Annotated in this window: 60 protein-coding genes and 8 tRNA genes (2 of these 68 running past the window's edge); 55 read left to right on the forward strand and 13 right to left on the reverse strand. The window is 40.0% G+C overall.

Annotated features, from left to right (window positions below; translation table 11 throughout):
* The 10 genes from PHV78_01175 to PHV78_01220 all read left to right on the forward strand — a co-directional run.
* Positions 1-110, forward strand: partial view of a glycosyltransferase gene (locus PHV78_01175; protein MDD5395853.1) — the 3' end only. Its footprint begins 994 nt before the window's first position; only the last 110 of its 1104 coding nucleotides appear in the window; its start codon lies off the left edge, out of view; it ends in the stop codon at positions 108-110.
* A gap of 65 nt (positions 111-175) precedes the next feature.
* Positions 176-1720, forward strand: a complete 1545-nt coding sequence (locus PHV78_01180) for an HDIG domain-containing protein (GenBank protein MDD5395854.1) — start codon at positions 176-178, stop codon at positions 1718-1720.
* Between the two features lie 17 nt (positions 1721-1737).
* Positions 1738-2445, forward strand: coding sequence for an RluA family pseudouridine synthase (locus tag PHV78_01185; GenBank protein ID MDD5395855.1), 708 nt, complete (start codon positions 1738-1740; stop codon positions 2443-2445).
* Complete coding sequence (locus tag PHV78_01190) at positions 2442-2993, forward strand: cytidylate kinase family protein (GenBank protein ID MDD5395856.1); 552 nt, start codon at positions 2442-2444, stop codon at positions 2991-2993. Before PHV78_01185 ends, PHV78_01190 begins: the two co-directional genes overlap by 4 nt.
* A complete protein-coding gene (rplS, locus tag PHV78_01195; GenBank protein MDD5395857.1) occupies positions 2977-3369 on the forward strand; it encodes a 50S ribosomal protein L19 in 393 nt (130 codons plus the stop codon). Before PHV78_01190 ends, rplS begins: the two co-directional genes overlap by 17 nt.
* Positions 3370-3375: 6 nt before the next feature.
* Positions 3376-3458: transfer RNA gene (locus PHV78_01200), tRNA-Leu, on the forward strand.
* Positions 3459-3467: 9 nt separating this feature from the next.
* A tRNA-Ala gene (locus PHV78_01205) sits at positions 3468-3542 on the forward strand.
* Between the two features lie 107 nt (positions 3543-3649).
* Positions 3650-4243, forward strand: coding sequence for a hypothetical protein (locus PHV78_01210; GenBank protein ID MDD5395858.1), 594 nt, complete (start codon positions 3650-3652; stop codon positions 4241-4243).
* Positions 4244-4267: 24 nt separating this feature from the next.
* Positions 4268-7600 (forward strand): DUF2341 domain-containing protein, encoded by a 3333-nt coding sequence (locus PHV78_01215; GenBank protein ID MDD5395859.1) that lies wholly within the window; start codon positions 4268-4270, stop codon positions 7598-7600.
* Between the two features lie 124 nt (positions 7601-7724).
* On the forward strand, positions 7725-8075 hold the full coding sequence (locus PHV78_01220; GenBank protein ID MDD5395860.1) for a hypothetical protein: 351 nt from the start codon (positions 7725-7727) through the stop codon (positions 8073-8075).
* A gap of 154 nt (positions 8076-8229) precedes the next feature.
* On the opposite strand, the gene PHV78_01225 is transcribed toward PHV78_01220, so the two are convergent.
* Positions 8230-8865 (reverse strand): metal-dependent hydrolase, encoded by a 636-nt coding sequence (locus tag PHV78_01225; GenBank protein ID MDD5395861.1) that lies wholly within the window; start codon positions 8863-8865, stop codon positions 8230-8232.
* A gap of 722 nt (positions 8866-9587) precedes the next feature.
* Entirely contained in the window at positions 9588-9788 is a 201-nt protein-coding gene (locus PHV78_01230; protein MDD5395862.1) for a hypothetical protein, read from the reverse strand.
* 721 nt (positions 9789-10509) lie between these two features.
* Between PHV78_01230 and PHV78_01235 the strand changes: the two genes are divergently transcribed.
* From PHV78_01235 to PHV78_01245, 3 genes are all read left to right on the forward strand, one after another.
* The gene (locus tag PHV78_01235) at positions 10510-11055 is read left to right on the forward strand and encodes a 5'-methylthioadenosine nucleosidase (GenBank protein ID MDD5395863.1); all 546 of its coding nucleotides are present in this window, start codon (positions 10510-10512) and stop codon (positions 11053-11055) included.
* A gap of 1218 nt (positions 11056-12273) precedes the next feature.
* Complete coding sequence (gene ftsW, locus PHV78_01240) at positions 12274-13398, forward strand: putative lipid II flippase FtsW (protein ID MDD5395864.1); 1125 nt, start codon at positions 12274-12276, stop codon at positions 13396-13398.
* 482 nt (positions 13399-13880) lie between these two features.
* The gene (locus PHV78_01245; GenBank protein ID MDD5395865.1) at positions 13881-15131 is read left to right on the forward strand and encodes an O-antigen ligase family protein; all 1251 of its coding nucleotides are present in this window, start codon (positions 13881-13883) and stop codon (positions 15129-15131) included.
* 63 nt (positions 15132-15194) lie between these two features.
* Here the strand turns inward: PHV78_01245 and PHV78_01250 are convergent, their stop codons facing one another.
* The gene (locus PHV78_01250) at positions 15195-15401 is read right to left on the reverse strand and encodes a hypothetical protein (protein MDD5395866.1); all 207 of its coding nucleotides are present in this window, start codon (positions 15399-15401) and stop codon (positions 15195-15197) included.
* Positions 15402-15564: 163 nt separating this feature from the next.
* Here PHV78_01250 and PHV78_01255 point away from each other — a divergent pair.
* From PHV78_01255 to holA, 7 genes are all read left to right on the forward strand, one after another.
* A tRNA-Ser gene (locus PHV78_01255) sits at positions 15565-15651 on the forward strand.
* Positions 15652-15832: 181 nt separating this feature from the next.
* Positions 15833-16846 (forward strand): amidohydrolase, encoded by a 1014-nt coding sequence (locus PHV78_01260; GenBank protein ID MDD5395867.1) that lies wholly within the window; start codon positions 15833-15835, stop codon positions 16844-16846.
* Between the two features lie 216 nt (positions 16847-17062).
* Positions 17063-17371, forward strand: coding sequence for an RNA-binding protein (locus tag PHV78_01265; GenBank protein MDD5395868.1), 309 nt, complete (start codon positions 17063-17065; stop codon positions 17369-17371).
* 74 nt (positions 17372-17445) lie between these two features.
* The gene (locus PHV78_01270; protein ID MDD5395869.1) at positions 17446-18063 is read left to right on the forward strand and encodes a RecX family transcriptional regulator; all 618 of its coding nucleotides are present in this window, start codon (positions 17446-17448) and stop codon (positions 18061-18063) included.
* A gap of 48 nt (positions 18064-18111) precedes the next feature.
* Positions 18112-18183 (forward strand) — tRNA-Cys (locus tag PHV78_01275).
* Positions 18184-18443: 260 nt separating this feature from the next.
* A complete protein-coding gene (locus tag PHV78_01280; GenBank protein ID MDD5395870.1) occupies positions 18444-19376 on the forward strand; it encodes a 5'-3' exonuclease H3TH domain-containing protein in 933 nt (310 codons plus the stop codon).
* Between the two features lie 12 nt (positions 19377-19388).
* Positions 19389-20360: a DNA polymerase III subunit delta gene (holA, locus tag PHV78_01285; protein ID MDD5395871.1), complete on the forward strand. Its 972-nt coding sequence runs from the start codon at positions 19389-19391 to the stop codon at positions 20358-20360.
* On the opposite strand, the gene rpsT is transcribed toward holA, so the two are convergent.
* Genes rpsT through PHV78_01300 form a run of 3 tightly spaced genes read right to left on the reverse strand, consistent with a single transcriptional unit; the run spans position 20361 to position 21135 of the window.
* On the reverse strand, positions 20361-20618 hold the full coding sequence (rpsT, locus tag PHV78_01290) for a 30S ribosomal protein S20 (GenBank protein MDD5395872.1): 258 nt from the start codon (positions 20616-20618) through the stop codon (positions 20361-20363).
* A 12-nt stretch (positions 20619-20630) separates the two neighbouring features.
* Positions 20631-20927 carry a hypothetical protein gene (locus PHV78_01295; protein MDD5395873.1) on the reverse strand — a complete coding sequence of 99 codons (297 nt, stop codon included), beginning with the start codon at positions 20925-20927 and terminating at the stop codon, positions 20631-20633.
* 28 nt (positions 20928-20955) lie between these two features.
* Positions 20956-21135, reverse strand: coding sequence for a hypothetical protein (locus tag PHV78_01300; protein MDD5395874.1), 180 nt, complete (start codon positions 21133-21135; stop codon positions 20956-20958).
* A 144-nt stretch (positions 21136-21279) separates the two neighbouring features.
* Here PHV78_01300 and ruvA point away from each other — a divergent pair, with 144 nt between their 5' ends.
* From ruvA to PHV78_01340, 8 genes are all read left to right on the forward strand, one after another.
* Entirely contained in the window at positions 21280-21849 is a 570-nt protein-coding gene (gene ruvA / locus PHV78_01305; protein ID MDD5395875.1) for a Holliday junction branch migration protein RuvA, read from the forward strand.
* 10 nt (positions 21850-21859) lie between these two features.
* Complete coding sequence (locus PHV78_01310) at positions 21860-22693, forward strand: UTP--glucose-1-phosphate uridylyltransferase (protein ID MDD5395876.1); 834 nt, start codon at positions 21860-21862, stop codon at positions 22691-22693.
* A gap of 21 nt (positions 22694-22714) precedes the next feature.
* On the forward strand, positions 22715-23281 hold the full coding sequence (locus tag PHV78_01315; protein ID MDD5395877.1) for an Hsp20/alpha crystallin family protein: 567 nt from the start codon (positions 22715-22717) through the stop codon (positions 23279-23281).
* 218 nt (positions 23282-23499) lie between these two features.
* The gene (locus PHV78_01320; GenBank protein ID MDD5395878.1) at positions 23500-25407 is read left to right on the forward strand and encodes a VanW family protein; all 1908 of its coding nucleotides are present in this window, start codon (positions 23500-23502) and stop codon (positions 25405-25407) included.
* A 127-nt stretch (positions 25408-25534) separates the two neighbouring features.
* The gene (locus tag PHV78_01325) at positions 25535-26521 is read left to right on the forward strand and encodes a peptidoglycan bridge formation glycyltransferase FemA/FemB family protein (GenBank protein MDD5395879.1); all 987 of its coding nucleotides are present in this window, start codon (positions 25535-25537) and stop codon (positions 26519-26521) included.
* A gap of 5 nt (positions 26522-26526) precedes the next feature.
* Positions 26527-26598, forward strand: a tRNA-Arg gene (locus PHV78_01330).
* 14 nt (positions 26599-26612) lie between these two features.
* Positions 26613-26972, forward strand: coding sequence for a nucleoside triphosphate pyrophosphohydrolase family protein (locus PHV78_01335; protein MDD5395880.1), 360 nt, complete (start codon positions 26613-26615; stop codon positions 26970-26972).
* Positions 26969-28246, forward strand: coding sequence for a UDP-N-acetylmuramoyl-L-alanyl-D-glutamate--2,6-diaminopimelate ligase (locus PHV78_01340; protein MDD5395881.1), 1278 nt, complete (start codon positions 26969-26971; stop codon positions 28244-28246). Before PHV78_01335 ends, PHV78_01340 begins: the two co-directional genes overlap by 4 nt.
* Before the next feature lie 316 nt (positions 28247-28562).
* Here PHV78_01340 and PHV78_01345 read toward each other — a convergent pair whose 3' ends face one another.
* The 3 genes from PHV78_01345 to PHV78_01355 form a co-directional block, all read right to left on the reverse strand.
* Entirely contained in the window at positions 28563-29672 is a 1110-nt protein-coding gene (locus tag PHV78_01345; GenBank protein ID MDD5395882.1) for a glycosyltransferase family 1 protein, read from the reverse strand.
* A 9-nt stretch (positions 29673-29681) separates the two neighbouring features.
* On the reverse strand, positions 29682-30392 hold the full coding sequence (locus PHV78_01350) for an RsmE family RNA methyltransferase (GenBank protein MDD5395883.1): 711 nt from the start codon (positions 30390-30392) through the stop codon (positions 29682-29684).
* Positions 30393-30495: 103 nt separating this feature from the next.
* Positions 30496-30804, reverse strand: coding sequence for a hypothetical protein (locus tag PHV78_01355; GenBank protein ID MDD5395884.1), 309 nt, complete (start codon positions 30802-30804; stop codon positions 30496-30498).
* Positions 30805-30894: 90 nt separating this feature from the next.
* On the opposite strand from PHV78_01355, the gene secA reads away from it, so the two are divergent.
* The 9 genes from secA (at position 30895) to PHV78_01400 (ending at position 37853) form a co-directional block, all read left to right on the forward strand.
* Positions 30895-33567 (forward strand): preprotein translocase subunit SecA, encoded by a 2673-nt coding sequence (gene secA, locus PHV78_01360; protein ID MDD5395885.1) that lies wholly within the window; start codon positions 30895-30897, stop codon positions 33565-33567.
* A gap of 9 nt (positions 33568-33576) precedes the next feature.
* Complete coding sequence (gene rsgA, locus PHV78_01365; GenBank protein ID MDD5395886.1) at positions 33577-34659, forward strand: ribosome small subunit-dependent GTPase A; 1083 nt, start codon at positions 33577-33579, stop codon at positions 34657-34659.
* A gap of 18 nt (positions 34660-34677) precedes the next feature.
* Positions 34678-35043, forward strand: a complete 366-nt coding sequence (locus tag PHV78_01370; GenBank protein ID MDD5395887.1) for a hypothetical protein — start codon at positions 34678-34680, stop codon at positions 35041-35043.
* A 14-nt stretch (positions 35044-35057) separates the two neighbouring features.
* A complete protein-coding gene (locus PHV78_01375) occupies positions 35058-35780 on the forward strand; it encodes a YebC/PmpR family DNA-binding transcriptional regulator (protein MDD5395888.1) in 723 nt (240 codons plus the stop codon).
* A 208-nt stretch (positions 35781-35988) separates the two neighbouring features.
* Positions 35989-36060 (forward strand) — tRNA-Asn (locus tag PHV78_01380).
* Between the two features lie 206 nt (positions 36061-36266).
* Positions 36267-36674, forward strand: coding sequence for a DUF2178 domain-containing protein (locus PHV78_01385; protein MDD5395889.1), 408 nt, complete (start codon positions 36267-36269; stop codon positions 36672-36674).
* Entirely contained in the window at positions 36658-36849 is a 192-nt protein-coding gene (locus PHV78_01390) for a helix-turn-helix transcriptional regulator (protein MDD5395890.1), read from the forward strand. The genes PHV78_01385 and PHV78_01390 overlap by 17 nt, the downstream gene beginning before the upstream one ends.
* A 12-nt stretch (positions 36850-36861) precedes the next feature.
* Positions 36862-37269: a hypothetical protein gene (locus PHV78_01395; protein ID MDD5395891.1), complete on the forward strand. Its 408-nt coding sequence runs from the start codon at positions 36862-36864 to the stop codon at positions 37267-37269.
* 89 nt (positions 37270-37358) lie between these two features.
* Positions 37359-37853, forward strand: coding sequence for a hypothetical protein (locus PHV78_01400; protein MDD5395892.1), 495 nt, complete (start codon positions 37359-37361; stop codon positions 37851-37853).
* 154 nt (positions 37854-38007) lie between these two features.
* Here PHV78_01400 and PHV78_01405 read toward each other — a convergent pair whose 3' ends face one another.
* Positions 38008-38166, reverse strand: coding sequence for a hypothetical protein (locus PHV78_01405; protein MDD5395893.1), 159 nt, complete (start codon positions 38164-38166; stop codon positions 38008-38010).
* A gap of 406 nt (positions 38167-38572) precedes the next feature.
* Between PHV78_01405 and PHV78_01410 the strand changes: the two genes are divergently transcribed.
* Both PHV78_01410 and ruvC read left to right on the forward strand, forming a co-directional pair.
* The gene (locus PHV78_01410) at positions 38573-39892 is read left to right on the forward strand and encodes a M20/M25/M40 family metallo-hydrolase (protein ID MDD5395894.1); all 1320 of its coding nucleotides are present in this window, start codon (positions 38573-38575) and stop codon (positions 39890-39892) included.
* 17 nt (positions 39893-39909) lie between these two features.
* Entirely contained in the window at positions 39910-40389 is a 480-nt protein-coding gene (gene ruvC / locus PHV78_01415; GenBank protein ID MDD5395895.1) for a crossover junction endodeoxyribonuclease RuvC, read from the forward strand.
* Here the strand turns inward: ruvC and PHV78_01420 are convergent.
* The gene (locus PHV78_01420) at positions 40386-41096 is read right to left on the reverse strand and encodes a ComF family protein (protein MDD5395896.1); all 711 of its coding nucleotides are present in this window, start codon (positions 41094-41096) and stop codon (positions 40386-40388) included. The genes ruvC and PHV78_01420 overlap by 4 nt on opposite strands.
* A 99-nt stretch (positions 41097-41195) precedes the next feature.
* On the opposite strand from PHV78_01420, the gene pilM reads away from it, so the two are divergent.
* The 14 genes from pilM (at position 41196) to PHV78_01490 (ending at position 54064) form a co-directional block, all read left to right on the forward strand.
* A complete protein-coding gene (gene pilM, locus PHV78_01425) occupies positions 41196-42350 on the forward strand; it encodes a pilus assembly protein PilM (protein ID MDD5395897.1) in 1155 nt (384 codons plus the stop codon).
* Between the two features lies 1 nt (position 42351).
* Positions 42352-43356 (forward strand): hypothetical protein, encoded by a 1005-nt coding sequence (locus PHV78_01430; GenBank protein ID MDD5395898.1) that lies wholly within the window; start codon positions 42352-42354, stop codon positions 43354-43356.
* Between the two features lie 158 nt (positions 43357-43514).
* Entirely contained in the window at positions 43515-44045 is a 531-nt protein-coding gene (locus PHV78_01435) for a hypothetical protein (protein ID MDD5395899.1), read from the forward strand.
* A 32-nt stretch (positions 44046-44077) separates the two neighbouring features.
* Complete coding sequence (locus tag PHV78_01440; GenBank protein MDD5395900.1) at positions 44078-44455, forward strand: hypothetical protein; 378 nt, start codon at positions 44078-44080, stop codon at positions 44453-44455.
* Positions 44456-44600: 145 nt separating this feature from the next.
* Positions 44601-46343 carry a GspE/PulE family protein gene (locus PHV78_01445; GenBank protein ID MDD5395901.1) on the forward strand — a complete coding sequence of 581 codons (1743 nt, stop codon included), beginning with the start codon at positions 44601-44603 and terminating at the stop codon, positions 46341-46343.
* Positions 46344-46392: 49 nt separating this feature from the next.
* Positions 46393-47469: an ATPase, T2SS/T4P/T4SS family gene (locus tag PHV78_01450; GenBank protein MDD5395902.1), complete on the forward strand. Its 1077-nt coding sequence runs from the start codon at positions 46393-46395 to the stop codon at positions 47467-47469.
* Between the two features lie 5 nt (positions 47470-47474).
* On the forward strand, positions 47475-48689 hold the full coding sequence (locus PHV78_01455) for a type II secretion system F family protein (protein ID MDD5395903.1): 1215 nt from the start codon (positions 47475-47477) through the stop codon (positions 48687-48689).
* Between the two features lie 5 nt (positions 48690-48694).
* A tRNA-Val gene (locus PHV78_01460) sits at positions 48695-48769 on the forward strand.
* Between the two features lie 15 nt (positions 48770-48784).
* Positions 48785-49813: a tRNA preQ1(34) S-adenosylmethionine ribosyltransferase-isomerase QueA gene (gene queA, locus PHV78_01465; protein ID MDD5395904.1), complete on the forward strand. Its 1029-nt coding sequence runs from the start codon at positions 48785-48787 to the stop codon at positions 49811-49813.
* A gap of 606 nt (positions 49814-50419) precedes the next feature.
* Positions 50420-51595 (forward strand): cysteine desulfurase NifS, encoded by a 1176-nt coding sequence (gene nifS / locus PHV78_01470; protein ID MDD5395905.1) that lies wholly within the window; start codon positions 50420-50422, stop codon positions 51593-51595.
* A gap of 27 nt (positions 51596-51622) precedes the next feature.
* The gene (gene nifU, locus PHV78_01475; protein ID MDD5395906.1) at positions 51623-52021 is read left to right on the forward strand and encodes a Fe-S cluster assembly scaffold protein NifU; all 399 of its coding nucleotides are present in this window, start codon (positions 51623-51625) and stop codon (positions 52019-52021) included.
* Between the two features lie 81 nt (positions 52022-52102).
* Positions 52103-53149: a tRNA 2-thiouridine(34) synthase MnmA gene (gene mnmA / locus PHV78_01480; protein MDD5395907.1), complete on the forward strand. Its 1047-nt coding sequence runs from the start codon at positions 52103-52105 to the stop codon at positions 53147-53149.
* A gap of 47 nt (positions 53150-53196) precedes the next feature.
* Positions 53197-53267: transfer RNA gene (locus PHV78_01485), tRNA-Gln, on the forward strand.
* A gap of 236 nt (positions 53268-53503) precedes the next feature.
* Positions 53504-54064: a hypothetical protein gene (locus tag PHV78_01490; protein ID MDD5395908.1), complete on the forward strand. Its 561-nt coding sequence runs from the start codon at positions 53504-53506 to the stop codon at positions 54062-54064.
* 113 nt (positions 54065-54177) lie between these two features.
* On the opposite strand, the gene PHV78_01495 is transcribed toward PHV78_01490, so the two are convergent.
* On the reverse strand, positions 54178-54933 hold the full coding sequence (locus tag PHV78_01495; GenBank protein MDD5395909.1) for a hypothetical protein: 756 nt from the start codon (positions 54931-54933) through the stop codon (positions 54178-54180).
* Positions 54934-55127: 194 nt separating this feature from the next.
* A complete protein-coding gene (locus PHV78_01500) occupies positions 55128-55502 on the reverse strand; it encodes a hypothetical protein (GenBank protein MDD5395910.1) in 375 nt (124 codons plus the stop codon).
* A gap of 103 nt (positions 55503-55605) precedes the next feature.
* Between PHV78_01500 and PHV78_01505 the strand changes: the two genes are divergently transcribed.
* Together PHV78_01505 and PHV78_01510 are read left to right on the forward strand one after the other, a co-directional pair.
* A complete protein-coding gene (locus tag PHV78_01505; protein ID MDD5395911.1) occupies positions 55606-56379 on the forward strand; it encodes an ATP-binding cassette domain-containing protein in 774 nt (257 codons plus the stop codon).
* Between the two features lie 107 nt (positions 56380-56486).
* Positions 56487-56758, forward strand: partial view of an ABC transporter permease gene (locus PHV78_01510; protein ID MDD5395912.1) — the beginning only. It continues 478 nt past the right edge of the window; the window shows 272 of its 750 coding nt (coding positions 1-272); its start codon is at positions 56487-56489; its stop codon lies off the right edge, out of view.

Below are 56758 nucleotides of genomic sequence, written 5' to 3' on the forward strand. Positions count from 1 at the left end.
TTGATCCTAAATATATTCGTAGCCAAGCTGAAAAATTTTCCAAAGAACGCTTTAAAAAAGAACTATTATTATTTCTTCGCGAGAACGCCCCAAATTTATTTGAGAAATGAATCGCGGTTAGAAATAATAACCCCGCGGGGTTACAAAAAATAATTAAAGAAGAATGCTTAAAATTATGTTTCGCAAAAGATTAATTCTAAAAGATTTGAAACAACGAAGTTTCAAATTTATCAGCAAGCTGCATCAAGAATTTCCAGTGGCGGAAATTTATTTGGTCGGCGGCGCGGTTAGAGATTTACTCCTGGGTCGCTTAAGTAAGGACATCGACTTTGTTGTCCGCGGCGTTTCAGCGCAAAAATTGGAAATTTTTTTGGCGAAATACGGCAGCGTTAATTTAGTTGGCAAAAATTTTGGCGTATTTAAATTCGTGCCCGAAGGCGGTGATGCCCACAATCCGATTGATATTGCCTTGCCGCGCACCGAACATTCTTTTGGCACTGGCGGCTATCGAGACTTTGACGTGCAAAGCGATGAAAAATTAAGCATTGAAGAAGATTTGTCGCGCCGTGATTTTACCATCAACGCCATGGCGCTTGATATTACTACGCCGAAAAAAATGAAAATTATTGATCCGTTTTTCGGCCTTAAGGATTTAAAGAAAAAAATAATTCGCGCCGTTGGCAATCCGCTTGATCGTTTCCAGGAAGATTACTCCAGAATGTTAAGAGCAATCCGTTTTTCTTGCCAAACGGGATTTTCCATAGAAAAATCGACGAAACAGGCCATCAAAGAAAGCGTTGCGCGCTTAAATGATTTTAACCGCGAGGTTACTTTAGTTAATGATGGTGAGCGCGTGGAGAGCGAGGTTTCCGAAACCAGAATTATGCCTTATGAAGTCATCGCTAAAGAATTTTTAAAGGCATTTGTTTCCAACCCGGTTAAAGCCTTTGATTTATTCGATGAATTGGGTGTTTTTAAAGAATTAATTCCGGAAATGTTGGCCATGAAGGGCTGCCCGCAAGAACCGCGTTTTCATTCCGAGGGCGACGTCTGGCAGCATACGCGATTAACTTTGGAGAAATTAGCCTCGAAGAAATTCAAAACAAAATTTCATCAAAAGAAATTAGAAGTTCAATTAGTCGTGGCAGCTCTTTTGCATGATTTGGGCAAGCCATTGACGACTAAAACGCCGCAGGAGCACGGAGTCGACAGAATCCGTTCCAACGAACACGATATAGTCGGCGCAAAAATAGCCCGAGTGATTTGCGAACGCCTAAAACTATCGAGTCCCGAAGGTATCGGCGTTGATCCACAAAAGATTTCCTGGTTAATTCAGCATCATATGATTTTGGTTCATGGCAATGTCAATGAAATGCGCGAAAATACCATCGAAAAATATTTCTTTAATAGTGAAATTCCGGGCGATGATTTACTAAAGCTTTCTTGGGCTGACATTGCTGCCACGATTGGCGCTAATGGTAAATCCGACTTTTCAACCTTTAAGCAAATGCTCGGAAGAACAAATAAACTAAAAAAAATAGCCCGGAAGAAGAAGATTTTGCCGCCGGCACTTTTGTCGGGTGAAGAGATAATGGAAATACTTTCCATCGGCCCGGGCAAAAAGATCGGAGACTTGAAGGATTTACTGAGAGAAGAGCAGTTGACTGGGCGGATAAAAACCAAAGCTCAGGCCATAGAATTTTTAAAAAAATTCGAATAAGGGCCATTGACAATCTTATGAATTTTGATATATTAAATATTCTTTTTGAAGACCCTAACTTTTTGGTCGTGTTTAAGCCGGCAGGTATTTTAGTTCATCCCGATAAGTACAGCCAAGAAAAAACCTTAATTGACCTGGTTGTTGAGCGATATCCCGAAATTAAGGCCGTTGGCGGTCCGACGGCTAGCGGACGGCCGGGCATAGTTCATCGTCTCGATAAAGAAGTTTCCGGCCTACTAGTTATCGCCAGAACCGAAGCGGCCTATCAGAGTCTTTGCCAGCAATTTAAAGATGGTTTGGTAAAAAAAGAATATTTGGCCTTGGTTCACGGCCAACCGGCGTCTACTCATAATATTATTGATTTGCCGCTGGCTAGAAACGAAAAGGGCAAAATCATCGCCGTCCAATACCGCAAAGACGTTAAGAACGAGAAGCCGGCGCAAACCGAATATTGGGTCGAGAAAAAATACGAAAATTCTTCGCTGTTGCGCGTCAGGATTTTGACCGGTCGGACACACCAGATAAGAGTTCACTTGCGCGCCATTAATTGTCCGATTGTCGGAGACGAGCAGTATGGCTTTAAAGATAAAACTTTTGGCAATGATTTGGGTAGAATTTTTTTGCATTCATCTTACTTGGGATTTAACGATTTGAATAATAAATGGGTGGAATTTAAAAGCGATTTGCCGGAAGAACTAATCAACTTTTTATCAAAAATAAAATGATTATTACTTTAAGCGGTGGGCCGGGATCGGGCAAAACGACCGTGGCAAAGATTCTAGCCGAAAAATTAGGTTATAAATTTTATTCAACGGGCGATCTGAGAGGTCAAATGGCCATGAAACGAGGATTGACCATCGATCAATTAAATGAAATAGGCGCCAAGGAAGATTGGACTGATAAAGAGGTAGATAATTTAACCAAAGAAATAGCCGAGAAAGAAGATAATTTGATTTTTGATAGCTGGTTGGCCTTCTTTTTCATCCCAAAGTCCTATAAAATATTTTTAGATATTAATCCGCGCGTTGCGGCCGAACGCGTTTTTAAAGATCAACGCCCAGACGAAGAGCATTTTGATTCGCCAGATGGCATTGAAAAAATGTTTAATGAACGCTTAGAGCAGAGCCGCCAACGTTATTTAAAATATTATAATGTCGATTTTTTGGACAAATCGCATTATGATTTAATAATTGATACCACCAATCTATCCCCAGTAGAAAAAGTGGTTGATAAAATTTTAATTAATTTAAAAGATTATGACCGAAGAAAATAAAACTCAAACTGAGGTAACTGAAACCAAAGAATCAAATACTTCAAAAGAAGTCAAAGTTTCTTTACCGGAAATTAAGGTTGGTTCATTGGTAAAAGTTCACCAAAAAATTAAAGAATTAGACGCCAAGGGAAATCCCAAAGAGCGTGTGCAGATTTTTGAGGGCATTGTGATAGCTCATCATGCCGGCAAAGAAAAAGGCGCTACTTTTACTGTGCGTAAAATAGCCGCTGACGCTGTTGGTGTTGAAAAGATTTACCCGCTCCACTCACCGACATTAGTGAAAGTAGAATTGGTTAAACAGCACAAGGTTCGCCGCGCGAAACTTTACTACTTGCGCTCACAGAAAAAGCATAAAAAAATGAAAGAGATAAAATAAACACTTGCGGACGTGGCGGAACGGTATACGCGCATGCTTGAGGTGCATGTGGGAGCAATCCCGTGAGAGTTCAAATCTCTCCGTCCGCATAAATATAGGGGCCCGTAGCTCAGCGGTAGAGCACTTCCATGGCATGGAAGGGGTCAGGGGTTCAAGTCCCCTCGGGTCCACCAAAAATCAACAAAAACGAGCCATTTTATCGTGGCTCGTTTTTGTATTGTTAACTTGTTAATTAAAAGGGTGGGATTATAATTAAGGTATAAATATAACCTTAAAATTTATGAGAAGAGCGTTTAGTAAGGTTTTGTTAATTATCGTTTTGGCAATAATTTTAGGCGCGGCTTATTTTTTGTGGCAAATCTATGGAAATAAGTGGTTTAATAAAGGCGAAACTACCCAGGCTCCGAAGATTGAAATTACCGAAAAAGGCGATCAAAAGATAGTGAAAAACCTGACAGATGGGTATCAAGTGGCAATTTATAAAACGTGGAACGTTAATTTTATTAATAAGGGGCACAACGAAGGGAGTCTAAAATTAACACCACCAAACTATGAAGTGTCTACGGCGGCGACGGAAAGTGATAATAATTGTAATCTAGAGATTTTTATTAATAGAAATAATCAAAAATTAACACTTAATAATTGGCTCGAAATTAATAGTCCAGGGGGCATTTTGTCTGAGCAGAATGTTGAAATCGGCGCCGCGCATTTGCCCGCCGTTAAAGTTATTGGTAATGAACTAGGGGATTATATTGCGGTTTATATTTTAAACCCCATTAATTACAATGTGAACGAAATTGTCCTAAACACAAATAGTGAGAAGAAATGCCTTGATGCATTTAATAATTTATTAGATAGTTATTCTATATATTAATTGAATTGTACAGTACAGTATGGTATGAACGTTGTTTCTAAATATAGGCTTATAGTCATAATATTTTTAATTTTTCCTCTTTTTGTTTGTTCTAAAATTTGTTTAGCGACGTCCGTTAATTTAAAATTGCCCTATGCCGATCAGGAAGAATTTAAAATAACAAGGGGTTATAATATTGCGACACACAAAGATTATGGATCATTTGCCAACGACTCCCTCGCTCTAGATTTTGTATTAAATGGCTGTGAATCATTTAATAAATCGCACCTAGCAATATCCGATGGATTTATAAGATATCTTAAAATGAGCAACATTGGATATGGGAATACAGTTTTAGTCCAATATGATAATGGCTTAATTTCGAGATATGCACATTTAGATAAAATTTTAGTTTCCGTGGGCGAAAAAGTGAAAATTGGTCAAATAATAGGGTTAGAGGGAAATACCGGGAACGTATCGGGTGATTCTTGTCTAGATCATCCCGGAACGCACCTACATTTTGCTGTATATAATTCTGATGGTAGTGCCTATAGACCCGAGCCAATGTCGGGATACATAAATTTTTTAGCTGGTAATTGGTATATTTCGGATAATAAAATTTACAACCCAAACCACATTTACGCCGAGGCCCCTGACGACTCACCCCATATTTTTTGGTGGAAAAGGGTATTAGCCGCCATTGGTAATGCCTTGAATATAGCGGGTGACAATATTCGACAATTTTTTATCGCTTCGCCCAGCAATTCTCTATCAGGAGAAGATCAAAATCAAATAGAAAATTGGTCGGCGCAAATAGTTTCTAATAATACTACAATTTCGGGCCAGTTAGACCAAGAGATAACGCTAATTGCCACTGTCAAAAACACAACTAATCAAACATGGAAACCAATAAATCAGGTTTCCATTAATATTTTTAATCAAACTTCAAAGAATTTGTATTCGTCTTCCTGGGCGACTCGTTTGCGTCCGGTAATCTTGAAGAATAACTTAGAGGTGGGTCAATCGACCGATTTGTCTTTTAAAATTAAAATACCATCTGAATTGGGCGATTATTCAGCCAGGTTTCAATTAGTCTATACTGCCGATGGTATAACTTTTCAAAATTTAGGCAATAATTTCATAGATTGGTCCATTAAAGCTGAAAAGTTCGCAATTAATCAAGAGTCATCAGCTGAAGACCCTGGCCAGAATATTTTATTACCCCAAGAGGACCAGCTGCCAGATATTTTAAAAGAGAGCGAAGAATCACAACCTAAGCCACAGGAACTTGTAGGAGGCGGCAGTTCTGCTGATGGCGCGGGTGGTTTAGATGTTAATCCACCAGAAACAACTCTTAATAATTTTGACCAGTTGCCCCTCGTTACCAATCAACAGAATATCATTTTTCAATTTACTTCGGATGAAGATAGCTCCAGATTTGATTGCAAATTAGACAATTCCTTATGGCAACGATGTAGTTCGCCAAAAGAATATTATAATTTAATTGAAGGCGATCACATTTTTAGAGTGCGTGCCATTGATGCATCTAGTAATATTGATGATTCTCCGGCCGATTTTTTTTGGCGCATTGATTTAACCTCGCCAGAGATTAGCTTCTTGGCCCGGCCCCCTTCACTGACCAACCAAACCGAAGTAAATTTTAATTTTATCGCTGATGATGAGTTCGCAATTTTTGAATGTTCATTAGATGATGCGTTTTGGGAATCATGTTTTGCTCCAAAGAGTTATAATATTTTAGAAGCAGGCGTGCATTTGTTTTCCGTTCGTGCCCGAGATGCGGCCGGAAATTTTAGTGGCCCCAGCGATATTTATTGGACCATTGACTTAACTGGCCCGATTTCAAATATTAATTCAAGCTTTAATCAAACTTATTTTAATCTAATCTCCTGGCCTGATAAAATTTTTGGTTCTACCACCTCGACTATAAGTGATATATTGCGCGTTGATATTCAAGTAGAGAGGGAAAGCAGCTATTTATATTTAGATTATACTTCTTCCACGCCAATTTGGATTGACGGACTGAATTGGATTGAAGTTGATCTAGATAACGACACTTGGAAAATTAATTTAGATCATGAGTTTTTATTAGATGATAAATATTTAGTTTCTTCTCTGGCCAAGGACCGGGCCGGAAACACCCAGAGCACTTCTTCGACAGTAGAATTTATTTTTGATCAAACTCCACCGAGTGCACCGACCGACATTGATTTTAATTTTAATCAGGATAGGCGAGAGCTTTTAATAAATTGGGCTGCGCGGGACAATTTGTCGGGTGTAGATTATTATAATATTTTTTGGCAGGTTGATGGTATGGATAACACAACTTCTACGCCAGACAACTTGATTAATTTAATTGTTGAACCAGGATATAATTATTTATTTAAAATCCAGGCCGTTGATCGAGCGGGTAATCAAGGCATTTGGTCAGAAGTCAGTTACGTGCCAAAGTTATCATTAGATGGTTGGACTAGAAAGAGAGTCTTAGTTATTGATAATAGTATTGGTGATAAAATTTTAATTAATTTTCCCATTAATATTGTCATAGATTATCAATCAGAAATGAATCAAGACTTTTCCGACGTTAGGTTTACTGATTCAGACGGCGAAACCTTACTTGATTTCGGTTGGGACGTTGATCACGAAGGATTAGAACAAGAACAAGACGGTATTTTGGCGTTAGCAGTAGTTAAAATACCACAACTTTTAGCTAATGAGCAAAAAATAATTTATATGTATTACGGCAATAAATATGCTGAATCGGTGGCTAACCTAGAAAACGCCTTGGATTGGTATGATCATTTTAAAATTATTCGTGAAAACTATGACTATCAATGGGTAACTTGGGACAACGTCGATTCGGGAATTTTAAAAACTAACTTGCCGAGTTTTATTGGATTCGATGCCTGGATTTCCCTGAAAGCCCCCCTTGAATTAGCAGATTTAGATATTAGTTTTAAGGCTCAGGTAAATCGGGATTATCGTGGCGGTAATGATGTCCAGTTAATGCGTTGGCGCTGGATAGATAATAATTTTTTATTACTGGATGCGCATTTTATTGATTTCAATCAGGCCGAGATAAGGCTTTTAAAGGTTGTCGACGGAGTAGCTACAGTATTATATACCTTTTCTGTTGATCCTCGCAACTGGTTGATTTATGAAATCAAATCGCGCGGTACCCTACACAATATTAAGATCGGCGATTTGGACGAAGTACAAATTAATGTGCCAGAATTAACTTCAGCTGGCAGGGTGGTTTACATGGCCCTATTGAACAACTATAGCACCATGGATCATTTTTGGACTGATTGGTTCTATGTCCGTCAGGCGGCGGATAACCCGCCGCAAGTCAGTTGGTAGGAGTAAATTACCTTTAAATAAAAAACGAGAGCAATCTCGTTTTTTGTATCTTGACAAAAGCTAAAAATATGCTAAATTATAGAATAATCCCAATTTCGTCACTTTGAAAGGAGGTGATATTTCAATGAATGACAGAGTAAATCCGAAGATTAAGCAGTTCCTTCAGAGGTACTTCGGTGGGACCGACCTGGCCTCGATCATGACATTCCTGGATAAGGGCTTCAGTCTCAACGGCCAGGTAGTCGTTTCCACCATCTTCGTCTCTGCCCAAGAGTGCAGAGTCCCCGTGACTCGTGTTTTGGCAGAATGCGAGAAAGAGTGGGACAGGAACTGGAACTTCCAACACCCAGAACTCAGAGGAAACCCCGATGCTCCCGGTGGCGCTGGTATGCAGAACAGGGCTTCCCTCGAAAAGATCTATACCGCTCTCGGTATACCAAGTCCGAGAGAAGGGCGGGCCAGGAAAAGGGTCTGAGCCCGAGACTCGCTGTTTCGCAAATCGTCGGGGCTGCCGTAGGCAGCCCCGACTTCTTTATTTAATGAAAGGGCCCAGCTTATTCAGCTAGGGCCCTTCTCTTATATGCACGATGTGCATGATACCTCCCCTTGATTGTTAGTGGAGCGCGTTGTTATCGAAGCTCCACGGAAGCCACTCTGACTGCGGCGATGAGCAGCCACAGCATGAACCACCCTATCTCTTTAAGCAGTCGTTGATTCATCCGAAGATAGAGCGTTCTTAACCACTGCTTGTGCTCCATGCCAACAAACCCAACCGGTTTGGTGACCAAGAAGCGTTTTTCTTTGCCCATCATTCCAAACAGCACGAACGTCTCGCGACGGAAGGGGCTGAGCCACGAGATTCCGATGTTGAACTCTTTGCCCTGCTGATCGTACTCACCAAGGCTGTCTTTTCCGAAGTGGAGTAGAGACCCCGCTGCGAACGTTAATGGCCAAATCAATGGCCAGCGCAACAGCAAGGCCAGTGCAAACCAGACGGTGAGGGCAATGCCGAAATAGAAGGGTTGGTGCAGTATGGTCCGATGATGACCGCGTGAATTGCCCCTTATTTTGGCATCGACGACCTTCAGTACGATGTCGAGATCCGGCAGCAACGCAAAGAGAATCGCTGCCGAATAGATCCATGGCCAGTGCTGTCGGAAATAGTGGTCATCGATTGTACCAAGAGCAGTGCCAATCATCAGACCGCTGCCGATGTCGGCAGTAGCAGCCAGAACGTCACCGAATAAGAGTTTAATTCTGTCCAATTTCTCCCGCCTTTCTGTTTACCATTCGGTCTTCAATCAGTGTTATATCATATAATTTCACATTTTTGCCTTTTTGTCAAGATTATATAATTTTTTGTAAAAAGAATAGCGGGTGAGTATAGGAGCTCACCCGCTCAGAGACAAACTTCGATTGGATTGGACCTTCTCTTGCCAGTATCCCATCAACGAGAGAGCGTAGCCGAAGGCTACATAGCCAGCGACCAGCACGACGAGCATCACTGGCGAGAAAATGAGTTTCGGCCAGAGATATAGCGCGGCAAATCCGCTCAGAAGTATTCCTGACAGTATGACACCCGCGGCGAAAGAACCCTTACCCCTTCTCACCGACCCTAGCATAAGGCCGGTGACCATAATGAAGTGTGGAAGGAAACGGGCTATCATCTCTGCGTTGAAATTGTGCCGAAGCGTGCCGCTGTTTATCACGGCATAGCCTCCCAGCAACCATGCCGCAACATAAGCAGCCATCAGGAAGGCACATCGGAGTACGTGTCGTATCATGCAATCCTCCAGTTTTTAGATCTTAACCATTATTCTATATTTTTGACCTTTTGTCAAGATCATATTTTTAATTATTTTTCTTGCTATTAAAATTTTAATATCGTTCTATATAGCCTAAGATTAAAAACAAAGAGGACCTTGATCGAAGATCAAGGTCCGTCTCGCATGTTCACGTTGCCTCCTTTCTAGGCGTTTGCCTAGTCTTACGACTGCGCTGATTCCTTCTGTTTCTTTTCTTTGCCCGCTTCGACGGCATCCGATATGATCGCCACAATAGCGGAGCAGGAGAGGAGAACCATCGTCATCACGAGCATTCGTTGAACGAATGTCGGGAAAGAGATGATCGTGATGATCGCCGCCCCGACAAACCACAGTCTGCCGAACAGATAGAGAGGGTTATGCATAATATCTCCTTAGTTGTATTAATATCTTAGCATATTTTTGCCTTTTTGTCAATCCTTATTTTTTTAGAAAGTGAGGGGGGTTAAGATAAGATTTTTTGTAAATTTAATGGAGCGGACTTGCAGTCCGCTCCACTTGGTAGGCAGTCATTCCTCCTCGATCCAGACCTGGGTATCGGCCCTGGCGACGCCTATCGTGAGGTGTCCCAGATTGCCCTGCTCGTCAACTGATGTTGCTGATCCGGATTCCCCTTTCAGGAAGCGTACCTGCTTTCCTTCCCACTCCATCCAGAAGAACCTTCCTGCTGGCACAGAGTCCCAATAAGTCTGTCGTTTATTCATGAGCACTCCTTTGTCTTTATTATTTCATATTTTTTTGAATTTGTCAATGGTTATAATTTTATAATTTATAAGCAAAAGCGGCATTTTTTGTAAATAAAGCGGGGGCGGAGAGCCCGCCCCCTTGGGTTCAAACGTGATCTTGGCCGGACGACTTCTTCTAGGCCGTATTCACGCTTGACGCCCTGAACCGATTTACCATGTATCCTCCATTGGCCTCGAAGAGGCCACTTTGGTACTGGATGGCCCTTGAGCCCGCAATTGGACAGATCGTCCTTAATTGAAGGGCTCATCAACCATCAGCTTTATTATAATATCACATTCAGTTTCGTCAACATCTTAGCTTGCAATAAAGTAATGTTTTGTTAAAATATAAATTAATTATATGTCTAAAAAAATTATTTTACTCGTTGCTTTAGAAGAAGAATTCCCCAAAAAATTAGTTCCTAAGGGAGTTAACGTTTATTATACTCATTGCGGCAAGGTTAATGTAGCCATTGCGGCAACAAGGGCATTAAGCAAGATAAAAAGCAAAAATGTTTTAGTCGTTAATTATGGCACGGCCGGCTCGGCCAAACATAAAATAGGCGCACTCTTAAAGGTGACGCAATTCAGACAGGCGGATATTGATGCCAGTGGCCTTGGTTTTCCTAAAGGAGTGACGCCGCTCGATAAAAAGTTTTTTAAATTTAATACGGAAAAAATTAATTTTGGTCCTGGCGAGACTTGTTATACGGCCGATAATTTGCAAAATTTTCCGTTAGAAGATATGGAGTCATACTCGATTGCCAAAGTTTGTAAAATCTACGGCTTGAAATTTGTCAGCTATAAATTTATTACTAATAATTTTAATAAAAATGCGGCTGCTGATTGGAAAAATAACGTTAAGAAAGGAGCTAAAATATTTTTAGATAAACTTTTAAAGTTATAATTATAAAAATACGATATTTAAAATTGAAAAGACGAGTTTTAAGCCCGTCTTTTTGATTAAGAAAAACGCTGACCCGAGAGAGCCAGCGTCGAGGCTGAGTCCGCTATGATTGTGTCATTATCGGCTTGTAGGCGTCGTGGATTTTGGAGCACGCCCAGTCGGTGAGAGAACTTGGCGTATAGAATACTCCATTGTCCTGGACGACCCGAATCATTGGCTTTTCATAGGGCTTCCTCTTCCTGAGTGGCAATGTACGTGACATTGCCGCCTCCTTTCCGAGGGATTAAACCTCATTATTATTTTAAAATTAATTTTATTTTTGTCAACTCCACAAAATTTTAAAAAGTAAAAGGCTGTTGTTGATATTATCTCCAACAGCCCGTAGCACGAGCAGCTCGTCATTAGTCTATGCCCGCCTCAGGGCCTCGCCAGGCCTTAGATATCTTCCTTCGCCGAATCCGACTTCGATCTTTCTTTTGCCTTTGCTGATGGTCGTCACGAGCAGGCGGTGTCCTCGACACTTTGGGTTAGCCACGGCTCTCATCAGGTATGTGCCGGGAGCAAGCCGACGACTCTTCCCTCATGAAGATCTTCCGGCTGAAAAGTCGAGCACGTCCAGGCACTGGCTGATTGTTAAGACGAATCTGTCTGGCTTCATGAAGCCTCCTTATGTTTTATTTTATTCTTATTTCCAAAAATGAAAAGGGCCTCAAATAAAATTATATCGGGCGGGAGCTGTGTGCTCCCGCCCGAAAGTTGTAGACTAGCTCATCAGTACCAGGTGGGCCCTGGACGGAAGGCGATCTGTTCTATCCGCTGCTGTCGTTTTATTCTTTCGACTTCAGCGGCAGCGGCTACTCGCCGATTGGCACGCCATCTCCTCTTCCTGGCGGTTCTCAGAGTGTTCAGGCCCTTGTCTGCGGCCTTGGACCTTGAGTGTCTTCCTCCGGCGGGCCGTAACATGGTCACGACCTTGTCTTCTCTCGCCCCACACGTCGAACATGCGTTCGGCAACGATCCTTTGCCTGAGAAGGTCTTGGTGGTGCCGCAGTTTGTGCAGCGCTGAGTGTATCTTGCCATCAGTACTCCTGTTTAGGTAATAGAATTCGAGAAATACGACCAGCCCCTCCATACAGATATAGTTATTATCTCAAAATTTTATCATTTTGTCAAGGCGGTATTTTTGACTTTTTTTTCCACCGGATTAAAATAAAAAGCATGAAAGCGTTTTTTAAAAGAATAACCAAAAGATATCATAGCCCTGATTATTTATTTATAATTTTATTGGGTTTGGTTTTGGTTTTGGGGTTAATATTTTTAACTTCGGCCAGCGGCGTGGTTGGTTTAAGGCGATTCGGTAGCACCATTTATTTTTTACAACACCAGATTTTAATGGGCCTTATTCCCGGCTTGATACTTCTGGTGATTTTTTCTTTTGTTGATTATCGTTTTTGGCGTAAGTGGGCCACGGTAATTTTTATTTTGAGTTTGATTTTAATGGCCTTAACCTTTGTCTCCGGCGTGGGCTTGGCCCACGGCGAAGCGCGGCGCTGGATTTCTATTTTTGGTATCGGCTTCCAACCGGCGGAAATTTTGAAGCTATCTTTTATTATTTATTTAGCCGCCTTTTTCGACAGCCGCCAGAAAAAGATAAAAACCTGGACCGGATCTTTTTTACCGCTAGTTATCATTTTGGGAATTGCGTGCGCTTTAGTTATGGCGCAAAAAGACATGGGCACGATGATGGTGATTTTTATGATCGCCATTAGTATTTATTTTCTGGTTGGCGGCAATTTATTGCACATGCTGGTTTTATTTGGCGGCGCTGTTTCCATATTTTTCGTTTTAATTAAAGCTGCGCCTTATCGCATGGCGCGCTTTATTACTTTTCTTTACCCGCAAATGGATCCGCTTGGCGTGGGTTATCATATTAATCAGGCGCTTATCGCTATCGGTTCGGGCGGAATTTTCGGTTTGGGCCTAGGTCATTCGCGCCAAAAATTTTTATACCTGCCGGAATCTTACGGCGATTCTATTTTTGCCGTCATTGGCGAGGAGCTGGGATTTTTAACGACGATTTTAGTACTTTGTCTTTTTGTTGCCGTGGCTTTGCGCGGGTTAAAAATAGCCAAAGCCGCGCCGGATTTTTTTGGCCAGATTTTGGGCGGCGGAATTTTATGTTGGTTTATTTTTCAAGCCATGATCAATATAGGCGCCATGTTGCATCTTTTTCCATTAACCGGTATACCTATGCCGCTGGTTAGTTATGGCGGCACGGCCATGATGGTGCTTTTGGCGGCCTTTGGAATTTTGATTAATATCTCGCGCCAAGCCAGGGAATAAGGGGCTTGACATTTTTCAAAATAAAGTAATAATATATCTGATTGGAGGTAATGTGAATACATCTCGATTCAGAAAGCTGTTGGTTGGGGTCTGCGATAAGCTCGACCTACTGCCTCACGAATATCCGGACGTTGACGTGAGTTGTTGCCGCGGTCAAATTTCGGTACAGCTTACGGTGACGGAGCCGGACGACCGTTATCCAGGAGATGAGTTGGTGGTGCTTGACCCTGCTCGGCGAGCCGACGCTCCTGCTTACAGATTCTTTCGCGGTCACGGCGGCGAGGTACTCGGCTCGTTTATAAGAGCGGTGAGAGCGGCAACTCCGGGTGGCGTTCGAGTCCAGATTAAGGCGCGCTATGCGCGGCTGGGGGTCAGCTTAACCCGAAGATGCGTCGTTCAGTCCTGATCCAACAGAAGATCGAACGAAGAGGCGAACAACCGGTTCGCCTTTTCTTTTTCTATAAAAATGCTAAAATAGACTCATGATTGTTCTCTCTTTGGTTTTAGCTGCAGTATTTTTATTAGCTACAATCCGCTGGCCCAGAGTCGCTCTTTTTTCGTTGCTTTTATTTTTACCGGCCTATCAAATTAGGGTTGATTTTTTGGGTTTACCCACTACTGCCTTAGAGGTAATGATTTTGGCGTTTTATTTTGGCGTATTGATTGGTAATTTTAAAACATTCGGACAAATCAAAAAAATTTTTAGCGGTTGGTTGTGGGTGATTCCGGCTTGGCTCGGAGTTGGTTTTATCGCCGCTTTGGTTTCGCCTAATTTTACTCTTGGTCTGGGACATTGGCGGGCTTATTTTGTCGGACCGATTTTAGTTTTAATGGCTGTCGTTATTTTAATTCGGCGAGACGAAAAGTTAAAAGAATTAATTATTCCGACCTTGGCTTTTTCGGCCTTGATTTGCGCTCTCTGGGCCGTGGCCCAGAAATTTTTCGGCGGCGGAGTAATGAGCACCGAAGTTTGGGGTGCGGCGAAAGTTTGGCGCGCGACCGGGCCGTTTCCGCAACCTAATTTTTTGGGATTATATTTAGCGCCCATTGCGGTTCTGGCTTTCGGGCAATTCATTATTTTAGTAAAAAAAATTGATAAAAAAATAATTTTTTATCTCGCGGTTTATGTTTTTTCTATCATCGCTCTACTCTTGGCTCGCAGTGAAGGCGGCCTCTTAGCCCTAGTCTTTGGTACGATTTTTTTATTAATACTTTATCGGCCCAGCAGAAGGGCGACGATAATTATTTTGATAATTTTATTTATTTTACTTGCTTTAATCCCAACCTCTCGCCAGTATTTCGTTCAAAAAGCTTCGTTTAACGGCTTGTCAGAACAACTACGTTTAAATATTTGGCATGGCGCTGCCGATTTAATTAAAGCGCATCCAATTTTTGGCGTTGGTTTGCGTGGTTATCAGCAATTAATTTCTCATTATCAAAAGCCGTATTATCAACCCGGGACCGATAAGGTTATTTCCGTTGAGACTCATCCTTATCCGCATAATTTATTTTTAGCGCTGTGGGCTGAAGCCGGCCTCTTGGGACTTATTGTTTTTTCGTTGATTGTTATTAAATTTTTCATTCAGGGTTTTAAGAAAAAATCAGTCTTTCATTTGACGCTTTTAGCGGCAATGTCGGCAATAATTATTCATGGCCTGGTTGACACTCCTTATTTTAAAAATGATTTATCAGTTTTATTTTGGTTTTTAATCTCAATGATGATTTGTTTCTAAAAACAAAGACCTCTGCTCGGGGATAAAACCCAAGACAGAGGTGGGGGTCAAGGAGTCGGGGAACTATGCAGCACTCAGCCTTTCGCGCAGTTCGTCGGCTTTGGATTTGAACCACTTCGACCCTGTTAGCCAGGCCAGTGCCGCCAGGATTGCCCACCAGAGGTATGCGGCGATGACTACGACCAGGCTGAGAACCATGACCATGAGGAATACTACAAGGAACGATGACCATGGCGTTGTTCGCTGCTGTGTGCGATAGGTTGTTGTCATGTAGCCTCCATTACTTTACATTTTTATAATTATACATTTTTAAGCCTTATTGTCAAGATTGTCTTATCCGCCAGCTGGCGGACTATAGGGTGGCTGAGTGCCTGTCCGCCAACCGGCGGAGTCGAAGCTGTTTTATAACAAAATGAAGTGACCTTACTAGGGCGGAGGGGTGCTAGAGTGGACGAATAGGTCGGTCTCGAAAACCGATATACCTGCAAAGGTATCGCGAGTTCGAATCTCGCCCCCTCCGTTTTGGTAGGGTTTTCCGCGTCATTTGATGCGGCACCCTATTGGTCGCGAGTTCTGAGCCCTAGGCTCATCTCAGCCCAAGGCTGATGAGCCTAGGGCTCACGCCTCGGGCGGAGAATCCCTGCCTACCGCCTGCCTAACGGCAGTCAGGGCAGGCAGGTCGCCCCCACCGCCAGAAAATTATGAGTAAAAAAATAAAATTCAATTTACCCCTAGTTAATACGCATGGCCATGCGGCTATGCTTGCTTTTCGGGGAATGGCAGAAGACGTGCCTTTAGATGTTTGGTTAAATAATTATATTTGGCCGGCGGAAAAAAACATCACGCCTCAATTTATTTATAAATATACGGACTTAGCTATTAAAGAAATGAAGAGCAACGGCATTAAATTATTCTGTGATATGTATTTTTTTGCCGAAGAAGTGGCTCGCGCGGCAGAAAAAAATAAAATGCCGGCGGTTATCGGCGAAGGAATTTTAGATTTTCCCACCCCCAGCGCCAAAACAGCGGAAGAGGCGTTGCTGAAAACAGAAAAGCTATTACAGCAGTATAAAAATCATTCTTTTATTAAAGTCTCCGTGGCGCCGCACTCGATTTATACGGTTAGCAAGGACAACCTACTTAAGGCTAAAGAATTGGCAAAAAAATACAACGCTTTATATCAGATTCATTGCGCTGAAACAAAAAAAGAAGTTGATGAATGTTTGGTAAAAAATAATTTGACCCCTGTCGCTTATTTAGATAAACTTGGTGTGTTAGATGATAAGACGCTTTTAGCACATTGTGTTTGGCTGACCGATGAAGATATAGAGATTATTGCCAAGCGAAAGGCGAAGGTGTCTCATTGTCCTTTAAGTAATTTAAAACTTGGTTCTGGCATTGCTTCAGTTAATAAAATGTTAGCTAGGGGCATCGCGGTGTCGCTAGGAACTGATGGAGCGGCTAGTTCTAATCGTTTAGATGTTTGGGAGGCAGGAAAGTATACGGTGTTGTTACAAAAGGGCATTAATTATGATCCGGCAATTCTTACCGCTCGGCAAGCCATAGAAATGATGACCATAAACGGATTAAAATCCTTGGGCTTTGATGTTTTTTTAAATAAAACCATTGAATCTTGGCAACAAAAAATTAAAGAAAACAAAGATTATAGCTTTTTATATGATCGTCAGGTTAATGAATTGAATTTTGAGATTTAAGCCAGATTCTTTGTCCATATCATATTTATTATAAAATAAAGCCTAAAATGGGTCGAAATTAGGGCACTGGTAAGGTTGTTGTGGTTGGGGGTTGACAAATTATTACATTAGTGTATAATTAAAATATTGTAAGTGTTCTCAGTTGACAAGTTATTTAATCATAATCATCAACGAGATAGGTCGTCTTACAATGTTAATTTCATTATCTTATTCATTATGGCTAAGAAGTTATATGTCGGCGGTATTCCTTATAGTACTACCGATGACGGATTGAAAGACACTTTTTCTCGTGCCGGTAAAGTTGAATCAGCTACTGTGGTCATGGATCGCATGACCGGTCGCTCTCGAGGTTTCGCCTTCGTAGAAATGTCTACGGACGAAGAAGCTAAGGCTGCTGTTGAAATGTTCAATGGCAAAGATTTCGAGGGTCGAACCATCACTGTCAATGAAGCGAGACCGATGGGCGAACGCCCTCCTCGCCGCATGGGCGGATTCAACCGCAACCAGGGCTTTGATAACAACTAGTTGTTAGTCAAACATTAAAAGCAGAAGTTTCGACTCCTGCTTTTAATTTATCTTAAAAATGTTAGAATTAATTCATGCGCATTACCGAAATTAAAAAACAAAAAAGAGGCAATCGAGCCAATGTTTATTTAGATGGGCGCTTTGGTTTTGGGGCAACTGCCAACGCCTTGGTTGATTTTGATCTTTTTGTTAATAAAGAATTAAGTCAGTCGGAAGTAAACGTAATAATAAAAAAAGATCAGGCTGCCAAGGCCATGCAAAAGTGTTTTTTGTGGCTGGGAATTAGACCTCGCAGCGAAAAAGAGTTAAGAGATAAATTAAAAGAAAAAAAGTTTGACCCACAAATTGTTAATCAAACCATAAAACAAATTGAAGAATTGGGTTATTTGAACGATAAAGAATTTACCAGAATGTTTATTGAGATGAAAAAGAGCAAGGGCAAGATTTTTATTCAGCAGGAATTGCGCCGCAAGGGAATAGAGCAAAAAATAATCAAAGATGCCCTGGAAAATTATTATCCCCTTGAAGAAGAAATAGAATCGGCCCTGCGTTTGGCCGAAAGAAAAATAAAATCTTACAAAAACTTACCGAATTATAAAATTAAACAAAAATTAGCTCAATATTTGGCCGGACGCGGTTTTAATTGGGGAGTTGTTAGCCAAGTTTTCGAAAAATTAAAATCATCGCGCTAGCCAGCCTTTCTTTATTTTTTAAATTTGTTATAATTTTATTATAAATATGGCCTGGTAGCCAAGTAGTAAGGCAACAGTCTGCAAAACTGTTATACAGGGGTGCAAATCCCCTCCAGGCCTAAAATTAAAAATTGTTTCTTGCAAACACTTTTTTTTATTCTAAAAAATGATAGAATTGGCTTATGCCAGTTGGTAGAAGTTTGGCATTACTTGAGCTTATCTATAATTAAGGATTATTAACACTTTCTAATCGCATTTTAGTTAAATTAAGATGCCAGATTATCTAATTAATTTTTGATAATATATATTCTAATTAAATTATAATCAATTCACGCGATGTCTAATATGTTGGCATCTTTGTGAAGTTATTGTTACTGGGGATGGATAAATTTATTGTCATCGATGGGCCAGCAGTCATACACCGCGCTTGGCATGCTCTGCCGAAATTAACCGATCCTCGGGGTCGTTCGGTTTCGGCTGTTTACGGCTTCATTTCTTTATTATTAAAATTAATTAGAGAGCAGCAGCCAAAATATATAGCCGTGGCCTTTGATACTAAGGCGCTAACGTTCCGCCACGAAGCTTATAAAGAATATAAAGAAGGGCGAGTCAAGCAACCACAGGAATTTTATGATCAGTTTGCTATCATTAAAGAACTCCTGAATGCTTTTGGCATAAAATTTGTCGAGCAGCCGGGCTTTGAGGCAGATGATTTGATCGGCACTTTAGTTGATAAATCAGACAAAGAAAACCTTATCGTTACTGGCGATCTCGACACCTTGCAATTGGTTAATTCGCAGACAAAAGTTTATTTTTTACATAAAGGAATTTCCGACATAAAAATCTACGACCAAGAGGCGATTGAACAGCGCTATGGTTTAACGCCTCGGCAGTTAATAGACTTTAAGGCCATGCGTGGCGATCCTTCAGACAATATCGGCGGCATTAAGGGGATTGGAGAAAAAACCGCGCTAGTTTTATTACAAAAATTCGGTAGCTTAGAGAAAATTTATGAATACTTAGAAACTTGTCAGAAAGATTGCGAAATTCGTGATTCGGTTAAAGACCTTTTAATTGAGCAAAAAGATAAAGCATTTTTTGATAAAAATTTAGTAACTATTAAAAAAGATATGGCTGGCTATGAAGATTTAGAGCAATATAATCTCGAGCCAATGAACAAAGAAAAAATCACAGAAGTTTTAAGTCAGTTGGGCTTTAGCTCCTTAATTAAGCGCCTAGATAGTCCGCCAAAGGCGGTTAAAAAAACAAAAGAAACGCCGTCTTCGCGGCAGAGCAGCCTTTTCGATAAATAAATTATCATCGAAATGAAAATCATTCTTTACGGACCGGACACGTATCGCTCAAAACTAAAATTGGCTTATTGGCAGAGCGTTTTTGTGGCTAAAAAAGATCCGACTGGAGTTAATATGTCTATAATTGACGCTGGTCTTTTGGACGTAAATTCTTTTCGCAAATTGGTTTTATCTTCTGGTCTATTTTCTGATAAACGTCTAGTGATTATTAATAAATTTTTTCAGAGAAACAAAGAAGAAGGGCTAGACGAAGAGGTTTTGGAATTTTTAAAGCGCTCGGGCAGAGATGAAAAAAATGATAATTCTTTGATATTTTTTGACGAAGAAGTTAAGGAGGGTAAAATGTCCAAGACCAAAAAACAGATTCTGGCTTATTTGCTTAAGCAAAAATATAGTCAAGAATTTCCACTCTTAAGCAAAGGAGACCTATCTGCTTGGGTGCAAAAACAGCTTTTAGCCCAACGCAAAAAAATAGAGCCAGCTGCGATTTCCTATTTAGTTAAAGAGGTCGGACCTGATTTATGGCGCTTAACCAACGAAATTAATAAATTAATTGCCAGTCCAGAGAAAATCGTTGTCCTGGACTTAGTTAAAAAATTTGTTCCGCCACAACCGGAAGAGGAGATTTGGCCCCTAGTTGACGCCCTGGGAGATAAAAATAAAATTAAAGCCTTGAAATTATTGCGCGACCAGTTGGATATTGGTAATGATGTTTTTTCTATTTTTGGTATGCTGGTTCGCCAGTATCGGATACTTATATTGGCACGTGAAGCAATTGATCAAGAAGGGTTCGTTAATGGGTTTGCATTGGCCAAGCGGTTAGGTCTTCATCCCTTTGTTTGCCAAAAGGCCATTCGTCAGATTAAAAACTACAATTTAATTGAACTTAAAAAAATATATCAGCAACTTTTACAGATTGATTTAAAAACAAAAACATCTCCGGTTGACCCAGAGACGTTATTGGACTTATTGATAATTAAGTAATTATTTTGTTTTCATTCTTTTGGCTAGACGAGATTTTTTGCGACTAGCATTATTTTTTTTGATCAAATTGACTTTGACTGCCTTATCTAAAGATTTTTGTAATTGAATATAAATTTTCTTGGCTTCGTTTTTGTCTTTAACTAAAGTTTTAAGGAATTTTTTTTCCAAATAATTTAAATTGGCCTTAAGGGCCTTATTATGTAGAGTTCTGGTTTTGGTCTTTCTTAATTCTTTAATAGCTGATTTTGTTTGAGCCATTTTATTTTGTTTTTAGAAGTTATTTTTATCCTTGTCTTCATAAAGGTCTGCTTCATGCTGGAGCATTTCTTCTTCTGCGGCAATTAGTTTGTCCCAACGATCGCGACCGTTGATTAATATATTGACTTTAGCTTTAAAATTTTCTTCAAAGGATTCAAGTCGTTTCGGATCTTTTTGGAAAACCTCTAATAATTCTTGGAGAGCTTCTTCTGGAATAACTGGTAAAAAAAGTAAAAGATCATTTTGATCTTCTGGTGAAATTGACGATTGAGCAACCAGTTGCGATAGTTTATCCAAGATGACAGACATAATCAAGGAAGAGAAAATTAATCTATTTTTAGAAGTTTATATCTTTAGACCATTCTTGGGCCACGGTTTGTCCATATCTTCTGTATAAAGCTCTGATTCCCGACCACTTTATTTCTGTTGGGGTGGTGCCTCGTTCGGCGCTAACAATTTGGCCGATTCGTTGGTCAAGACCTTCTCTTCCTCCTTCTTGTTCAAATGGTTTTTCCATAGTTTTTCGGCCTCCGTTAATTTATTAATAAATATATTATACACTAATTTAAAAATTAGTCAAGGGTTCGACCTTGTGGAAATCTAATTTTATTATATACTAAAAAGTATTAAAGTTAAATTTTAAAAGGGGATAAAAATAAGTATGATTTATTATATTGAAGGCCAGGTCAAACAAAAAGGCGATAATTATCTGGTTATTGATAGCGGTAGTTTGGGCTATCAAATTTTTGTTAATGATTTTTTACTAAATAAAGCTAAATTAAATGAATTGATCAAGATTTTTACGCATTTTCACGTTTACGAAGAAACCCTTCAATTATACGGCTTTGAAACAGAAGAAGAGCTATCTTTCTTTAAAAAATTAAACAATATTCCCAATATCGGCCCTAAGTCGGCCAACAATATTTTATCGGCGATTAAATTATCTGATTTAAAGCGAGCAATTATTAATGAAGACATGGAAGCGTTAAATAAGGTTTCCGGTATCGGTAAAAAAACCGCCGAAAGAATTATTATTGAATTAAAAGATAAAATTAATGACGTGACCTCTTCTACTGCGACCGGAAAAGACGACAGCGATGTCATTGATGGACTGATAAGCCTGGGATACACGCTGAAAGATTCTCGCGTGGCGATTAAAAAAATTCCGGAAAGCGTCAAGGGCGCTAACGAACGGCTTAAACAAGCGCTTAAAATTTTATCTGGTAAATAACAAATAATTTATGAAAGCAGTCGTAGCTTTAGCCGGTTTTGGTACTCGGCTTTTGCCATTAACCAAGGCGCAACCCAAGGCGATGTTAAGCGTGGCCGATCGGCCACTCGTTCATTATATTGTCGAAGAAATAGTTAATAGCGGTATTAAAGAAATTATTTTTATCATTAATCGCCGCGATAATTCGATAAAGCGCTATTTCGCTCGTGATAAAAATTTGGAAAAAGTTTTAAAAAGTACCGGCAAAGATGAATTAGCCCGACAGTTAAAAAAGATTTCTAAAATGGCTAAATTTCATTTTGTTTACCAACCGAAACCACTGGGAACCGGTGACGCGATTTTAATGGTTAAACGACTGATTGGCAATAAACACTTTGCCCTTTTATACGGCGATGATTTAATTGATTGTGTTACGCCGTGTTTAAAACAATTAGTTAATGTATATAAAAAATATCGCGGTTCAGTGATTGCTGTTAGAAAAGTGCCGCACAGAGATGTTTATCGCTGGGGCATTATTGATGGCAAAAAGATTGGTGACAGAAATTATCGTTTGAGCAATATTATTGAAAAACCCAAAATAGAAGAAGCGCCGACCAATCTCTCGATTATTGGCCGCTATATTCTTTCGCCACAAATTTTTAAAAATTTATCTTTACTTAAACGCCGACAATCGTTTACCACCGGCAAGAAAGAGCTTTACGTGACCGATGGCATTAAAATGCTTTTAGATCATAGGTGTCCAGTTTATGCTTGTGAATTTAAGGGTCAACGCTTTGATGGAGGTAGCCACAAAGGATTAGTTGAGGCCACTATTTTCTATAGCCGCAAACATAATATTATTTAATTTGTTATACATAAAAAAATCATGAAAAAAAAGAGTAAAAATTTTTGGGGTCAGATAACTAATTTAGATGGCAATGAACTAGAGAAAAGCAGTGAAAAAGTAGAAATTTCTACTGAATCAGCGCCTATTAAGGAAAAAATAAAAGCATTAAAAGAGACGGTAATTGAGTCAGAAGCTAAACAAGAAAAGCCAAAAAATAAAATTAAAAAAGAAATAATTAAAAAAGAGGAGCTGGAAGAGCAGTGGCTGCCGGAAGGAGACGAAATAACTGGGCAATTGTCGGTTGATCTTTATGATGGCGGCGACTCATTGATTGTTGAATCAACCATTGCCGGAGTCAAACCGGAAGATATTGATATAAGCGTGGAGCCGGATTTAATCACCATTCGCGGCAGCAGAAAAAGAGACAAGCAGATTAATAAGAAGAATTATTTTTATCAAGAGTGTTTTTGGGGTGGCTTCTCGCGAACTATGGTTTTACCGACGCCGGTCAAGCCTGACGGAGTAAGGGCTAATATTAAAAATGGCATTTTAACTGTGATTTTGCCCAAAGCCCAAGAAAAACCAACCAACATAAAGGTAAAATAATTTATAAGGGGAAGGGAAGAGGGCTTTAAATCAAGAAAAACATTAATGTACCGTCATTATGGGCGGCTTTTATTTTACCCCGTAAAAGATTTGTTTTGTCGAGCTCAGCGATTAAATAATCTTGAGTGCAAAACCTTATTTTTTTAAAAAATTAACCCCTCAACTCTTTAACCAGGCATGCTTGCCAAATCCTATAATTTTGCTAAAATCTGAGGCATATGAAATTAATCGACCATCTTGATTTAATTGAATTGGCTGAGAAGGATCCAATAAAATATCTATCTTCTCCGTCATTTCAAAGCCGCTTTAAACAATGGCTTAAAAAGTTGTTGTTATTTTTACTTATTGTTTTCTTGATTTTTGTCGGAGCTTTTTTGGCTTATCAGCGAACTTATGCTGGTCGGGTTTTTCCGGGCGTTTATTTGGGTAAAACTTTGGTGGGCGGCATGAACGAGCAAGAGCTTAAAGATAAAATTGAGCCGGTTATTAATCAAGTTGAGAACAAAGGACTGATTTTTATCGGCCAAAGCGTCAAAGGCAAGAAAGAAGTGGCCGTTAAGTCGGTTTTAATTGCCGTTAATGACCCTGATCTTTCCCGCAGAGTCATTACTTTTGATCTAGATGATATTTTACAGCAAGCCATGGCCGTCGGCAGGCACGGATCTATCTTCCAAAGAATTGGCGACGTGTTAATAGCTCAGGCCAACGGTTATCATCTAGAGGCCGCAGTGCAAATTGATGAGCAAGAGCTAAAAAATAATTTAAAAGATAATTTAAAAGATTTAGAACAGGACTCTAATGACGCTTCGTTTCAATTAGCCAAAAGCGGAGACATAAAAATAATTGAAGATCAAGCTGGATATTTTTTTGATTTAGCTACGGCCATTGAGCAGGTAAAAAATAACCTTGAGCAAACAGACGCCAGTCCGATTGAAATAAAATTAATTAATTTTGCTCCGACGATAAGAACTAGCGATATTGAGAAGATGGAGCCAAAAATTCATGAGGCCCTAGATTCAGCGCCCTTGACGCTTCGTTATCAGGATCAAAAATGGCCGGTCAGTAAAAATTTACTTAGCCAGTGGCTGACCTTTAAAAAAGGCTCAGGCAATGTGATAGAGCTAGCCCTAGATCCTGATAAAATTTCTTTATATTTACAAACTATAGCCAAAAATATTGATCAACCTGCCCTTGATGCTAAATTCAAACTGGAGAGTGGCAGGGTGATTGAGTTTCAGCCATCCCAGGCCGGACTGCAATTAACTATTGATAAAAACGTTCAAGAAATAGTTAAACAAATTTTATCTAATCAAAGCGAGATTGACTTGATTGTAGAAACGGCGCAACCGCAAATTTTAACTCAAGACTTGAATGATTTGGGCATCAAAGAATTAATCGGTCGCGGGACTTCAAATTTTGCCGGCAGTCCAAAAAATCGGCGAATTAATATTGCCGTAGGCGCGAAAAAATTAAACGGCATTTTGATTAAACCTGGCGAAGAATTTTCTTTAATTAAGGCCCTTGGCAACATTGACGCTGAAGCAGGATTTTTACCAGAACTGGTTATTAAGGGCGATCGTACTATCCCTGAATTTGGCGGCGGTTTATGCCAAATCGGCACTACCACCTTTCGCGCTGCGCTTTATTCGGGCTTGCCGATTACGGCTCGTACGCCGCATTCTTACAGGGTGGTTTATTATGAGCCGGCCGGTATGGACGCGACTATTTATAATCCGCAGCCTGATTTAAGGTTTATCAATGACACTGGCGTTTATATTTTATTTGAAACCAAAATCGAAGGAGATAATTTAATTTTTGAATTTTATGGCACTTCGGATGGCCGTAAGATAGATATTGGTCAGCCCAAATTATTCAACATCGTTGCCCCTGGCGCACCGCTTGAAATAAAAACACTTGAGCTTAAGCCGGGCGAGAAGAAAAAATTAGAGACAGCCCACGCTGGAGCTGACGCAGAGCTTTCGCGAACAATTACTTATACTGACGGCACGACCAAAACACAAACTTGGAAAAGCCATTATCGACCTTGGCAGGAGGTTTGGCTGGTCGGAGTAGCGAGCCTTGATAATACGGTTGTCACAACGCCAGATCAATTACAGCAACCATAAGATAGAGGTTTAGAATAAGCCCATTAAGCTTCTTAAGCTAATTAAGCAATTTGTATTTTTGTCCTAGACTCGTTCGTCCATAAACGGGACGGACCAAGGGCATTTGATTTGTAATTTCGTAGTGGGTATGGATTTTAAAGAATGGGATCAGTTGGTTATTAGCCATCAGCCAACGCAATTTTGCCAATCTGGGGCCTGGTCAGAATTTCAGAAAATTTTAGGGCGCCAATATTTTTTTATTAAAAATGCTGCCGGCCAAGCCTTGGTGATAAAAAATAATTTACCGGGTGGGCAGAATTATTTATTTTCATCGCGCGGCCCGATTCTAAAAAAATGGAGCCAGGAATCTTTTTTAGCCATGGCCGAAGATGTAAAAAAAATAGCCCAAGAACATAATAGTATTTTTTGGCGCGTTGAGCCGCCAAATCTGCTAACCAGCGAAAAGGGCTGGCTACCAAATTTTAAAATTAAAAATTTAGTTAAAAGTGAAGACCTGCAGCCGCCACAGACAATTATTTTAGATTTATCGCGAAGCGAAGAAGAGCTAATGGCTAAGATGCACCAGAAAACCCGTTATAATATCCGTTTAGCCGAGAAGCATCAAGTTGAAATTCGCGAAGGCAGGCCGGAGGAAATCGAAAAATTTATTACTTTAACCCACCAAACCTCAAATCGCAACAATTTTCATAGCCATCCAGACAACTATTATCGAAAATTAATTGATTTGTCTAAACAAAAATTCGATAATTTTTCCGTTAAATTATTATTAGCTGAATACCAGAGTCAAATTTTAGTAGCTAATATCGTCGTTTTTTTTGGCGATACGGCCACTTATTTACACGGCGCTTCGAGCAATGAGCACAGAAACTTAATGGCGCCACATTTATTACAATGGGAGACGATTAGGATGGCCAAACACTTAGGATTTCGCTATTATGATTTTTGGGGAGTTGATGAAAAAAAATGGCCAGGCGTGACCAGATTTAAAAAGGGTTTTAGCGAAGAGACGGTTCAATATCCGGGGACATATGATTTTATTTTCAATCCGGGTCAGTATAAAATTTATCAAATCATTCGCGCTTTAAATCGCTTCCGGCGGAGGTTGGTTAAATAGACTTGGCCCCCATCGTTCAATGGATAGGACGCAAGATTCCGGATCTTGAGATAGGGGTTCGACTCCTCTTGGGGGCAAATAAAATAATTTTATGGCAAAGATCAATAATTTAAATGATTATCAAAAACTATGTAAGGCCACTGCCAAGAAATTTTCTGATAAAAATAAAGAAATTATGACCTGGGGCTTAGGCCTGGCGGGCGAAGCGGGCGACGTGGCTGGCTGCATTAAAAAAACCGTGGCGCATGGCAATGATCAGCGCGCCGGCATCAAAGAAAACATCGGCGATTATTTGTGGTACACGGCTATGATTTGTAATTTTTTCGGTTGGGATTTGCAGGAAGTTTTAAATGAAAATATCAAAAAATTATCTAAACGCTATCCAGATAAAAAATTTACTATTAAACGTGCTCGTCGAGGAGGTACGCGCATCGATTGGAACAAAAAATGAAAGGTTTTATCAAAAAATTAATTCCAAAATTTTTACTGCGATTTTATCATCGCACTTTAGCGCATTTGGCGGCCTGGCGTTATGGTTATCCGAGCCGGAAAATAATTGTCATTGGCGTGACCGGCACGGGCGGTAAATCAACAGTTATAAATTTAATTGGCCGAATTTTAGAAGAAGCTGGTTATAAAGTCGGCTGGACTACGACTTTTAATTTTAAAGTAGCGCAGCGCGAGTGGATGAATAAAACCAAAATGACCATGTTGGGACGCTTCGGTCTGCAAAAGCTTTTAAAACAAATGGTTTTAGCCGGCTGTGAGTACGCTTTAATAGAAACTTCTTCAGAAGGTATCTTACAATCGCGCCATGAAGGCATTGATTATGATATAGCAGTTTTTAATAATTTATCACCTGAACACTTAGAACGGCACGGAGGTTTTGAAAATTATCGCGCAGCCAAAGGAAAGTTATTTTTAAAATTAAAAGACAAGAATAAAATTATTGATGGCCAGAAAATCAGAAAAATCAGCGTTGTTAATCTCGATGATGATAATGCCGATTATTTTTTAAAATTTTCCGCTGATGAAAAATGGGGATTTACTGCTTCTAACGCCGAAAAACAATCAATAAAAATTATCAAAAGCGAAAATATAAAAATAAATAACAACGGGACGGAATTTTCAGTTAAAGAGCAATCTTTTTCACTTAATCTTTTAGGAAAGTTTAATGCGGCTAACGCCCTAGCGGCCGTTACCGTAGCTTTAAGCCAAGATGTCGATTTAGATGTTTGCGCTAAAGGTTTGGCTAAGGTAAAAAATATGGCTGGACGCATGGAAGCGGTAGCGAAAAGTCCATTTAAAGTGGTAGTTGATTATGCGCACACGCCGGACGAATTGGAAAAAGTCTATCAAACCTTAAAAACGGAAAACCAGCGATTGATTTGCGTTTTAGGCGCAGCTGGTGGCGGTAGAGATAAATGGAAGCGTCCAGAATTTGGCAAAATTGCCGACCAATACGGATCGGAAATAATCATCACCAACGAAGATCCATACGACGAAGATCCGCAAAAAATAATTGATGCCGTAGCCTCCGGCATAAAAAATAATCACTACGAGAAAATTTTGGATCGCGGCGAAGCCATTAAAAGAGCTGTCGAATTAGCCCAACCGGGCGATACTATAATTATTTCGGGCAAAGGCTGCGAGCAGTGCATTATGGGGCCAAGTGGCCAAAAAATTCCTTGGGACGACCGAGAGATAGCCAAAAAATTCCTTTAAAAATAACAAAAACGAGCCATTAGAGGCTCGTTTTTGTATTAAGTTTTCCACTTGATTATTGGGATATTAATTTATATAATAAAAATGTTGAAATGGAGCAGGGAGGAGAGCCTTGAACACCGAAACGTTCCTGATAATCGCAGAAGTCAAACCGCTATGGTGGCTTACTTGTCGTGTGCTTGTCGAGAACGGACAACCGATTCTCCCAACAATACGACAGGGCTACTGCTGAAAAAGGTGTTCTGCTTACAGGACGGTCTACAGTGCTCAATCAGCAAGGTCCGTTGCCGGCGCCCAAAAGGCGCCGGCTGTTTTCTTATCCCAAAGATCGGTAGATGTCAAATGTCTGTTCGGCGCATTTATCCCACGAATATTTTTTAACTCGTTCTTGCCCTAATTTTTTAATTTCTGCTCGTAAATTTTCGTCTTCGACGATTTTTTTTATTATTTCAGATATTTCTTTTTCATTGTTCGGGTCAAAATAAATGGCCGCTGGTCCATAAATTTCCGGCAGAGAGCCGGCGCGCGAAGCAATAACTGGACAATCGTTAGCCATGGCTTCGAGTCCGGGCAAACCGAATCCTTCCATTAGAGACGGGAAGACATAAGCGATGGCATTCTGATATAAGCTTTTTAAATTTTCATCGCTAACCGCGCCGGCGAACATGACGCGATTAGTCAAATGTAATTCCTCAACTAATTTTTGCAAACGCTCGTAAAAATAATCAATCTTACCAACAAAAATCAGGATGATTTCTTGTTCAATTGGCGCCAGCGCAAAAGCCCGGACCAGCTTTTCAAGATTTTTGTGCGGATAGGCGTTGCCGACATATAAAAGATAAGAATCTTTGGCCGGCAATTGGAATTTATTTTCCATTTTTAACATTTCTGCCGGAGTAAAGGTCGATTCATAGGTCACAAAGATTTTGTTTGAATTAATTTTATAGTGTTTGATAATTTCATTTTTAACAAACTCAGAAACGGTAATAATACGTATTGCCCTTTTTATAGCCGCTTTGCTAACCAGCCGATAAAGTAGGTATTTAATCAAATATTGCCAAGGTGAGCGCGTGCTGGCGTAAGGGTCGTATTTTAGATGGGTCAAATCATGTATAGTCACCACATACTTTCCTTTGTAGAGCAGTGGTTTATTAAAATGCAAGAAATGCATCAAATCCAAATGATATTGGTTTAGTAGTCTTGGCAAAAGCAATTGTTCCTTAAAAGAATACCAAGGATAATTAGCTAAGACTTTATGGAAGTTCTTGTTTTTAGGTTCATACAAATCAAACCCAACTTTAGTCAAAAAGATAAAATACTCGTTATTTTGATCGAGCTTTTCCAAGGATTCAATCAACTTTTCTGTGTATCTGCCGATTCCTTTGCCCTGAGGGCCAAAGAAGCGAGCGTCGAGACCGATGCGCATAAAAATAAACTAATTAAATTTATAAAAAAGAGCCGAGGCAATAGCTAGGCCGGCAAATTCGGCGCGTAAAATTCGCGGACCGAACAAAAACGATTGCGTGCCAAATTTTTCTAATATTTTTATTTCATTTTCCGACCAGCCGCCTTCGGGCCCGACAAAAAGATTAATGGTCTCGGGTTTTGTTGAAGGCAAGATTTTTGACAAATTATTTTTCGCGCCTTCCCAGGCCACTAAATTAAGTGCCGATTTGTCGCTAAGAATTTTGTTTAAACTAATCGGTTCATTAATTTCAGGAATGATTAAACGGCCTGACTGCTCGGTTGCTTCCTGGGCGATTTTTTGCCAACGTTTAAATTTGTGCTCGGACATTTGCCGGCTGATCGTTCGTTCAGTAATAAGCGGGATGAATTTTTTAATGCCTAAGCTGGTTCCGTGTTTAATGACCAATTCGAAATGGTCTTGTTTTAATAAAGCCTGGTAAAGATTAAGATTAATATTTGCTTCAGCTTTATTTTTTATAATCTTGACGATGTCGCCGATGATTTTTTTTGGTTCGAGGCGCTTGAGCATAATCAGGTATTCGTTTTGGCCGTCAAAAACAGAGATTTCTTGGCTCAATTTCAAGCGCAAAACTTTATTGATTTGATAAATCAAATCAACATCGGTAATGTTTATCTCTGAGTCATTAAGATTAATGTTTTTTAAAAAGAAACGGTGCATATCAATAATATAGCTGAAAAATATAATATAGCAAAGCCCCAACCTGATGTGGTCGGGGCCTGCGCGAATGCGCATGTTGCCTCCCTTGCTCGCTTGGCGAGCGTTACTCTTCGACTTCAAGCAGCTTGATGCCGGCCTGGGCGAGTTCAAGAAACATCTCGTAGTCTGTGCTCAGCCTGAGGGCTTCGGTCAGGATCGGTGCGACCAGTGCCCTTGCAGAAGATATGCCATCGGCGCTCCGAGCCAGCCTCATCAGGGACCTGTTTCTCAGAACACAACCAGCCAAACCTTCTCCGCTCATGCGATTGGCTGGAACCGGAAGGCTTGTCTTGGAGCAGTCTGCGAAGGCTCCTGAGGCCACGGCCATAGCCGTGCTTATCTCCGCGGTGATTACTCGACTATTGTCAGTCATCAGCTTCTCCTTTCTATTTAAATAATAGCAGATTTTACGATTTTGTCAATCCCTTGTTTTTTTTATAAAATTTGCTAAGATATAACAACTATGTCATTTTTCTCTAAAATTTTTGGCGATGCCAATAAAAAATATTTGAGCCAAATTCAGCCCTTGGTCGATGAAATCAACCGATTAGAGCCGGATTTTGCTAAATTAACCAACGAACAATTGGCATCAAAAACCGCTGAGCTAAAAAAAGAATTAGCCGACGGCAAGACCTTGGATCAAGTGTTGACCAGGGCTTTTGCTTTAGTGAGAGAGGGCGCCAAGCGAACACTCGGTCAGCGCCATTTTGACGTGCAACTTATCGGCGGTATTATTTTGCACCAGGGCCGGATAGCAGAAATGAAAACTGGCGAAGGAAAAACCTTAGTAGCAACCTTGCCGACTTATTTAAATGCCCTAAGCGGACTGGGTGTGCATTTGGTTACGGTTAATGATTACTTAGCTAAGCGCGATGCGGTTTGGATGGGCCAGATTCATCACCTTTTGGGCTTGTCGGTTTCTTGTCTGGTCCATGACGCGGCGTTTTTGTACGATCCTTCTTATGAAGCAGCTGCCGCAGCCAATCAAAAAGAAAATTTATTAGTCACGGAAAATTTTAAAGTGGCTGATAAATTTTTGCGGCCGGTAACGCGACGTGAAGCTTATCGAGCTGATATCACTTACGGCACTAATAATGAGTTTGGCTTTGATTATTTGCGGGACAACTTAGTGTATGACGCTGGGCAATTGTCGCAGCGACCTTTTAATTACGCTATTATCGACGAAGTTGATTCGATTTTAATTGATGAAGCGCGAACGCCGCTCATTATTTCTGGCGCTGTCCAGGAATCGACCGAACTTTACCGTCAATTAGCTCAAATTGCCAAGAGATTAGTTGTTGACGAAGATTATAACGTTGACGAAAAAATGAAATCAGTGGCCTTGACCGAAAAAGGCCAGGAAAAAGTCGTTGGTTATTTACAATTTGATCCTTGGCAAACAGCTAATTTTTCCGTGGTGCATCACGTTGAAGCGGCTCTACGAGCCGAAGTCATGTTCAAGAAAGACAAAGACTATGTGGTGCGAGAAGGAGAAATAGTCATTGTTGATGAATTTACCGGACGGCTGATGTTTGGCCGCCGGTATTCAGAAGGACTTCATCAGGCTATTGAAGCGAAAGAAAATGTTGAGATAAAAGAAGAATCAAAAACTTTAGCCACCGTGACTTTGCAAAATTATTTCCGCCTTTATAAAAAAATATCCGGTATGACCGGCACGGCTCTTACCGAAGCCGAAGAATTTAGCAAAATTTATAATCTGGAAGTGACGGCTATCCCGACCAACAAACCTTTAATTCGCCGAGATTTATCAGATAAAATTTATCAAACCGAACAGGCAAAATTTAACGCCGTGGTTAAAGAGGTTAAAGAGCGAAACGAAAAGGGCCAGCCAGTTTTAATCGGTACGGTTTCAATCGAAAAAAACGAAGAGCTCAGTCATTTGCTTGAGCTAAGCGGCATAGAGCATAAAGTTTTAAATGCAAAAAATCACGAGAAAGAAGGAGAAATTATTACGCAGGCTGGCCGTTTAGGCGCGGTGACCGTAGCTACGAATATGGCCGGACGAGGCGTGGATATTATTTTAGGTGGCAATCCGATTGATCCGGAGCAACAGAAAAAAATTATTGAGCTCGGCGGTCTGCACGTGATCGGCACCGAACGCCATGAATCGCGTCGCATCGACAATCAATTGCGCGGCCGAGCTGGGCGACAAGGCGATCCGGGCTCGAGCCAATTTTTCATTTCACTCGAAGACGATTTGATGCGCGTTTTTGGCGGCGATAGAGTCAAGGCCTTAATGATGACCTTAAAAATGCCGGAAGATGTGCCCCTTGAACATGTTATGGTGGCGCGATCACTTGAAGCGGCGCAAAGAAAAATCGAAGGCATGAATTTTGACATGAGAAAGCATTTACTTGATTATGACGATATTTTAAATAAACACCGCCAGACGATTTATCGCCGGCGGCAAGAAATTTTATTCGCCGATAACCAAAAATTGCGCGAGATGATCTTTGGTATGGTCAGCGCTGAAATCGAGAGGGTGGTTTCTTTCCATACAGTGGGAGACGAGCAATCAAATTGGGATTTAAAGGAAATAGTTGAAGTAATGAAAACTATTTTCCCATGCCCGAGCAATTTGCCAGAATGTTTAGATGATATTAGAAAACAGGCTGGTGGGCACGTGGCTGATGTTTTTAGTCGCGATCAAATCATTAAATATATCGACGAATTGGCTAAGGCTTCGTATGACGAATCGGAAAAAAGAATTAGCCAAACTGGACAAAAAATAAACGATTTAGATTTATTCGCTAAAATTCAAAGAATGGTTTTATTGCAAAGTATTGATAATTATTGGATGGATCATTTAGAAGTAATTGAAAACCTTAAGGGTGGTATTGGGCTGCGTGCTTACGGGCAGCACGATCCGCTGGTTGAATATAAAAGAGAGTCATATCATAAATTTAATGAATTAATGGCGGCCATTGAAAAGCAGGTGGTTTATACGATTTATCATATGGGCGTGACCGAAAATATGTCGGCGCCAAAAACACAGGAAATAAAATTAAATGCCAGTCGAAACGAAAAACCAGCGCCAAATAAAAAAAACATTGGCCGTAACGACCCCTGTCCATGCGGCAGCGGCAAGAAATACAAGCGTTGCTGCGGCAAATAACTTAATAAAATGAACGGTGCAGTAAAAATAAAAATTGAAGATTTGGGCTATAATACATTTTTTGAATCTAATAGAAAGAAATTAAAATTAGATAATTTTTCAGTTGCACGGATAACTAGCGAATATAAAGGAGCTTACAAAATTAAAAATTTAAACGGAGAGTTTTTGGCAAGAATAACCGGCAAACAGATGTTTAATGCTTTTTCAAGAGAAGATTATCCCGCCGTTGGCGATTGGGTAGCGATTACCGAGCTTGATAAAGAACGAGCGGTAATTCATGGAATATTGCCAAGAAAGACGATAATGAAAAGAAAATATAGCAACAAGAATGATGTCCAAGTTATAGCGACAAATATTGATGTGGCGTTTGTGGTGGAATCAATTGATAGGGATTATAATCTGAATCGTCTTGAAAGATATTTTGCCATAGCAAAAGACGGAGGAATAAAACCCGCTATTATAATGAATAAAATAGACCTAATTTCAAAAGAAGAATTGGATTTAAAAGTATCCCAGATAAAAAACAGATTTACGGACATTGATTTTATTCTAACGAGCATCATAAATGACAAAGGCCTGGATGAATTAAAAAAATATATAACGAAAGGGAAAACTTATTGTTTTCTTGGTTCGTCCGGGGTCGGAAAATCTTCTTTAATAAATAAATTGCTCGAAAAAAACATCATAAAAACCGAGGGTATTAGTTCTTATTCGGGCAGGGGAAAACACATTACCACAGGCAGAGAAATGTATTTTTTGGAAAATGGCGGTATTGTAATAGATAATCCCGGAATGAGAGAGGTGGGAATGACGGACACAAGCGCAGGAATAGATAGTTTTTTCGATGAAATAACCGCCTTAGCCAAAAAATGTAAATATATTGATTGCATGCACATTCATGAGCCTGGATGCGAAGTATTGTCAGCATTGAAATCGGGCAAACTTAGTAAGGATCAATATTCTAATTATATTAACTTAAAAAAGGAAGCTGAATATTATGAAATGAGTAAGACCGAAAAAAGAGAAAAAGAGCGTCAGTTCGGAAAATTTATTAAGAAGGCAAAAGATGAATTAAGGAGATACGAGGATTAATTTTAAAAAAAATGCATTATGGACCACGTGGCAAAGACAAAAAATATTTTATTAAGATTTAGAGCCGTAGATCGTGATATTTTCGAAGAGATTAAAAAGGGCGTTAAAAAAATTGAAACTCGAGCAGCGACTGTTAGATATCAAGGAATTGCTGTGGGCGATAACGTAATCCTAAGTTGCGGTTCGCAAAAGATTAAAAAAATAGTTTTTAAAATAGAGAAGTTTAAGTCAATTGATGCGTTGCTCAAAAAATACAAACCAGCGACCATTAATCCTCGTCTTCATACTAAAAAAGAGGCGCTGGCTATGTGGCATAGTTTTCCTGGTTATGAGGAAAAAATTAAAAAGCATGGATTGATCGCTATTCATTTAATCAATAAATAATAAAATAATTTTTTATGTCTGGACATTCCAAATGGGCAAAGTTAAAACACACCAAAGGTGTGACTGACGCTAAAAAAAGTCTGATGTTTGCCAAGCTCGGGCGAATGATTACCGTGGCTGCCCGCGAAGCCGGCCCTGATCCGTCCAGTAATTTTAAATTACGGTTAGTCATGGAAAAGGCCAAGCAAATCAATATGCCCAAGGATAATGTCGATAGAGCTATTAAAAAAGGCGCGGGTGGAGCCGGCGAAGCGCAGATAGAAAACGTTATGTATGAGGCCTATTTGCCCGGCGGTGCAGCCTTGTTGATCGAAGGGCTGACTGACAATACCAACCGAATGGTTTCGTCTCTGCGCCGAATTTTTAATAAATACGGCGGGTCACTGGCTAACCAAAATTCGGTTTTATGGATGTTTGACCGAAAAGGAATTTTGCGTTTGAGTGATTTGTCTAAAATTAGTGACCGTGAAGCCTTCGAATTAAAATTAATCGACCTGGGCGCCGAAGACATCAAAAATGAAGATGAGGCCTTGGCGATTTATGCCAGCCCGGAAAATTTACAAAAAATAAAAGAAGCCCTGGAGCAAGACGGGCTTAATGTCGATTACGCCGAAGTCGAATGGTTTGCAAAAAATTATATCAAAATCAACGCCAGTGACCAGAAAAAAGTTGACGCGATTTATGCCGAGCTGGATGAAGATCAGGATATTAATGATTATTATTCCAACATTGGCTAGTTGTCACAAAAGTCAAATTTTTACGTCTAATTTACTATGACAGGAATGTTTGTTAGACAAATCAATTTAAATAATAACCGCCAGCTGCGGACCTGATTTTATTTCAGATTTTTTCGCTTAAGGTCCGCTGTCAAAAATGGCGGATTTTTTATTTGTGCTTCCGTAGTCTTCCGACGCTGCGGTCGAGACAATTGTCTGTTCGCCGAACTCTGGGGTAGTCTAATTGGTAAGATGCTACGCTGTTAACGTAGATTTGTTGGTTCGAGTCCAACCCCCAGAGTTCGGCAAGTTTGTGCATCTGATCCACCCCTGTCAGGGTAGAGTCAATAAAAATAAGGGCTTTCTCAAACCCTTATTTTTATTTTTCTTCATTCCCATCTCTGGCCTGGAATGGGACTAGAACCCCTTGGAGGCTGTGGATAAATAAGCTTGATATATTGTAAAGTATACTTTACAATAAGTAATATATAATTAACATCAATATCTATGAATTACACAACATTTAAAAGAATCAAGATCTTAATAACGTCCTTTGTTGCTGCCACGGTGGCTATTGCCGTTGTTTATAATAATCTTCTATTAGCCCTGGCTGGCGTGTTGATTGGTATGATGTTTTTGTTCCTGGTAAGAAAAAAGAGTAAAACGGTTCTAGTTGATGAAAGAGTAAAGCTTGTTGGCGGTTATGCTGCTCGTATGACCTATATTATTCTGACCGTAACCACTGGCGTCTTGTCTTTGATTTTTACCTCGGCTGGCCAGCGTTCAAGCGAACCAAATTATGAAATATTAGGAATCGTTTTAAGTTACCTTACGTTATTAAGTGTAGCCTTGTATTCTATTTCATACAAATATTATAGTAAAAAATATGGCGGAGAAGATGACAAACAAAATTAAAGTTTTTCGGGCGATGCATAATCTGACTCAAGAACAGTTAGCCGAGAAAGTCGGCGTGACTCGTCAAACCATCATTGCCGTTGAAAAAGATAAATATATTCCATCATTAGAGTTAGCTTTTAAGATTGCCAAATTTTTTAATGAGAAAATAGAAAATATTTTTGATTATTTTTAATCACTTAATTTTATGGGGATTATAAAAAAATTAGACAAAAATTTAATTAGCTATATTGTCGGAATTGCTATTTTACTTTTTCTGTTTATATTTTTAATTACTTGCACGCAGATTGGTTTTGGCGTAAAAGAGAAATGTAAGTTAGCTCAAGAAAAATATGGCGGGGAGTGTGTTGAAGCCTTGATGAAATTAATTGATGACGATTCTACCCAGTATGGCAAGAATAGTGCAATTTGGGCGCTGGGTCAGTTGGGTGATAGTAGGGCATTACCAATCTTAGAGAAATATTATACTGGTCAGTTAAGTAGTCAAAGAGAAAAATGGAATGAAGGTATTAGTCAGTATGAATTATCCAAAGCTATTAAATTATTAAGAGGTGGTCTAAATATCAGCGCTTTTATTTGGCGAGGAGAATTTTAGTGAGTTCGAGTCCCATCGCTGTTTTTAATGAATAAAATAGATAACTTTTTCAAAGAAGCAAAATAATTATTTTTAACTATACAAAATTTATGAACAATAATGAGCAAAGCAAAGAATGTTGTCCCGAATTCAACGTAGAAAAATGGGACAAAAAAACAATAAGCTGGAATAATAAAAAATTCATTAAAGACACGATGCCAGAGTTTTTTCATATTCCTTTTCCACCTACGATTGCTAAAAAAATAACCAGAATGTGGCAAGCGGTAGAACAAGCTGGGGCAAGCGCGGCGAACAAAGAGGATACTTTGATATTGTTCCGTGACCCGACACCTTTTAAGGGCGAAATTTATATTTCGGTAGAAAAAGATGTTTCCGCGGAAAACAATGTCGTTATTTCCGGAAATTTTGTGAGTCGGATTTTTGACGGCGGCTATAATGATATACCGAAGTTTCTTAAAGTTATGAACGAATATTTAGCGGAAATGGAGAAAAAGGCTAAGGATTATTATATCCACTATGCTTATTGTCCGAAATGCGCCAAAAAATTCGGACATAATTATATGATCATTTTTGCGAAAGTATAAATCAGTATTAATTTAGTTCGAACATCGTCCGCGACGCAGAGCTATGACAAAATAAAAGGTTTATTGTGAGAGGTCTGGCGACTTTTTTATATTAGATTTTAATTAAAAAGATCAGCGGCCGTCCGTAGACGGCCGCTTTAGCGTTTGATGGGCCTCATGGTCTGGCCGTCGACTTCTTTTCTGGACGATCGACGAATAGACAGATCAACAGGGCCACTATTACCACCACAGCGCAGATGGCGATAGCAGCCTTGATGATTATAGCCAGGCCAATGATTGGCGCCAGGGATCGAATTCCATCATATGAAAACATAATCAGTCCTCCTCTGATATTTTTTATCAAATTTTTGTTATTTTGTCAACCGGCTTTTGTCCACTTGGCAGATTAATGTCTTTACGGTATTCTATAATCATTGAGGGCTACTACGCTCCCGAGACCTTTCCACGGCACCGCGCCTGCCGTAAAGGCAGGGTCTGTCTTTTAGACCCTTGGCCGGGAAGAATTCCTGGACGTGTGTAGCCCAATCATTTAAGGCAGTTACGAAGGGCGACTGTTCTTTGTTCGTGGGCTCGGTCCTCACAGAATCTTACGCAGACCAAGAACTCTCTACGTTCCTCGTCGGGAAGGGTCTGAGCGCAAGAAGAGGGTCTCCGAGCCCCTTTTCTTTTGCTTAAAATTGTCTTTTGGGCAATTTTTGTTATAATTAGATTAGCAAAGTATGGAAATTAATAATTTTATTAAAAAAATCAAGAAAAAATTGCGATCAGAAGGGAAAGAGACTTCTTTATTTTGGTTTTTAAGAATAGCCAGATTTTTTAAAAAAGTGGAGACTAAAATTAATTCAGAATTTGATTATCAATTGAATTTTATACAAAAAGTCATAAAGGCAACTGGGCCTCGGTTAGCCGGTTCGACGGAAGAGAAGAGAGGCGCGCAAATTATTGCCGAAGAATTTTCTAAAGTTGTTGGGCGTCCAGCGGCCATAGAAACCTTCAGATGTTATCCCAAATCTTCCATGGCCGCCATTCCTATTCTTTCGTATTTTATGCTTTTTTTATTAATTCCTTTGTATATATTTTTACCACTCGCGGGATTAATCGTCATGATCTGGCTTTTATTATTTTTCTTTGTGCAAATTATTCACTATTGGGGATTTTTTGATTTCTTGTTCGCCGCCAAAAAATCCCAGAATGTTTATAGCATTATTGAACCATTGAGCAATAAAAAAGATTTTACTTTGATTTTAGGTAGCCATATCGATAGCGCCTGGTCTTGGGGAAGATTATTTCATGGTTCTAAATATATTATTTTTAGAGTATTAACGATTATAATAGCAATTATTGGTTTTTTATTTTTCTCTGTTTTTCGCGTTGGTTTTATTGATATTCGCGAGGTGGTTTTTTCTTGGACAACATTAATTTCTGTTTTATTTATTCCGGGATTTTATTACGCTTCGCAAATAATAAATTTAAACAAGGGCGGCGCTTCACCGGGCGCTGGAGATAATTTATCAGGGGTGTCGGTCGGTCTTTGGTTAATAAAATATTATCAAACCCATCCAGAAAAATATCCTAAAAATTGTCGAATTGTTTTAGCCGCTTTTGGCGCTGAAGAACTAGGACTAAAAGGATCTAAAGATTTTGTCCAAAAACACAAAAATGATTTATTGGAAGGAAGTGTTTGGCTGCTGAACATTGACGGCCCCGGTCTTTCTAAAAATTTTTATATAGCCGAACAAGAGGTTGCTCTGGGAGTAAAACATAATAGCGATTTTTGCCGATTAGCTCATCAATCTTTAGAAGAACTGGGTATCAAGTCTCAGTTTTATAAAATTCCCGTAGGCGGAACCGATGCAGCGCCTTTTTCACAGGCCGGCATTAGGGCGATTACTCTAACAAATCAAGGAGTAGACTTATCGGGTCAGTATCACACTGCCCTTGATGATATAGATAGGTTAAATTTGGGCGTGGTAAAAAAAATGAATGAAGTTTGCGTAAAATTAATAAAAAAAATTGATGAATTTGTTCATCAAGCATAATTTAAAAATTATATTTTATGATTATTTTAGGCATTGATCCAGGTTTTGCCATTACCGGCTATGGCTTAATAAAATTTGAGCCTAGAACTCAAAAAATCGAAGTGCTTGACCAGGGCTGCATCAAAACATCTTTAAAAAATTCTTTTATTGATCGACTAATGATTATTTATGAACAAATGAACGAAGTGGTCAAAAAAAATAAGCCGGATAAAGTAGCTATGGAAAAAATATTTTTTGCCAAAAATATGAAAACAGCCATGCAGGTTGGCGAAGCCAGGGGAGTAATCAGTTTAGTTTTAGCTCAACACAAGTTGTCAATTTTAGAATTAACACCTTTGCAAGTAAAACAATCTTTAACCGGTTATGGTCAGGCGACCAAACAACAAATGCAAAAGATGGTAAAAATGGTTTTACGGCTTAAAGAAATTCCTAGGCCCGACGATGTGGCCGATGCTTTGGCCATTGCCATTTGCGCCAGCTGTTACAGAGAACATTAAAATTTCCCGCGAGCTAAAGTCAGGGCAAAAACTTTTTTCGCACCATTCGTTTTTAATAATTTAGCAACCTCTTCGAGCGTCGCGCCAGTGGTACAAACATCGTCGATTAAAACGATATTTTTATCTTTTAATTTGTGCGCGCCGACAACGCGAAAGGCATTAATGACATTTTTTAATCTTTTTTCTTTTGATAAGCTAGCTTGATTTTTTGTTGATTTAAAACGGATAATTGATTCGGTTTCTACCGGCCAATTGAATTTTTCGCCAATAATTTTTGCTATAAGCTCGGATTGATTAAAGCCGCGCTCGGCAATTTTACGCCGATGTAACGGTACGGGTACGACCAGGTCGACCAGAAAACAGCTGATAAAACTTGAGGGGACTAAAACATTTATCAATATTTGTGACAAAGGACCTATTAAATCCTTAATTAATTGATATTTCATTTTACCGATAGCTTTTTGTAATAGCGGTTGTTCGTAATTAGCCGCGAAGATCAAACCATCAAGCGACGTTTTATGTCGACAATTCGGGCAGGTTAGACCATGTTCAGAAGGTAGCCGGCAAATAGGGCAAACAAAATAATCCACCGGCTTAATTTTAGCCAAACAATCAGGACAAAGGTAAAAATTGTCTTGGCCGCAACCCAAACAATTAATAGGGAAAATCAAGTCCAATAAGTAATTCTTGATTTTGGTAATATTCATAAAAGTTATACACAATACCCAATAAAATCGATCTTTATATGTTTTATTATTTATATTATACTATAAAAAGCAAGGATTAATTAGATCTTACTTTTTTCTATGCTATTTTTTCGGAAAAAACAAAGTTATTTAGGAGTTGATTTGGGTAGCACTAGTATTAAATTGGTTGAATTGAAGTCGGAAAAAGGCGTGCCCACCTTGGTAACTTATGGCTATGCCGAGCGAGCCATGGGTGATATTGCGCGCGGAAATCCGGAAGAAACTCAGAAAAACGCCGTAGATCTGTTAAAAAAATTACACAAGAGCGCTGCTGCGACAAGTTATCGGGGCACTAGCGCTTTGCCAAATTTTTCCGTTTTTAATTCGGTTATTACTTTGCCGGTGATGTCCAAAAAAGAACTAGCTCAGGCCGTGACCTGGGAGGCGAAAAAATTTGTGCCTATACCCCTAGAAGAAGTTATTTTAGATTGGGAAATCATCGAAGAGGTGAAATCACAAATTAACGCTCCGGCTAAGCAGCCGGAAGCCAATCAAGCAGCCCCCGAAATAGAGGGACTGAGCGTCGGCCTCGGTTCTTCAGATAATCAGGCGCTTAAGCCGGCCGTAGCTACGGGCAAAGGAAAAAAGTTATATCGCATTTTGTTAACCGCGGCATCTCGTGCCTTGGTAAAAAAATACGTGGAGATTTTTCGTTTAGCGGATTTGCAACTGTTGGCCATCGAGACAGAGGCATTTGCTTTGGCGCGAGCCTTAGTCGGCAAAGATCAGGCCGTGACCATGATTATTGATACCAGCGCGGTGACGACGGATATTATTATTATTGAAAAGGGCATTCCAGTTTTAAATCGCAGTATTGATGTGGGTGGAGTTACTTTAACGCGCGCCATTGCCAATCTTCTTAATATTGATTTTAAGCGAGCCGAACAATTTAAAAGAGATGTGGGTCTTTCCGGCGCTTCTAAAATTCCCGGTATCATCGAGCAAACCCTAAAGCCAGTAGTAGAAGAGATAAATTATTCTTTAAATCTTTATCAAACTAAATCGGGACAAACGATTGAAAAAGTTATTTTATCAGGCGGGTCGGCTTATTTACCGAATTTAGATAATTATTTTTCCAAACTATTAAATGTCAAAGTCATTATTGGCGATCCCTGGTCGCGCATTGCCTATCCGGCCGATTTAAAACCGGCCTTACAGGAGATTGCGCCTAGATTTGCCGTGGCTCTTGGTTTAGCTTTAAGAGAAGTTGAATAATATGATTAATTTCGTACCTGAAGATATCAGACCGGTAGAGCCCAAAAAAAAGGGGCAATCTTCTGATTTTGAAATGGAGATGATTCAACCTGTTAAACAAGAAGAGCCTAAGCCAGAACCGCAGACCCCACCAGCTCAATCACAATCAAAGCCACTGGTTAACCCTTGGATTGGTGGTGGAATTAATTTTGGCACTGAAGCGACAACCGAGCAAACAAAATTAGACACGAGCGATTTATTAATGAAGGATGAACTGGGAATTGAACAGCCGGAAGAAAAACAGGCTAAACCCAAAACGCCGTTTACCGAAACTAAATTAGGGAAAATCGTCGTTAAGATTAAAAATTTCATCGTAAAAATAGTTTTGATCGTCGTTAAGCCGCCGAGGAGGCTGGGTATTAAAAAGGAAAAAAACAAAAAAAGAGATTTTTCAAAACCAGCCAGTTTTACGCCGAGCGATTTAGAGATCACTTTAATGCCAGAAGGAGTGCCGATGACCAAGAGGGCGGTTTATGAAAGAGTTTTAATTGTTTTGGCTATTGTTGCTTTTTTAGTTTCTGCGGTTTTTGTCAGCTGGAGTTTGGTAAACTGGCGTTGTGATTTAGCGCGAAACAAAGTAAACGAAATTAAAGGGGAAATGTCCATTGCCGAAGCTAAGATTAATGGCTATCAAGATTTGTTAAAGAATATCATTTTATTAGAAAAAAAGTCCGAGCTTGCCATTGCGCTTTTAGATAATCACGTTTATTGGACTAGATTTTTCGCTGTTCTTGAATCCTATACTGTGCCAGATGTTTATTATACTAGTTTTACTGCCCGGGCAGACGAAAAAATAGTTTTACCCACGGTTGGGCGCAATTTGGTTGCAGCGGTGCAACAATTGGCTGCTTTTTACAGCGCCACTGATTATATCAAGGAGGTCGCTATCACCGACTTAAACGGTAATACCAAAGAAGTTAATTTTAATACTAATTTAGTTTTACAGTCCGGAGTCTTGAATAAATAAAGGGCTAACGCCTCGCCTATCGGCAGACAGGCCTTCATTGCTCGCCTCGCTTAACGCAAGTCGAAGCGGGCCAACTCCGCCATTTGCCAACTGGTCCGCCGTTTGGCAGAGAAAAGAAAATATTTTTCTTTTCCCTTACTCATCTTAGCGATAATTCTATGAAAGGAAAATTTTCTGAATTATTATTGTTTCAATATTTTGCCCACTTTATTTTTTTATTGGCGGTGATAATTCTTTTGGGCGGTTATCTTATTTTTATTAAACCGAATCTAGCTTTACTGCGACCTGGCGCAGCCTTAGATGTAGCCAGCTATCAAAATATTTTAGATCAAGAAAAATCATATTTAGCTAAAGTTGAGAATTTAGAAAAAAAATATAATAGTTTAGATGCAACCAGAATTGAAAAGTTAGATTTTTTAATGAGCAGTAAGTTGGACGAACCGAGTTTATTATATTTATTCGAGGCCATTAATAACAAGGTTGGCGTTAAACCAGATTCTTTCACCTACAGCAGCGGCAAAGGGGTAACGCGAATAAAAATTAATTTTAGCAACAAAGATTACTCCGGTTTTAAAAATTATCTAAAAGCGCTCGAAGATAGCATCAGGCTTTTAGATGTCGAGAGTGTTCAAATGTCTGTAACACAAAGCAATTACTCGCTCGAAATAGCAGCTTACTATATAGAATAAGCATATAGTGAGATAAAAATAATTAAATTATTATGGAAAAGAAAATTGCCAGCATGCCAAAATCATCTATTAGTAAAGAGCAAATTTTAGTTATTATTCTGGCCATTTTGATTTTGGTGATTTTGGCTTTATTGATTAAGGGCTTTGTTCTTCCCCGTTTAACGCAGTCAGTCATAGACACTGAAGGGCCCAAGGCGCCGGCATTTTTAAGCGCACCATTGCCTTCTTTAAATCAGATAGAAAAGGCGCTTCAAAATCCAAAATTGGATGAGTTAAAATTTTATCCACTTGAATCTTCCGGTTCGACATCGCCAGCCAAGCAGGAAACCCTAGAAGAATTGGCCAGACGCATGAAAATAGAAAAAATTGGCCGTCCCAACCCATTTCTACCATTTGATCAAACTAAGTAATACGGACTTAATAATATGCAAAAATAATGGGCAGGTTCCTCCCTGTTGCCAAACTACCGCTTGCGAAAAAACAAATTCATTTTTCATATTTGACAATACAATTATTTTTGCATTAAATTTTTCGAGCATTTAATATAAATATTGCATGCCCATACTTAATAAAGTCAGCCAACTTTTATTCAATCGAAGCAAAATTTCGGCTGATCAATTTAAAAAATTGAACGATGAGGCCTTGGCAAACAATGTTAGCCCTGATGAAATTTTAGAAAGAAATCATTTGGTTCCTGAAGAGGATTTGGTTCGCGCCAAGAGTGAGGTTTATGGCCTGCCGATCGCCGATCTGTTTGGTTTGAGCGTTGATAAAGAATTATTAAAAATATTACCCAAAGAACTAGCCGAAACCTATCAAATGGTCGTGTTCGGCCAGGAAGATAATTCTTTGAAGGTCGGCCTATTGAATCCGGGAGATTTTAAGTCTAGAGAGGCCATGGATTTCGTGGCTAAGGCCAAGAACTTAAGCGTTAAGTATTTTATTGCCGCGCCGACCGCGTTAAAAAATATTTTAGCTCAATATAGCGGTTTAGCCGCTGAGGTAGAAGAGGCCCTGGGCGGCATTTCGGATCGTTTTGCGCCGTTAATTCAAGAAGGGAAAAGCTGGGCCGAGGTCGGCCTAGAAGACGTTAATCAAGCGGCGCCAGTTACTAAATTAGTATCCTCAATTTTAAAATACGCGGTTGATAATAAAGCTTCCGATGTTCACATCGAACCCTTTGGCGATAAGACCAGGGTTCGTTATCGTATTGATGGTATCTTGCGTTCGGTTGCCATGTTGCCTGGTCATATCCACTCGGCCATTATTTCAAGGATTAAAGTCATGTCCAATCTTAAATTGGATGAAACCAGGATTCCTCAAGACGGCCGTATTAGAATTGTCATCACTGGTCGCAAGATAGACCTAAGAGTCGCCACCTTGCCACTTCTAGAAAAAGAAAAAGTGGTTATGAGAATTTTAGATCCAGCCCAAAAAATATTTACGCTTGAAGATTTGGGTTTCTGGGGATATGCATTAGAAATAATGAAAAGAAATCTTCTTAGGCCGCACGGCATGTTCTTGGTCACTGGTCCGACTGGTAGCGGTAAAACAACAACGATTTACGCTATACTTAAAATTTTAAATAAAGAAAAAGTAAACATTATTACCCTAGAAGATCCGATCGAATATTACATGGAGGGTATTAACCAGTCGCAAGTTAAGCCCGACATTGGTTATAGTTTTGCCTCCGGTATTCGTTCGGTTGTTCGTCAAGACCCTAACGTCATCATGGTGGGCGAAATTCGAGACAACGAAACCGCCGAACTGGGCACTCATGCCTCATTAACGGGTCACATTGTTTTGTCAACCTTGCACACCAATGATGCCTTTGGTGCTATTCCCAGGTTGATCGACATGAAAATCGAGCCATTCTTAATCGCTTCTTCGGTTAATTTGGTTTTAGCCCAAAGGTTAGTCAGAAAGATTTGCGAATTTTGCCGTGAACCAGTAGAGATTAGCCCGGAAATGGAAAAAGAAATAATCAAAAGCTTGACTGGCATTAAAGATGTTAATTTAGAAGAATTTCGTGACACTAAAACTGGCCGATTAAAATTTTATCATGGACGTGGCTGTGCCCGTTGCGGACAGGAGGGCTATAAGGGGCGAACGGTTATTTTCGAAGTTTTGGAAATAACCGAGGAAATGAAAAAAATTATTGTCGAGGGCTGTAAGATAGACGACGCCAAGGCTGAGTTTAAGCGGCAGGGGATGTTAGAGATGCGTCGCGATGGCTACATTAAGGCTCTAAGGGGGGTTACAACGATCGAAGAGGTCATGCGTGTGGCCATGGAATAATTTATAATTAGATAATTTGCCATATTTTAATTCTTAATGCGGATTATTTATGGATACTCAAATAGAAGTTATTTTTAACCAAATATTGGTTTCTTGTTTAGAGCAGAAAGCTTCTGACCTATTTTTATTCCCCGGACAAAAACCATATATCCGGGCAGAGGGGGTGGTGAGAGACTTAAATAAGGCGCAGATTGTAGCTGCTAATTTTATTGAAGGTATTTTGGCTCGACTTTTAACGCAGGAACAACAAGAAATACTAAAAAAACAAAAACAGCTGGTTTTTAGCCGTGAATTAGGCAAAAATCATCGCGCCAAAATAAACGTATTTAGACAAAATAACTTATCGGCCATTGCCATAAAATTATTTTCAAATCAAATCATTTCTTTAGAACAATTAAAACTACCCAAGCTTGTTACTGAAATGGCGTCTTTAAATAAAGGATTGATTATTATCAGTGGGCCAAGGGATTCGGGCCGATCAAATTTAATGGCAGCCATGGTAGATTATATAAATAAGAACAAGTCAGTACATATTGCTACAATTGAAAAGCCGATAGAATATTTATTTATGAATGGGAAGAGCCTAGTTGAACAAAGAGAGGTTTCTCGAGATGTGGTTAGTTTTCAGGACGGCATTAATTCTATAGATGATCGCAGTGTTGATGTCTTGGTTTCGTCGGGAATCGAAAAACCCGATCAAGTATTTGACTTATTAAAAATTTGTCAAAAAAGTATTTTGGTTTTTCTTTTAATGGAAGCCGACAACAGTTCCAGCGTGATTCAACAGGTTCTTGAGGGTGTCGAACCGTCAAAACATGGATTGATAAAAAATCTTTTAGCTGATAATTTGGGCGGAATAATTTGTACGCGCCTGGTTCCTAAAATAGGCGGCGGAAGAATATTGGCCCTAGAGGTTTTAAATGGCTCTCCGATGCTTAAAAATTTAATTCGCGAAGGCCGCGCCTTACAGCTAAAAAATATTTTCCAGGTGGCGGAAAAAGAACTTTCAATATCCTTGGATAGATTTTTGGCGGATTTGGTAAAATCAGGAGAAGTTAATATAGAAGAGGCTTTAAAGCAGGCGACTGATCCGGAAAACCTTAAATCAATGACTAACCTTAATTAGCGACTATGGAATTTGTTTATAAAGCAAAAAGCTTAGACGGAGAAACGGTTAATGGTACTATTGATGCGCCTAATGAGCGACTGGCTGCCGAAAGTTTAAGCAAGCAAGACTTGGTCTTGTTGTATTTGGGAGAGAAAAAAGCCACTGGACTAAAAATGAACATCAAAATACCCTTCATTGATTCGATTAAGGGTAAAGATTTGGTTGTTTTCTCTCGACAATTGGCGGTAATGGTATCGGCCGGAGTGCCCTTGGTGCGAGCACTTGAAGTTTTGGTTAATCAAACGACTAATCGAATTTTGCGCCGAATCGTTTCCGAAATTTCTTCTAACATCCGCGGTGGCGTAAGATTGTCATCTGCTTTGGCAAGCTATCCTGATGTTTTCGATAATTTTTATGTAAACATGGTCAGAACGGGTGAAACATCTGGTAAGTTAGACGAAGTATTGAATTATCTAGCTGACGAGCAAGAGAAGAATTTTGATTTAACCAGCAAGATTACCGGGGCAATGATTTATCCGATTTTTATTTTATGCGCCGTGGCGGCCGTAGTTTTTGTCATGATGACTTTCGTGGTTCCGAAATTAACTTCAGTTTTAACTGAATCCGGGGTGCCCCTGCCTCTACCGACAAAAATTATGATCACCGTGGCTGGTTTTTTTGCCAGCTTCTGGGTTTATATAATTATTATAGTTATCGCCGTTGTGCTATTCTTGAGATTTTGGACAACTAAAACTCGGCCGGGTAAATATACATGGCATTGGATAAAATTACACATACCTGTTTTGGGATCGCTTTTTCAAAAAATTTATATTGTTCGCTTCACCAGGTCGTTATCTACGCTTTTAGTCGGCGGTGTGCCGCTTAACTTAGCCCTAAAAATTGTCGCTAACGTCGTTGATAATATTATTTATAAAGATTTAATTTCGCAAACCGTTAAGGCTGTTGAAGATGGCTATTCTGTTTCAACCGTTTTTGTGCGTTCAAAAGAAATGCCGCAAATGTTGTCGCAAATTATGGTCGTCGGCGAACAGACCGGACAACTTGATGCGGTTTTGGATCGCATGGCTAATTTTTATGCCAGAGAAATTGAAAATATTTTGGGTCGCTTGACTACTTTGCTCGAACCAGTAATCGTAGTTTTACTAGGCGTTGTAGTGGCCGGTATTGTCGCGGCAGTCATCATGCCCATGTATAACTTGGCCAATGCTATTCAATAAAGAGGGGGCTCGTAGCTCAGCGGTAGAGCGTTCGGTTCACATCCGAAAGGTCAGAGGTCCGACCCCTCTCGAGCCCACCAATTTTTTTTAAATATATGGAATTAAGTGATTTTAGCTATCAATTACCCAAAGAGCTGATTGCTCAACAATCAAAACAGCCTCGAGATCATTCGAGGCTGATGGTTTTAAATAGGAAAACCGGCGCAATTATACATGATTATTTTTATAATCTGGATAAATATTTAATACCTGGTGATTTATTGGTGGCAAATGATTCTAGAGTTATTCCGGCTCGTTTAATTGGGCGCAAAGACACGGGCGGACAAGCAGAAATATTATTATTATCGCCGCTTAACGAGTCAACTTGGCGGGTTTTAACTAAAAATTGCCGAGCCCAGCAGGTCATCACTTTTAGCTGTTGGAAATTTTTTAAAAAATATAAATTAACAGCAGAGATTGTTAAGTTAAACAATGACGGCACCGGTGAGGCAAAGTTTAATCTTAGTGGTGAGTCACTAATGAGCATTATTAATTTTTTTGGCGAGGTTCCGACGCCGCCTTATATAAAAAAGAAATCAAACTTGAAAGAATATCAAACTATTTATGCTTCGGCTAATGGTTCAGCAGCCGCGCCAACCGCCGGCTTTCACTTCACGGATAAATTAGTTAAAAAATTAAAAAAGCAAAAAATAAATTTAGTTTTTATAACTCTACACGTTGGTTTGGGAACATTTTTACCAGTGAGAAGTAAAAAAATAGAGGATCATTTTATCCATCAGGAGTGGGCGCAGATATCTCCCAAGGCGGCAAAGATAATTAATCAAGCAAAGTCAGAGAACCGCCGGATTATTGCCATCGGAACAACCACGGTTCGCACCTTAGAGAGTTTTTGTAATAAAGATTTTGTTCAATCGGGGAGTAAGTGGACTGATATTTTCATTTATCCTGGCTATCAATTTAAATTAGTTGACGCTATGATTACTAATTTTCATTTGCCAGAATCGACCTTATTAATGTTGGTAAGCGCTTTTGCGGGTAAAGATTATATTTTAGAGGCTTATCGATCGGCAATCGAAAATGAATATCGTTTTTATTCTTTTGGCGATGCCATGTTGATTTTATAAGATTTTTAATGGCATTTTAAAAGAGAAAGAATTAAAATTTTAGAAAACAAAATGTTCGTCTTGTGGACGAACATTTTGCAAAAATATTTTTTCAGTTTCTATTTTCTCTTTTTGCCGTGTTTTTTGGTTTTTTTTGTCTTTTTGGTTTTTTTAACTTTTTTTGTCTTTTTTGCTTTTTTCTTTGCCATAGTTCCTCTTAGTTATTTATCCAAGAGTTTTGGATAAATATTTTTTTAAATCGACCTAATCATATTTAAATTATAAACTAAAAAATAAAAAAAATCACAAAAAATCTGTGGATAACTTCAAAAAATTTAAACGACACTCGGGAGCGTTTTTCGAAAAGATAAAAAATTTTACGCCCTTATTATTTTTATTTAAAGTTTTATTGCTAAACGAGCGAGTGAACAGAAAAAATAGGGATTTTTTCTGTTCCGATTCGCCAACCGGCGGAAGCGTTGGCAAAATAGGGCTGATATTCGTCACTTATCTGCTAGTATATCACGATTATTACGGTCCTCTTCTGCTCGCGAGGCGAATGGGCCTGGGACTTGCCCTGCAGTCGAATACCCTTTATAATCTAAAAGGTAATTTTAAATAATTTTTATGCCTAAAAGAATTTATTTGGACTTTGCGGCTACTACGCCACTCGACAAACGCGTTTTTGAAGCAATGAAACCCTATTTCGGGGATGTTTTTGGCAATCCTTTCAGCTTACATCAATTTGGGCAAGAAGCGCGCGCCGCCATTGAGTCGGCTAGAGCCAGAGTTGCTGATTTAATTGGCGCCCAATCCACAGAGATAATCTTTACCAGCGGTGGAACCGAGGCTAATAATTTTGCCATTAAAGGCGCAGCTCATACCTTAGGTCAGAAGGGGAAAAGAATTATTACTACGGCTATTGAACATCACGCTGTTTTAAATCCTTGTAAATTTCTGGCAAGCCAGGGTTATGAAATAATTTATTTAAAACCCGATCAACAAGGAATTATAAATGCCGAAGAATTAAAAAAAGTCTTAAATGAAGAGACTATATTAGTTTCAGTGATGCACGCAAACAATGAGATGGGTGCTATTCAGCCGATTAAAGAAATAGCCGAAGTAATTAAAAAATTTAAAGGCAATAAAAATTATCCGTTTTTTCATGTTGATGCCGTGCAAACCGTCGGACATTTGCCGATAGATGTAAAAGATGTGGAAGTAGATTTTCTTTCCATGTCAGCACATAAATTTTATGGGCCTAAAGGAGTTGGCGCTTTATACATAAAAAAAGGAATTAAGATTGAGCCATTGCTTCATGGCGGCGAACAAGAAAGAGGGCAAAGGGCTTCGACAGAGAATACGCCTGGCATTGTTGGTTTTGGTCGGGCGGCAGAATTAGCCAAAAAAGAAATGAACACAGAAAATCAGAAATTAATAGAACTTAGAGATTATTTTATTAAAGAGATAATAAAAAAAATTAAAGACGTTATTTTGGTCGGCCATCCGGCTAAACGTTTACCCAATAACGTAAATTTAAGCTTTAGTGGCGTGGAGGGCGAGGGCATGCTTTTGTCCCTGGATTTAGTTGGCGTAGCCTGTTCAACTGGTTCAGCCTGTTCTTCAAACACTTTAGAGCCATCGCATGTTGTTTTGGCCATGGGTCTAGGGCACGAAGTTGCCCATTCGTCTTTACGCTTTTCTTTGGGCAAACAAACCAATAAAAAGGAATTGGACTATACTATTAATCAATTAATAAAAATCGTCGATAAATTAAGGAAAATGTCCCCTTTAGTAAAATGAGTTTTTAATTTATAAATTTTAAAATTTATGACATATTCTCAACAAGTAATGGACCATTTTACCCATCCGCGCAATGTGGGCAAAATGGACAATCCTAGCGGCGTAGGCAAGGTTGGTAATCCGGTCTGCGGCGACGTTATGGAGTTGTATATAAAGGTAGAAGATGACAAAATAGTTGATGCTAAATTCCAGACCTTTGGCTGCGCGGCGGCCATTGCCACTAGTTCTATGGTAACAGAATTGGTTAAGGGCAAAACCATCGAAGAGGCGCTTAAAATCAGCAATCAGACAGTTACTGAAGCCTTAGGTGGCGTTCCGCCGCTAAAGCGACATTGTTCTGTTTTAGCCGAAGAAGCGCTCAAAAAAGCAATTGAAGATTATCTTAGTCGTTCGTCCGCGAAAGCCGACTCAAAGAGTATGGCTTGAGTGGTTACGACGACTTAGACCCGTTATTTTTTTTATTTAATAACAAAACATTCTTTTTCAGGGTCAGCAGAAAAATAGTTTATGAAAAAAGGGGAATTAGTTGCCGTAGCCATGAGTGGCGGCGTTGATAGCAGCGTCGCTGCTTTATTATTAAAGAAACAGGGCTTCTCTGTTATTGGCATCACCATGAAATTAATCGGTGATAAAAAAAACGAAGCCGCGCGTGCGGCGCGGCGAGTTTGCACAGAACTAAACATTACACATCATGTTGTAAATTTTAGCCAATCATTTAAAAAATGCGTAATTGATAATTTTGTCAAAAAGTATCAGCAAGGCCTAACGCCGAATCCTTGCGTAATTTGCAATGAAAAAATAAAATTTGATTTATTATTAAATTACGCTCGCCAGCTTGGCGCCAGACATTTAGCCACCGGCCATTATGTGCGCCTCAAAACAAACAAAAATAACGGCTATGAGCTATTTATAGGAGAAGACAAAAACAAAGATCAGTCATATTTTTTGTATCGCCTGCGCCAAGAGCAATTAAAATATCTTTTTTTTCCGCTCGGTGATTTAACCAAAAATCAAGTGCGTCAAATAGCCCAAAAAAATAAATTATTTACAGCAAAACGAGAAGAGTCACAGGAAATTTGTTTTGTTCCCGACGATAATTATCGCCAATTTTTATTAAATAACGGGCTAATTAATAAGCCAGGGAAAATTATTAATAAAAATAAAAAAATTATCGGTTATCATCATGGGCTATTTAATTATACGATTGGCCAAAGAAAGGGATTGGGTATTAGTAACCCCAGACCCCTCTATGTTGTTAAAATTGATATTAAAAAAAATCAGTTAGTAACGGGTGAGGACAAAGAATTATTAAGTGATAAGTGTTTGGTTAAAAATGTCTCTTGGGTAAACGGTAAACCACCGAAAAAAAATTCTAAAATTACGGCTAAAATTCGTTATCACAGCTTAGCAACTAGGGTGAATATCAAAAAAGATGGCGTTAATTATATTTGTTATTTTGTAAAAAAACAACGCGCTATTACGCCTGGCCAGTCGATTGTTTTTTATCAGGGGCAGCGTCTTTTGGGCGGCGGAATTATCAATCGGAGCTATTGATTAAAGCAAATAAATTTGATATTATATATCAAGTCTCTGAACAAGGCTGCGGGATCGTCTAACGGTAGGACAGCAGCCTTTGGAGCTGCCTATCCTGGTTCGAATCCAGGTCCCGCAGCCTTGTTCGGAAGTAAGTCTAACGGCCCGCCCCGTAACGCCTGAGCGTAGCGATGGCGGGCGGGTAGGACAGCAGCCTTTGGAGCTGCCTATCCTGGTTCGAATCCAGGTCCCGCAGGCTTGGACGCAAGCGCGTAGAAGGTTAGGCGTTTTATCCTTTAATTCGAGGCTTTTTGAGCCTTGATTTTTTATAAAAATTTTGCTATAGTGTAAATACAGCCATAAGGAGGCTTTATAATGAATACAATCGTAACTTCCTCCCGAAAGATGTTATGGCAGATCCTGGCTCGATTGATTCCCAGGCCTAAACTCAGGGCGCTTGGTTATGAGTATGCCTTTAGGCCCGAAAGCCTCGAGGCATTCCAACTCGTGGCCGACATCGGTCCGGCGCCTAGGTATTTTAGGCTTGAGTTTCATCCTTTCATGCATGCTGATGAGTGTCAGGCGGGCGAACCGTGGAGTGTGTCCGGCGACGAAGTGCGTCGTCGGGCCTTAGGAGAAGAGGGCGAGGCAGCTGGTCAGGCTATTGCTGAAGTGATCATGAGAAATCCCGATGAGCTAAGGGCTCTGATTGGATCTGGTCGAGCTACCGGGCTGATCATGAGGGATGTTGATAGAGAGCAGACCATGCCTAGAACTATTCTTTTCCCGGCCACGGTTTGGCAACACAAGGACGGCACTCAGTTCGTTCTCGCCATAATCTGTCCGGGAACCAGGCGCCAGAGACTGGTGTTTATTTCCTTGAATCAGCAATTCTGTGGGCCAGGATGTTGCACCGCGCATTTTCGGGCGAGATAGCTCATCCGTCTAGCTCCTGCCGTTTCATTGCGGCGGGAGTCTTTATATTTTTTTAATTTTAAAGAATAAAGAAAGAGGCCCGCAGGGGCCTCTTCTGGTTTATATCTGCTCGATCAACCTCCAATGATCGTGCCGATGAACTCCTGGCCTTCCAGGAGCTTCTTCAGATTGTTCAGGTCACCGGAGACGACCGCGACCTGGATGTTCCACTGCCGGGCCAGTCTGCTGGCTACTGGGTCGAAGGGGGTCGAAAGTCCGGGCGTCCATTCTTTGGGAATGAAGCTCAGATATTGCTCCCAGGTGAGATGGTCGAACGGCTTGGCGCTTGGGTGCTTCCGGGGGTCTTTATCGAAAACTCTGAGAACGTTGCTCACGTTGATGACCAGGTCGGCCATTGCCGTGCGGGCCCTCTCCACTGCGCACCAGTCTGTCGAACGGCCCGGCTTAAAACCGTGGCCGATGATTACTGGCTTGCGAGTCTTTACCGCAGCCGAGGGATCTCTGATCAGCAGACGATAGGCCTGATTTCCCAGGGCTACCTGCAAGAGTCGCGCGTTGAGCACCGTAGCTTCGATACCCACCTGGTCTCGCAGGGCGAGAACTTGCCGGGCCTTAGCCAGGCCGTTGTACCGAGAGCTTCTTTGCGCAAGCATCTCGGCAACCCGGTTATAGGCTCTGGCGGTTGATCCACCACCGACCGTGACCAAATACTGATGGTCGCAGCTATGGTCGATCAAGAGCTCAGCGAACGTGTGGACGAACCAGGGGTCTAGGCTGATGCCCATACCCCGTTTAACGGTCACCTTCGGGTTAACCATCGAGCCTCCCAAAGAGACGGAGACCCGTCGGCCTACTTTCAGTATTGGCACTAATCCTCCTTTACGGATTTCTATGTTGATATTGAAATAATAGCGTTTTTTGCTTGATTTGTCAAGGGATTTAATTAAAAAATTTTAATATTTTTTAATTAAATTTTTGATAACATAAAAACCGTGAGTTAATCGCGGTTTTGTTTATAAGCGAACCCTCGGGCAGGACGCCCGAGGGGTTGAAATGAACTCTGCTAGACTGCCAGGATGGTTCCTTCAACCACCCCTTTATTGAAGACGAGAGCAACGCGAGCGAGTCGCGCCAGTGTCTTGTTGCCAGGGTCGACGTCACGGACCTTTCGGCCATCATGGCACTCCAGTTGACCGAAGAGGGTCAGCACTCTCTCGTCACTGGCCGCCAGCGGAGAGAGACTTCGAATGCGGATGCCGATTCTTCCGTATTCGCTCTGGAATGTTACGATTGGCTCCTTCGCCGGCGAACAGACCAAGAGCGTCATTCTGGTTATGAAGGCCACTGCGTCAGGGGAGTAGGTCACGGCTACGCCGAGAGACAGCGCACCTTGCAGCACGTCTAACTTTTCCTTCGCTGGGCTATCTGTTGTTGGCATAGATCCTCCTTTGTATGATTATATTATATCATTTCTTTGGCCTTTGTCAATAGACTGCTTGTCAGGTATATTTTTATCTGTTATAATCCTATTTATTGTTTTTATGATTGAAGTTAAAAATTTAGTGAAAAAATTCGGTAATTTTGTCGCAGTTAATAATATCTCCTTTTCAATAGACAAAGGAGAAATTTTTGCATTTTTGGGGCCAAACGGGGCCGGTAAAACTACAACTATAAAAATGTTGACCACCCTGCTTCATCCGACTAGCGGCGAGATACTTTTAAACGGTTATAATCCGCTAACGCACCCCAGTCAAGCTCGCTGCTCTTTTGGTATAGTTTTTCAAGATCCGAGCCTAGACGATGAATTAACGGTTTGGGAAAACCTAGACTTGCATGGCGTTTTATACAGCGTGGAGAAGAAAATTCGCCGTGAAAGAATGGAAAATTTACTAAAATTAGTAGAGCTTTGGGACAGAAAAGATAGTTTGGTTAAAACATTTTCTGGCGGTATGAAGCGGCGTCTAGAAATCGCCCGCGGGTTAATTCATCATCCGACGATTTTATTTTTAGACGAGCCAACGCTTGGCCTTGATCCGCAGACCCGCAATCATATTTGGAATTATATAAAAGATTTAAACGCTAAAGAGAAAATTACAGTTTTTTTAACCACGCATTATATGGACGAGGCGGATAAAATGGCTAATAAAATTGCCATTATTGATCAGGGTAAAATCAGTGCCCAGGGAAGTTCGGCGGACTTAAAAAAACAAACAGGCAAGGATTCTTTAGAAGAAGCATTTTTAACTTTAACCGGCCATAATATTCGCGAGGGGGGCGCGGATAAACTAGCCATGATGAGAATGTTTCATAGATAGGAGTTTGGGTTACTCCGCCTTGGCGGAGTGCTCAAAATTATACCTGCCTGCCGGCAGGCAGGGAAAAAATTTATTCACTTCATTCTAAATTTTTTAATAATTTTGGCATGCAAGTTATTTATATTCTTTGGTTAAGACAAATTAAAAGATATTTACGGTCAAAATCGAGAATTGTCGGCTCGCTTGGTCAGCCTTTATTATTTTTAATTGCTTTAGGTTTTGGGTTCGGACCGATTTATCAGCAAGCTGGCGGTGGTAATTATTTGCAATTTTTAACGCCGGGCATTATTGCCATGAGTATTTTATTTACCGCGCTATTTTCCGGTATTGAAATAATTTGGGATCGGCAGTTCGGATTCTTAAAAGAAACCATGGTTGC

The sequence above is a fragment of the Patescibacteria group bacterium genome, from assembly GCA_028715115.1.
Taxonomy (GTDB): Bacteria; Patescibacteriota; Patescibacteriia; order UBA2591; family UBA4787; genus JAQUSN01.

Excerpts from the sequence above, each read along its gene's own strand:
- PHV78_01180 (MDD5395854.1), top strand. The coding sequence starts at position 176 with ATGTTTCGCAAAAGATTAATTCTAAAAGATTTGAAACAACGAAGTTTC.
- PHV78_01335 (MDD5395880.1), top strand. The coding sequence starts at position 26,613 with ATGGCAAAGATCAATAATTTAAATGATTATCAAAAACTATGTAAGGCC.
- PHV78_01500 (MDD5395910.1), bottom strand. The coding sequence starts at position 55,502 with ATGCCAACAACAGATAGCCCAGCGAAGGAAAAGTTAGACGTGCTGCAA.
- PHV78_01295 (MDD5395873.1), bottom strand. The coding sequence starts at position 20,927 with ATGTCTGTCATCTTGGATAAACTATCGCAACTGGTTGCTCAATCGTCA.
- PHV78_01250 (MDD5395866.1), bottom strand. The coding sequence starts at position 15,401 with ATGACAACAACCTATCGCACACAGCAGCGAACAACGCCATGGTCATCG.
- PHV78_01325 (MDD5395879.1), top strand. The coding sequence starts at position 25,535 with ATGGATTTTAAAGAATGGGATCAGTTGGTTATTAGCCATCAGCCAACG.
- PHV78_01185 (MDD5395855.1), top strand. The coding sequence starts at position 1,738 with ATGAATTTTGATATATTAAATATTCTTTTTGAAGACCCTAACTTTTTG.
- PHV78_01420 (MDD5395896.1), bottom strand. The coding sequence starts at position 41,096 with ATGAATATTACCAAAATCAAGAATTACTTATTGGACTTGATTTTCCCT.
- PHV78_01490 (MDD5395908.1), top strand. The coding sequence starts at position 53,504 with ATGAATACAATCGTAACTTCCTCCCGAAAGATGTTATGGCAGATCCTG.
- PHV78_01310 (MDD5395876.1), top strand. The coding sequence starts at position 21,860 with ATGAAAGCAGTCGTAGCTTTAGCCGGTTTTGGTACTCGGCTTTTGCCA.
- PHV78_01280 (MDD5395870.1), top strand. The coding sequence starts at position 18,444 with ATGGATAAATTTATTGTCATCGATGGGCCAGCAGTCATACACCGCGCT.
- PHV78_01210 (MDD5395858.1), top strand. The coding sequence starts at position 3,650 with ATGAGAAGAGCGTTTAGTAAGGTTTTGTTAATTATCGTTTTGGCAATA.
- PHV78_01230 (MDD5395862.1), bottom strand. The coding sequence starts at position 9,788 with ATGCATAACCCTCTCTATCTGTTCGGCAGACTGTGGTTTGTCGGGGCG.
- PHV78_01300 (MDD5395874.1), bottom strand. The coding sequence starts at position 21,135 with ATGGAAAAACCATTTGAACAAGAAGGAGGAAGAGAAGGTCTTGACCAA.
- PHV78_01235 (MDD5395863.1), top strand. The coding sequence starts at position 10,510 with ATGTCTAAAAAAATTATTTTACTCGTTGCTTTAGAAGAAGAATTCCCC.
- pilM (MDD5395897.1), top strand. The coding sequence starts at position 41,196 with ATGCTATTTTTTCGGAAAAAACAAAGTTATTTAGGAGTTGATTTGGGT.
- PHV78_01370 (MDD5395887.1), top strand. The coding sequence starts at position 34,678 with ATGGACCACGTGGCAAAGACAAAAAATATTTTATTAAGATTTAGAGCC.
- PHV78_01355 (MDD5395884.1), bottom strand. The coding sequence starts at position 30,804 with ATGACTGACAATAGTCGAGTAATCACCGCGGAGATAAGCACGGCTATG.
- PHV78_01445 (MDD5395901.1), top strand. The coding sequence starts at position 44,601 with ATGCCCATACTTAATAAAGTCAGCCAACTTTTATTCAATCGAAGCAAA.
- PHV78_01190 (MDD5395856.1), top strand. The coding sequence starts at position 2,442 with ATGATTATTACTTTAAGCGGTGGGCCGGGATCGGGCAAAACGACCGTG.
- PHV78_01455 (MDD5395903.1), top strand. The coding sequence starts at position 47,475 with ATGGAATTTGTTTATAAAGCAAAAAGCTTAGACGGAGAAACGGTTAAT.
- PHV78_01350 (MDD5395883.1), bottom strand. The coding sequence starts at position 30,392 with ATGCACCGTTTCTTTTTAAAAAACATTAATCTTAATGACTCAGAGATA.
- PHV78_01270 (MDD5395869.1), top strand. The coding sequence starts at position 17,446 with ATGCGCATTACCGAAATTAAAAAACAAAAAAGAGGCAATCGAGCCAAT.
- PHV78_01260 (MDD5395867.1), top strand. The coding sequence starts at position 15,833 with ATGAGTAAAAAAATAAAATTCAATTTACCCCTAGTTAATACGCATGGC.
- ruvA (MDD5395875.1), top strand. The coding sequence starts at position 21,280 with ATGATTTATTATATTGAAGGCCAGGTCAAACAAAAAGGCGATAATTAT.
- ruvC (MDD5395895.1), top strand. The coding sequence starts at position 39,910 with ATGATTATTTTAGGCATTGATCCAGGTTTTGCCATTACCGGCTATGGC.
- PHV78_01430 (MDD5395898.1), top strand. The coding sequence starts at position 42,352 with ATGATTAATTTCGTACCTGAAGATATCAGACCGGTAGAGCCCAAAAAA.
- PHV78_01390 (MDD5395890.1), top strand. The coding sequence starts at position 36,658 with ATGACAAACAAAATTAAAGTTTTTCGGGCGATGCATAATCTGACTCAA.
- PHV78_01410 (MDD5395894.1), top strand. The coding sequence starts at position 38,573 with ATGGAAATTAATAATTTTATTAAAAAAATCAAGAAAAAATTGCGATCA.
- PHV78_01400 (MDD5395892.1), top strand. The coding sequence starts at position 37,359 with ATGAACAATAATGAGCAAAGCAAAGAATGTTGTCCCGAATTCAACGTA.
- PHV78_01340 (MDD5395881.1), top strand. The coding sequence starts at position 26,969 with ATGAAAGGTTTTATCAAAAAATTAATTCCAAAATTTTTACTGCGATTT.
- PHV78_01385 (MDD5395889.1), top strand. The coding sequence starts at position 36,267 with ATGAATTACACAACATTTAAAAGAATCAAGATCTTAATAACGTCCTTT.
- nifS (MDD5395905.1), top strand. The coding sequence starts at position 50,420 with ATGCCTAAAAGAATTTATTTGGACTTTGCGGCTACTACGCCACTCGAC.
- PHV78_01505 (MDD5395911.1), top strand. The coding sequence starts at position 55,606 with ATGATTGAAGTTAAAAATTTAGTGAAAAAATTCGGTAATTTTGTCGCA.
- PHV78_01220 (MDD5395860.1), top strand. The coding sequence starts at position 7,725 with ATGAATGACAGAGTAAATCCGAAGATTAAGCAGTTCCTTCAGAGGTAC.
- queA (MDD5395904.1), top strand. The coding sequence starts at position 48,785 with ATGGAATTAAGTGATTTTAGCTATCAATTACCCAAAGAGCTGATTGCT.
- PHV78_01450 (MDD5395902.1), top strand. The coding sequence starts at position 46,393 with ATGGATACTCAAATAGAAGTTATTTTTAACCAAATATTGGTTTCTTGT.
- PHV78_01245 (MDD5395865.1), top strand. The coding sequence starts at position 13,881 with ATGATTGTTCTCTCTTTGGTTTTAGCTGCAGTATTTTTATTAGCTACA.
- PHV78_01440 (MDD5395900.1), top strand. The coding sequence starts at position 44,078 with ATGGAAAAGAAAATTGCCAGCATGCCAAAATCATCTATTAGTAAAGAG.
- mnmA (MDD5395907.1), top strand. The coding sequence starts at position 52,103 with ATGAAAAAAGGGGAATTAGTTGCCGTAGCCATGAGTGGCGGCGTTGAT.
- PHV78_01375 (MDD5395888.1), top strand. The coding sequence starts at position 35,058 with ATGTCTGGACATTCCAAATGGGCAAAGTTAAAACACACCAAAGGTGTG.
- PHV78_01435 (MDD5395899.1), top strand. The coding sequence starts at position 43,515 with ATGAAAGGAAAATTTTCTGAATTATTATTGTTTCAATATTTTGCCCAC.
- PHV78_01395 (MDD5395891.1), top strand. The coding sequence starts at position 36,862 with ATGGGGATTATAAAAAAATTAGACAAAAATTTAATTAGCTATATTGTC.
- rsgA (MDD5395886.1), top strand. The coding sequence starts at position 33,577 with ATGAACGGTGCAGTAAAAATAAAAATTGAAGATTTGGGCTATAATACA.
- PHV78_01320 (MDD5395878.1), top strand. The coding sequence starts at position 23,500 with ATGAAATTAATCGACCATCTTGATTTAATTGAATTGGCTGAGAAGGAT.
- PHV78_01345 (MDD5395882.1), bottom strand. The coding sequence starts at position 29,672 with ATGCGCATCGGTCTCGACGCTCGCTTCTTTGGCCCTCAGGGCAAAGGA.
- secA (MDD5395885.1), top strand. The coding sequence starts at position 30,895 with ATGTCATTTTTCTCTAAAATTTTTGGCGATGCCAATAAAAAATATTTG.
- holA (MDD5395871.1), top strand. The coding sequence starts at position 19,389 with ATGAAAATCATTCTTTACGGACCGGACACGTATCGCTCAAAACTAAAA.
- rpsT (MDD5395872.1), bottom strand. The coding sequence starts at position 20,618 with ATGGCTCAAACAAAATCAGCTATTAAAGAATTAAGAAAGACCAAAACC.
- rplS (MDD5395857.1), top strand. The coding sequence starts at position 2,977 with ATGACCGAAGAAAATAAAACTCAAACTGAGGTAACTGAAACCAAAGAA.
- PHV78_01265 (MDD5395868.1), top strand. The coding sequence starts at position 17,063 with ATGGCTAAGAAGTTATATGTCGGCGGTATTCCTTATAGTACTACCGAT.
- ftsW (MDD5395864.1), top strand. The coding sequence starts at position 12,274 with ATGAAAGCGTTTTTTAAAAGAATAACCAAAAGATATCATAGCCCTGAT.
- nifU (MDD5395906.1), top strand. The coding sequence starts at position 51,623 with ATGACATATTCTCAACAAGTAATGGACCATTTTACCCATCCGCGCAAT.
- PHV78_01405 (MDD5395893.1), bottom strand. The coding sequence starts at position 38,166 with ATGTTTTCATATGATGGAATTCGATCCCTGGCGCCAATCATTGGCCTG.
- PHV78_01215 (MDD5395859.1), top strand. The coding sequence starts at position 4,268 with ATGAACGTTGTTTCTAAATATAGGCTTATAGTCATAATATTTTTAATT.
- PHV78_01315 (MDD5395877.1), top strand. The coding sequence starts at position 22,715 with ATGAAAAAAAAGAGTAAAAATTTTTGGGGTCAGATAACTAATTTAGAT.